53 protein-coding genes (1 of these 53 running past the window's edge) are annotated in these 57,671 nt (G+C 36.8%); 34 read left to right on the top strand and 19 right to left on the bottom strand.

Annotation, left to right across the window (positions count from 1 at the left end; translation table 11 throughout):
* Positions 1-225 carry the 3' end of a nitroreductase family protein gene (locus H4K33_RS12450; protein WP_182649450.1) on the top strand. Its footprint begins 378 nt before the window's first position, so only the last 225 of its 603 coding nucleotides appear in the window; the start codon falls outside the window, past its left edge; it ends in the stop codon at positions 223-225.
* On the opposite strand, the gene H4K33_RS12445 is transcribed toward H4K33_RS12450, so the two are convergent.
* Positions 222-476: a hypothetical protein gene (locus H4K33_RS12445; RefSeq protein WP_182649447.1), complete on the bottom strand. Its 255-nt coding sequence runs from the start codon at positions 474-476 to the stop codon at positions 222-224. The two genes, H4K33_RS12450 and H4K33_RS12445, sit on opposite strands and share 4 nt — an antisense overlap.
* Positions 477-558: 82 nt before the next feature.
* Entirely contained in the window at positions 559-1,116 is a 558-nt protein-coding gene (locus H4K33_RS12440) for a hypothetical protein (protein WP_255493696.1), read from the bottom strand.
* A 137-nt stretch (positions 1,117-1,253) separates the two neighbouring features.
* On the opposite strand from H4K33_RS12440, the gene H4K33_RS12435 reads away from it, so the two are divergent.
* Positions 1,254-2,039, top strand: coding sequence for an alpha/beta fold hydrolase (locus H4K33_RS12435; RefSeq protein WP_182649446.1), 786 nt, complete (start codon positions 1,254-1,256; stop codon positions 2,037-2,039).
* On the opposite strand, the gene H4K33_RS12430 is transcribed toward H4K33_RS12435, so the two are convergent.
* The 3 genes from H4K33_RS12430 to H4K33_RS12420 form a co-directional block, all read right to left on the bottom strand.
* Complete coding sequence (locus tag H4K33_RS12430; RefSeq protein ID WP_182649444.1) at positions 2,034-2,237, bottom strand: hypothetical protein; 204 nt, start codon at positions 2,235-2,237, stop codon at positions 2,034-2,036. The two genes, H4K33_RS12435 and H4K33_RS12430, sit on opposite strands and share 6 nt — an antisense overlap.
* A 104-nt stretch (positions 2,238-2,341) precedes the next feature.
* Positions 2,342-3,238 (bottom strand): lytic transglycosylase domain-containing protein, encoded by an 897-nt coding sequence (locus tag H4K33_RS12425; RefSeq protein WP_182649442.1) that lies wholly within the window; start codon positions 3,236-3,238, stop codon positions 2,342-2,344.
* Positions 3,222-3,899 carry an alpha/beta hydrolase gene (locus H4K33_RS12420; protein ID WP_182649440.1) on the bottom strand — a complete coding sequence of 226 codons (678 nt, stop codon included), beginning with the start codon at positions 3,897-3,899 and terminating at the stop codon, positions 3,222-3,224. Before H4K33_RS12420 ends, H4K33_RS12425 begins: the two co-directional genes overlap by 17 nt.
* A 215-nt stretch (positions 3,900-4,114) precedes the next feature.
* Here H4K33_RS12420 and H4K33_RS12415 point away from each other — a divergent pair, with 215 nt between their 5' ends.
* The gene (locus H4K33_RS12415; protein WP_158961227.1) at positions 4,115-4,396 is read left to right on the top strand and encodes a GNAT family N-acetyltransferase; all 282 of its coding nucleotides are present in this window, start codon (positions 4,115-4,117) and stop codon (positions 4,394-4,396) included.
* Positions 4,397-4,504: 108 nt separating this feature from the next.
* On the opposite strand, the gene mtaB is transcribed toward H4K33_RS12415, so the two are convergent.
* Entirely contained in the window at positions 4,505-5,824 is a 1,320-nt protein-coding gene (gene mtaB, locus H4K33_RS12410; RefSeq protein WP_182649438.1) for a tRNA (N(6)-L-threonylcarbamoyladenosine(37)-C(2))-methylthiotransferase MtaB, read from the bottom strand.
* Positions 5,825-5,913: 89 nt separating this feature from the next.
* On the opposite strand from mtaB, the gene H4K33_RS12405 reads away from it, so the two are divergent.
* From H4K33_RS12405 to trpB, 8 genes are all read left to right on the top strand, one after another.
* A complete protein-coding gene (locus H4K33_RS12405) occupies positions 5,914-7,518 on the top strand; it encodes an ABC transporter substrate-binding protein (protein WP_182649436.1) in 1,605 nt (534 codons plus the stop codon).
* Positions 7,519-7,629: 111 nt separating this feature from the next.
* Positions 7,630-8,355 (top strand): LytTR family DNA-binding domain-containing protein, encoded by a 726-nt coding sequence (locus H4K33_RS12400; RefSeq protein WP_182649434.1) that lies wholly within the window; start codon positions 7,630-7,632, stop codon positions 8,353-8,355.
* Positions 8,352-10,589, top strand: a complete 2,238-nt coding sequence (locus H4K33_RS12395; protein WP_255493688.1) for a two-component regulator propeller domain-containing protein — start codon at positions 8,352-8,354, stop codon at positions 10,587-10,589. Before H4K33_RS12400 ends, H4K33_RS12395 begins: the two co-directional genes overlap by 4 nt.
* Complete coding sequence (locus H4K33_RS16580) at positions 10,567-11,313, top strand: sensor histidine kinase (protein ID WP_255493686.1); 747 nt, start codon at positions 10,567-10,569, stop codon at positions 11,311-11,313. The genes H4K33_RS12395 and H4K33_RS16580 overlap by 23 nt, the downstream gene beginning before the upstream one ends.
* Positions 11,314-11,441: 128 nt before the next feature.
* Positions 11,442-12,569 (top strand): metallophosphoesterase, encoded by a 1,128-nt coding sequence (locus H4K33_RS12390; RefSeq protein ID WP_182649432.1) that lies wholly within the window; start codon positions 11,442-11,444, stop codon positions 12,567-12,569.
* An 80-nt stretch (positions 12,570-12,649) separates the two neighbouring features.
* Complete coding sequence (locus H4K33_RS12385) at positions 12,650-14,506, top strand: ABC-F family ATP-binding cassette domain-containing protein (RefSeq protein ID WP_182649430.1); 1,857 nt, start codon at positions 12,650-12,652, stop codon at positions 14,504-14,506.
* Positions 14,507-14,795: 289 nt separating this feature from the next.
* Positions 14,796-15,443, top strand: coding sequence for a peptidoglycan-binding protein LysM (locus tag H4K33_RS12380; protein ID WP_182649427.1), 648 nt, complete (start codon positions 14,796-14,798; stop codon positions 15,441-15,443).
* 364 nt (positions 15,444-15,807) lie between these two features.
* Entirely contained in the window at positions 15,808-16,989 is a 1,182-nt protein-coding gene (gene trpB, locus H4K33_RS12375) for a tryptophan synthase subunit beta (protein ID WP_182649425.1), read from the top strand.
* 49 nt (positions 16,990-17,038) lie between these two features.
* Here the strand turns inward: trpB and H4K33_RS12370 are convergent, their stop codons facing one another.
* Entirely contained in the window at positions 17,039-17,398 is a 360-nt protein-coding gene (locus H4K33_RS12370) for a helix-turn-helix domain-containing protein (RefSeq protein WP_182649423.1), read from the bottom strand.
* An 87-nt stretch (positions 17,399-17,485) separates the two neighbouring features.
* Here H4K33_RS12370 and H4K33_RS12365 point away from each other — a divergent pair, with 87 nt between their 5' ends.
* From H4K33_RS12365 to H4K33_RS12340, 6 genes are all read left to right on the top strand, one after another.
* Positions 17,486-18,868 carry an MFS transporter gene (locus H4K33_RS12365; protein ID WP_182649421.1) on the top strand — a complete coding sequence of 461 codons (1,383 nt, stop codon included), beginning with the start codon at positions 17,486-17,488 and terminating at the stop codon, positions 18,866-18,868.
* A 143-nt stretch (positions 18,869-19,011) separates the two neighbouring features.
* Positions 19,012-20,643 (top strand): ABC-F family ATP-binding cassette domain-containing protein, encoded by a 1,632-nt coding sequence (locus tag H4K33_RS12360; RefSeq protein ID WP_182649419.1) that lies wholly within the window; start codon positions 19,012-19,014, stop codon positions 20,641-20,643.
* 264 nt (positions 20,644-20,907) lie between these two features.
* Entirely contained in the window at positions 20,908-22,302 is a 1,395-nt protein-coding gene (locus H4K33_RS12355; protein ID WP_182649417.1) for a TolC family protein, read from the top strand.
* 12 nt (positions 22,303-22,314) lie between these two features.
* Positions 22,315-23,301 carry an HlyD family secretion protein gene (locus H4K33_RS12350; RefSeq protein WP_182649415.1) on the top strand — a complete coding sequence of 329 codons (987 nt, stop codon included), beginning with the start codon at positions 22,315-22,317 and terminating at the stop codon, positions 23,299-23,301.
* 13 nt (positions 23,302-23,314) lie between these two features.
* Positions 23,315-24,481: an ABC transporter permease gene (locus H4K33_RS12345; protein ID WP_182649413.1), complete on the top strand. Its 1,167-nt coding sequence runs from the start codon at positions 23,315-23,317 to the stop codon at positions 24,479-24,481.
* A complete protein-coding gene (locus tag H4K33_RS12340; RefSeq protein WP_182649411.1) occupies positions 24,471-25,679 on the top strand; it encodes an ABC transporter permease in 1,209 nt (402 codons plus the stop codon). The genes H4K33_RS12345 and H4K33_RS12340 overlap by 11 nt, the downstream gene beginning before the upstream one ends.
* A 23-nt stretch (positions 25,680-25,702) precedes the next feature.
* Here H4K33_RS12340 and H4K33_RS12335 read toward each other — a convergent pair whose 3' ends face one another.
* A complete protein-coding gene (locus tag H4K33_RS12335) occupies positions 25,703-26,542 on the bottom strand; it encodes a hypothetical protein (protein ID WP_182649409.1) in 840 nt (279 codons plus the stop codon).
* Positions 26,543-26,604: 62 nt separating this feature from the next.
* On the opposite strand from H4K33_RS12335, the gene H4K33_RS12330 reads away from it, so the two are divergent.
* The 5 genes from H4K33_RS12330 to H4K33_RS12310 all read left to right on the top strand — a co-directional run bounded on the left by H4K33_RS12330 (position 26,605) and on the right by H4K33_RS12310 (position 31,049).
* Positions 26,605-27,480, top strand: coding sequence for a PPK2 family polyphosphate kinase (locus H4K33_RS12330; RefSeq protein ID WP_182649407.1), 876 nt, complete (start codon positions 26,605-26,607; stop codon positions 27,478-27,480).
* 143 nt (positions 27,481-27,623) lie between these two features.
* Positions 27,624-29,003 (top strand): MATE family efflux transporter, encoded by a 1,380-nt coding sequence (locus tag H4K33_RS12325; protein WP_182649404.1) that lies wholly within the window; start codon positions 27,624-27,626, stop codon positions 29,001-29,003.
* A 7-nt stretch (positions 29,004-29,010) separates the two neighbouring features.
* The gene (locus H4K33_RS12320) at positions 29,011-29,256 is read left to right on the top strand and encodes a hypothetical protein (RefSeq protein ID WP_158961209.1); all 246 of its coding nucleotides are present in this window, start codon (positions 29,011-29,013) and stop codon (positions 29,254-29,256) included.
* A 294-nt stretch (positions 29,257-29,550) separates the two neighbouring features.
* Positions 29,551-30,792: an MFS transporter gene (locus H4K33_RS12315; protein ID WP_255493683.1), complete on the top strand. Its 1,242-nt coding sequence runs from the start codon at positions 29,551-29,553 to the stop codon at positions 30,790-30,792.
* Positions 30,793-30,818: 26 nt separating this feature from the next.
* Positions 30,819-31,049, top strand: coding sequence for a hypothetical protein (locus H4K33_RS12310; protein ID WP_182649402.1), 231 nt, complete (start codon positions 30,819-30,821; stop codon positions 31,047-31,049).
* A gap of 34 nt (positions 31,050-31,083) precedes the next feature.
* Here the strand turns inward: H4K33_RS12310 and mgtE are convergent, their stop codons facing one another.
* Both mgtE and H4K33_RS12300 read right to left on the bottom strand, forming a co-directional pair.
* The gene (gene mgtE, locus H4K33_RS12305) at positions 31,084-32,397 is read right to left on the bottom strand and encodes a magnesium transporter (protein ID WP_182649400.1); all 1,314 of its coding nucleotides are present in this window, start codon (positions 32,395-32,397) and stop codon (positions 31,084-31,086) included.
* 417 nt (positions 32,398-32,814) lie between these two features.
* Positions 32,815-34,125: a DNA recombination protein RmuC gene (locus H4K33_RS12300; RefSeq protein ID WP_182649398.1), complete on the bottom strand. Its 1,311-nt coding sequence runs from the start codon at positions 34,123-34,125 to the stop codon at positions 32,815-32,817.
* Between the two features lie 251 nt (positions 34,126-34,376).
* Between H4K33_RS12300 and H4K33_RS12295 the strand changes: the two genes are divergently transcribed.
* The gene (locus H4K33_RS12295; RefSeq protein ID WP_182649396.1) at positions 34,377-34,799 is read left to right on the top strand and encodes a hypothetical protein; all 423 of its coding nucleotides are present in this window, start codon (positions 34,377-34,379) and stop codon (positions 34,797-34,799) included.
* A gap of 62 nt (positions 34,800-34,861) precedes the next feature.
* Here H4K33_RS12295 and carB read toward each other — a convergent pair whose 3' ends face one another.
* From carB to H4K33_RS12265, 6 genes are all read right to left on the bottom strand, one after another.
* Positions 34,862-37,714 carry a carbamoyl-phosphate synthase large subunit gene (gene carB / locus H4K33_RS12290; protein ID WP_182649394.1) on the bottom strand — a complete coding sequence of 951 codons (2,853 nt, stop codon included), beginning with the start codon at positions 37,712-37,714 and terminating at the stop codon, positions 34,862-34,864.
* Positions 37,715-37,856: 142 nt separating this feature from the next.
* The gene (gene rpmH, locus H4K33_RS12285; protein ID WP_002990519.1) at positions 37,857-38,018 is read right to left on the bottom strand and encodes a 50S ribosomal protein L34; all 162 of its coding nucleotides are present in this window, start codon (positions 38,016-38,018) and stop codon (positions 37,857-37,859) included.
* A 283-nt stretch (positions 38,019-38,301) separates the two neighbouring features.
* Positions 38,302-38,934, bottom strand: coding sequence for a response regulator transcription factor (locus tag H4K33_RS12280; RefSeq protein WP_182649391.1), 633 nt, complete (start codon positions 38,932-38,934; stop codon positions 38,302-38,304).
* Between the two features lie 3 nt (positions 38,935-38,937).
* Positions 38,938-41,181: a sensor histidine kinase gene (locus H4K33_RS12275; protein ID WP_182649390.1), complete on the bottom strand. Its 2,244-nt coding sequence runs from the start codon at positions 41,179-41,181 to the stop codon at positions 38,938-38,940.
* A 34-nt stretch (positions 41,182-41,215) separates the two neighbouring features.
* A complete protein-coding gene (locus H4K33_RS12270) occupies positions 41,216-41,812 on the bottom strand; it encodes a hypothetical protein (RefSeq protein WP_182649388.1) in 597 nt (198 codons plus the stop codon).
* A gap of 93 nt (positions 41,813-41,905) precedes the next feature.
* A complete protein-coding gene (locus H4K33_RS12265; RefSeq protein WP_182649386.1) occupies positions 41,906-43,147 on the bottom strand; it encodes an ABC transporter permease in 1,242 nt (413 codons plus the stop codon).
* Positions 43,148-43,548: 401 nt separating this feature from the next.
* Between H4K33_RS12265 and hisS the strand changes: the two genes are divergently transcribed.
* A complete protein-coding gene (gene hisS, locus H4K33_RS12260; RefSeq protein WP_182649384.1) occupies positions 43,549-44,919 on the top strand; it encodes a histidine--tRNA ligase in 1,371 nt (456 codons plus the stop codon).
* Positions 44,920-45,155: 236 nt separating this feature from the next.
* Positions 45,156-45,641 carry a hypothetical protein gene (locus H4K33_RS12255; protein WP_182649382.1) on the top strand — a complete coding sequence of 162 codons (486 nt, stop codon included), beginning with the start codon at positions 45,156-45,158 and terminating at the stop codon, positions 45,639-45,641.
* 2 nt (positions 45,642-45,643) lie between these two features.
* On the opposite strand, the gene H4K33_RS12250 is transcribed toward H4K33_RS12255, so the two are convergent.
* A complete protein-coding gene (locus H4K33_RS12250) occupies positions 45,644-46,876 on the bottom strand; it encodes a DUF445 domain-containing protein (RefSeq protein ID WP_182649380.1) in 1,233 nt (410 codons plus the stop codon).
* A gap of 147 nt (positions 46,877-47,023) precedes the next feature.
* Positions 47,024-48,706, bottom strand: a complete 1,683-nt coding sequence (locus H4K33_RS12245; RefSeq protein WP_182649378.1) for an RluA family pseudouridine synthase — start codon at positions 48,704-48,706, stop codon at positions 47,024-47,026.
* Between the two features lie 501 nt (positions 48,707-49,207).
* On the opposite strand from H4K33_RS12245, the gene H4K33_RS12240 reads away from it, so the two are divergent.
* The 9 genes from H4K33_RS12240 (at position 49,208) to H4K33_RS12200 (ending at position 56,745) form a co-directional block, all read left to right on the top strand.
* Positions 49,208-49,780, top strand: coding sequence for a hypothetical protein (locus tag H4K33_RS12240; RefSeq protein ID WP_182649376.1), 573 nt, complete (start codon positions 49,208-49,210; stop codon positions 49,778-49,780).
* A gap of 168 nt (positions 49,781-49,948) precedes the next feature.
* On the top strand, positions 49,949-51,286 hold the full coding sequence (gene ffh / locus H4K33_RS12235; protein ID WP_182649374.1) for a signal recognition particle protein: 1,338 nt from the start codon (positions 49,949-49,951) through the stop codon (positions 51,284-51,286).
* Positions 51,287-51,371: 85 nt separating this feature from the next.
* Entirely contained in the window at positions 51,372-52,259 is an 888-nt protein-coding gene (locus H4K33_RS12230) for a bifunctional 5,10-methylenetetrahydrofolate dehydrogenase/5,10-methenyltetrahydrofolate cyclohydrolase (RefSeq protein ID WP_182649372.1), read from the top strand.
* 91 nt (positions 52,260-52,350) lie between these two features.
* Positions 52,351-52,788 carry a VOC family protein gene (locus H4K33_RS12225; RefSeq protein ID WP_182649369.1) on the top strand — a complete coding sequence of 146 codons (438 nt, stop codon included), beginning with the start codon at positions 52,351-52,353 and terminating at the stop codon, positions 52,786-52,788.
* A 131-nt stretch (positions 52,789-52,919) separates the two neighbouring features.
* The gene (locus tag H4K33_RS12220; protein ID WP_182649367.1) at positions 52,920-53,648 is read left to right on the top strand and encodes an MBL fold metallo-hydrolase; all 729 of its coding nucleotides are present in this window, start codon (positions 52,920-52,922) and stop codon (positions 53,646-53,648) included.
* A 108-nt stretch (positions 53,649-53,756) separates the two neighbouring features.
* A complete protein-coding gene (locus H4K33_RS12215; RefSeq protein WP_182649365.1) occupies positions 53,757-55,031 on the top strand; it encodes a hypothetical protein in 1,275 nt (424 codons plus the stop codon).
* A 15-nt stretch (positions 55,032-55,046) separates the two neighbouring features.
* On the top strand, positions 55,047-55,643 hold the full coding sequence (locus H4K33_RS12210) for a Crp/Fnr family transcriptional regulator (RefSeq protein ID WP_182649363.1): 597 nt from the start codon (positions 55,047-55,049) through the stop codon (positions 55,641-55,643).
* Positions 55,644-55,687: 44 nt separating this feature from the next.
* The gene (locus H4K33_RS12205; RefSeq protein WP_255493682.1) at positions 55,688-56,332 is read left to right on the top strand and encodes a hypothetical protein; all 645 of its coding nucleotides are present in this window, start codon (positions 55,688-55,690) and stop codon (positions 56,330-56,332) included.
* Between the two features lie 11 nt (positions 56,333-56,343).
* Entirely contained in the window at positions 56,344-56,745 is a 402-nt protein-coding gene (locus H4K33_RS12200) for a DoxX family protein (protein ID WP_182649360.1), read from the top strand.
* A 27-nt stretch (positions 56,746-56,772) separates the two neighbouring features.
* Here the strand turns inward: H4K33_RS12200 and H4K33_RS12195 are convergent, their stop codons facing one another.
* Positions 56,773-57,513, bottom strand: a complete 741-nt coding sequence (locus tag H4K33_RS12195; RefSeq protein WP_182649358.1) for a phytanoyl-CoA dioxygenase family protein — start codon at positions 57,511-57,513, stop codon at positions 56,773-56,775.
* Positions 57,514-57,671 lie beyond the last annotated feature (158 nt).

Genomic DNA, 57,671 nt, shown 5'->3' with positions numbered 1-57,671 from the left:
TATCTTTCATTGGGGTATTTTTTGTCTGCTTGTATGAGTCTCGGGTTGGACGCAACACCGATGGAAGGGATTAATCGCCAGGGGTATCACGATATTTTACAGCAAGAAGGATACGCTCCTTTGTTTGCAGTTACCGTGGGATATGCTGATCAAACGGACCCGATGCATCCAAGGGTTTTGCCTAAATCGCGTTTTGAACGCGAGGAAATTATTGTATCGATTTAGTTTACAGGTGTTGAGATGTTGAGGTGTTGAGGTGTTGAGATGTTGAGGTGTTGAGGTGTTGAGGTGTTGAGGTGTTGAGATGTTGAGGTGTTGAGGTGTTGAGGTGTTGAGGTGTTGAGATGTTGAGGTGTTGAGGTGTTGAGGTGTTGAGGTGTTGAGGTGTTGAGGTGTTGAGGTGTTGAGGTGTTGAGGTGTTGAGATAATTTTTTCTGAAATAAGAAGGTACTTGCTTTAAACAAAGAGATTGTCAAAAAAGTACAAAGTTTACAAATCAGCAAAAAACTAAAAAAAAGCATTTTTATAATGGAGTATTTTCCGTTAACCGTTAACCAACTACCAGGCTCTTTTATCCGTTACAAGCGGTTTTGTTAGGTCAAACACTACATTAAAGCTGGTTTTAGCTCCTGCACGTTGCAAGTTGTAACTGTATTCTTTGTTGTCAATGGTTACCCACCATAGATTAGCGGCAGCAGCAGGTATACTGGCTGTAGTTTCTTGATCGGCGGGAAAGTATTGAATATGTGCTGTACCCGTATTGGTGGTTGTACCGCCATACATGGTTACTTCATCAGGTTCTCCATTTGTTTGACGGTGGTCGTGTTTGAGTTCAATACGATCTCCCTTTAGCGTAAAAACCCAGGTGCGCGATAGATCATCTCCTACAAAAAAAGCAATTTTCACTTCGCGTTTATCACAAGCAGAGACATACATGATTAATTCTTTGTTGTCAAAATCAGCGGGTATAGGGGAAGAAACGATAGATCCTTTGTATGCTTTTCCGCAGTGTTCTGCGAGGTTTTGGATGAATTGGGTTGAAGCATTTGGCGCTTGTGCTTTTGTGTAACATACACTGCTGATACAAAACAGCAAAACAAGTAGATTTTTCATCATAAGTAGAATATATAAAAGACTAAGATAGTGGTATAAAGAATGTTTACCTAATGCTTGACAAAAACAAGGGAGGTTCTGGGGCTAAAACGTAGCGTATTTCCAACAAAAGCCTTATTTTTGAGGAAAGCTAAAAAACAATGATTCGATTGACAGAGCAAATCGTTCCTGTGAACGAGCAAGCTATATTTGTACACTTGTATACCCACGATACCCCAAAGACAGCAACAACCTTAGTGTTATTACACGATTCGTTAGGGAGTGTTGAATTATGGCGTGATTGGCCTCGTTTGTTGGCTGAACAGTTACAGTGTAATGTTATGGTGTATGATCGCGTGGGCTATGGAAAATCTCAACCGATGCAAACTGCTGTTCGAGAGCGAAATTACTTAGAACAAGAAGGCGCATTTTTAGAACAGCTGCGCTGTGTGTTACAATTGGAAAAGATAGCGATCTTCGGTCATAGCGATGGAGCGTCAATTGCTTTGTGGTATGGGATTTTGTATCCTGAGCATACAACTGCTTTGGTGATTGAAGCTGGTCATGTATTTGTAGAAGAGATGACGTTAAAAGGCGTTTTGGATGCTAAAAAAGCGTATGAAGAAACAGATTTAAGATATCGATTGGTCAAGTACCATGGAGAACGGGTAGAGAAATTGTGCTATGCTTGGTTTGATATTTGGTTAGATCCTGCATATCGCGATTGGACGATGGTACCCGAATTGTATCGAATTACATCTCCTTTGTTGTTTTTGCAAGGTGATTTGGATGAATACGGCACATTAGCACAAGTGGAAGAAACCATTACACATGTGAGTGGAATTGCAGAAAAATACGTGTTTGAGCAAGTGGGACATATCCCGCATAAAGAACAAAAGGAGCAAACCATGGCGCTGATCATCTCCTTTTTAAAATCTTATTTATAATTGGAGCAAATGCTCTATTTTGTCGAGAAATAATTGTTCGATTCTCGGATCTTTAGCTTGTAAATAAGACGTCTTTAAACTGTTTAAGTATTGATCTAGATTGGTAATAACACTACCTGGAGCCAATTCAAAAGGAACCTGTAAGTTCTTGGCTTTAATTGTCTCTAGGGCTGTTTTGATATAAGTCTCTTTATCCATCGTCGTTTTTGTATCGAACGCAAAGATATAAAATCATTTTGATGATAAAAGGAAGTGAAAAAGAATAGCCTAATCCTGTTGAGAGGATTAGGCTATTTTTTGATCTAGCGCGGTAACTCGATCGTATATGTTTTACCTTTTGTTTTTAGGTTTGTGTTGACTAACCAAGGGTTGTACAATTTCAACAATTTGTAGTTCGATCCTTGTTCAATGGCAAACATGGGTAAGTCTTCAATGTCATTACTTACCGTAATATAGCGCATCGGTACTGGTTGATATCGATCCGCTTTTGGAATGTCATAACCGTATAGTTGTGGGTTAGACATAATTTCTTTCATGGCAAGTATTCTGAAAACATAACGTGAAGTTTCTTGATTTAAAAATAAATCATAGTAGTTGTCTACATATTGGGAATTCATAGCTTTTGTCATGCCTGCCATTCCTCTGTTATAAGCAGCGGCAACCATGGTCCATGAACCAAATTTAGCTTTCGCATCGTTAAAATATCGACAAGCGGCCTCAGTTGCTTTTTCGAGGTGGTAACGCTCATCTACACTGTCATCTACCGTCAGATTATATTCTCCTGCTGTTCCTTTCATAAATTGCCAAAAACCCGAAGCTCCCGCAGATGAAACTACATTGGAAAGCGTACTTTCGATTACACAGAGGTATTTAAAATCGTCGGGAATATTATTTTTTTTCAGGATAGGTTCAATGATAGGAAAGTAACGCTCTGCTCTTTTGATAACCAAAGTTGTTGAGGAGTGTAAATTCGCGTTGATAATCATTTCACGGTCAAAACGCTCTTTGACATCAATGATTTCAAGAGGAGTTCGCTCACCAGCAAAATTCGCTTTTGAGGGTAAGGAAACATGGTGATCTGTCGGATCTTTCTGTTCTACTGTTTTATTGCTTGCTCCATGTGAGGTTGCGAAAATAAACGTAGATGCTACACCTACAACAGCTGTTGTGTAGAGTACATTTTTAAGATTCTTTTTCATTTATAGAGTTTAATATAATTTTTTGTAGATTTTGATTAAACCATTTGTATTTTATTAGTATCATGGCATGTGTACCACCTTTTACTTCTATCGCGCTTCGAATGTTTTTAAATGGAAAAATTTCGTCTTTTGTGCCATGAATATGGATTACCCCTTTCAAGTCTTCTTTTTGATCCCAGTTTAAAACGGTGCGAATACACCAATTTAAATAATGTGGATCGCGAATGGACAAATAGCGATTATATAATTCCACGCGTCTCTTTTGTTTTTCATTGCCATAGCGTGCGATCAGGTGGAGTATAAACTCAACGCCACCAGTAGGAAGCAATTTGTAGAGCCTGGTGTATTTTGCCCATTTAAAACGCTTGGGAAATTCTCGATTCGAACGCACACTTGAGATAATGATGATTTTTTGAACGTCAATGAGCTTAGCTAATTCTTGTGCGATAATCCCGCCAAAGGATACGCCCACTAAGATAGGGTTTTTCTGTTGAATCAGCGGAATGTATTTTTGCGTATACGTAATTAGATCTTCGTTTTTTTTACAAGGCAACCATTCTAAAAAATGCAATTCAAAACGTGAAGTATCCCATTCCAATCGTTCAAAAATTAATGAAGTGGATGACATTCCAGGAAAGAAATAAATCGGTATTTTGTTCATTTTAAATAAATTAACATACTTAATGGGGGTGGTCTGGAAAAAAATGACGAACTTTGATAAATATAGCGATAAAACTAGTTGTATTCGCGGTATAAACAATCTAAAATTTTTTTTACGTTGTAATTGTTATGAATTGGGGCATTCGGCCACCGTTCTTTTTTTGTTGCTATGAAAAGGAGGTTCTGCATAACATGAAAATATAAAAATTTAGTATAATGGAAATTAAAGACAATGAATTGCTTCGCCAGTTCGAGCTTGAAACCGATCAGGGATTGCTCAGTGTGGAGTATTCACTTCAAGAGAGAAAGATCTTTCTTACCAAATTAAAAGGATTCGAAGAAGGTGTACAAGCACAATCTATCGATTTTTTGAAAGGAGTACTCGATATTGTTAGAGAAAAAAGATTAAGAGTAGTTCCTACACATCCAAAAATTGTTTCTTTCTTTAGGAAAAATCCTACATACAAAGAAATGCTTCCTCCAGGGATAAGAATTTAATCCTGTGAGATTTTAAAAAACCCACTTATAACACACACAGCATACCCCGAACTAGGGTGAAAAAAAGAAAAAACCTGTTTGAAATTCAATTCAAACAGGTTTTTTTATTTAATCTAGAAAATCAAATCGAACAATACCGTCATCGTCAATTTTCGTTAGTTTAATTTTGCGTAATGTATTGACTAAAGCCGGATCCCAAGGTGTTTTTACTTTGACATAGTTTTCTGTAAAACCGTGGATATACCCCTCTTTATTTTCGCTTTCAAATAAAACGGTCTTTTCGTTACCTAATTGAGACTCATAAAAGGCACGGCGTTTTTTGACTGATAAACCGCGCAACATTTTACTTCTCTTATTTCTTACTTCCATCGGAACAACTCCTTCCATCGCTATCGCTTCAGTATTATCGCGTTCTGAATAGGTAAAGACATGTAGGTAGGAGATGTCTAAATTGCTCAAGAAGTTATATGTATCTAAAAACTTCTCATCTGTTTCACCAGGGAAACCAACAATTACATCTACTCCGATACAACAATCTGGCATTACTGTACGGATTTTATCTACGCGTTCTACATATAACTCTCGCATATAACGGCGTTTCATCTTCTTTAAGATATCGTTATTTCCCGATTGTAACGGAATGTGAAAATGAGGAACAAACGTTCTACTTTTAGAAACGAATTCGATGGTTTCATTCTTCAATAAGTTTGGCTCAATAGAAGAAATGCGCAAACGCTCAATTCCCTCTACTTGATCTAAAGCCTGTACCAACTCTAAAAAGGTGTGTTCGTGCTTTTTATTGCCAAATTCACCTTTTCCATAATCACCGATGTTAACACCTGTAAGTACAATTTCCTTAATGTCTTGTGCTGAGATTTCAGCTGCATTTTTTAAGACGTTTTCCATGGTATCACTTCTAGAAATACCACGTGCCAAAGGAATCGTACAGTACGTACATTTGTAGTCACATCCATCTTGCACTTTTAAAAATGCGCGTGTTCGATCTCCAATTGAATAAGAACCAACATAAAAATCGGCTTCTGAAATCTCACAAGAGTGCACCTGACCCATTTCATTTTTGGAAAGGTCATTGATGTAATCCGTCAATTTAAATTTCTCTGTAGCACCAAGCACTAAATCAACCCCATCAACATTGGCTAATTCAGCTGGTTTTAATTGCGCATAACATCCAACAGCGGCAATAAAGGCCTTTTCGTTTTTCTTTTGCGCTTTTTTTACTATTTGTTTGAATTGTTTATCTGCATTTTCGGTTACAGAACACGTGTTGATCACATAAATGTCTGCCACATCCTCAAATTCAACACGATCAAAACCTTCATCGACGAAACTTCTTGCTATTGTTGAGGTTTCAGAAAAGTTTAGCTTACATCCTAAGGTGTAAAAAGCTACTTTTTTTCTATTTTCCATAATCATTCTTTACTATGAGTAGTAACTTTGAAGTATATTTACTCTTTGTTGTCACAAAGCGTGCAAATTTACGTACAAAATTCGGTTTGATGAAATCAATAATTTATTATATATCAATTCTTTGTATCTCCATCCTCCTTTTTTCTTGCCAAAAGAAAACAGTAGAAAATGTAAAAGGAGAGGTATTTCGCTATAATGAAAATTCAAATATTCAAACTCTTGATCCTGCTTTTGCTCGTAGTATGGCCGTTATTTGGCCGTGTAATCAATTGTTTAATGGATTGGTCCAACTCGACGATCAGTTGCAAATAGTAGGCGATATAGCCAAGTCTTGGGCGGCGTCTTCTGATGGATTAACCTATGATTTTGTTTTGCGTAAAGAGGTGTATTTTCATCCACATCCTGCCTTTGGTCCTGCTCAAACTCGACCCGTTACAGCACGAGATTTTGTATATAGTTTAGATCGATTAACTGATCCACAAACGGCTTCACCAGGCGCGTGGATTATGCAAAAAGTACAAAGCTATCAAGCGGTAAATGACACTGTTTTTCGCCTGCATTTGAAGGAATCTTTTCCCGCAATTCTCGGACTGTTGTCTATGCGCTATGCGTCTGTGGTTCCGCAAGAAGTAGTCGAAGATTCTCAACATGATTTTCGCACGCATCCCATTGGAACAGGGCCTTTTTATTTTAAGTTTTGGGAAGAAAATGTCAAGTTGGTCTTGAGACGAAATCCCAACTATTTTGAGAAAGACCAAGACGGAAGTCAGTTGCCTTATCTCGAATCTGTGGCCATTACCTTTTTACCAGATAAACAAAGTGCTTTTTTGCAGTTTATTCAGGGAAATTTAGATTTTGTTTCTGGACTTGATCCTTCATATAAAGATGATTTAATTACGCTTGAAGGCGAATTACAACCCAAGTATCAGGAAGTTGTTCAGATGGAAACCGGTCCTTATCTCAATACGGAGTATTTGGGCTTTAACATGGACGACAAAAATAGCCCTGTAAGTGATAAGCGCATTCGACAAGCGTTGAACATCGGGTTTGATCGCGTTAAAATGTTGAAGCACTTGAGAAGTGGAATGGGAACGGCTCAAGTGGGAGGAATTATACCTAAAGGTTTGCAGGGCAATATTGTCTTGGATCAATTATACGATGTAGACAAAGCAAAAGCTCTCGTAGACGCTTATAAAAAAGAACATCAACAAGTCAAAATTACAATTCCACTATCTACTAACGCAGGCTACCTCGATATCGCAGAATATTTGCAAAGAGAATGGCAAAAGATAGGTTTGACAGTAGAGATTGACGTTATGCCACCAGCGACGTTAAGACAGGGAATGGCTTCGGGCAAAATAGCCTTCTTTAGAGGGAGTTGGATTGCAGATTATCCCGATGCTGAGAACTATCTATCTCTATTTTACAGCAAAAATAAAGCACCCAATGGTCCTAACTATACTTTTTTTGCCAATTCAACTTACGATCAGTGGTATGAGCAATCTTTTCAAGTGACCGATCCTAACCAAAGAGAACAACTCTATCAACAAATGGACCACTTGCTTGCAGAAGAAGTGCCCGTTTTGGTTCTGTTTTACGATCAGGCTGTTCGATTTAGCCGAAAAAATGTTCAACAATTGGGTATAAACCCCATGAATAATCTGTTTTTGAAAAAGGTAAAAAAGTCAAGTTGAAAATAATCTGATTTTAGTAGAAGAATTCTTGGTGAAATAGTATATTTGAACCGATTCGATAGCGGTAGCGCATTGAATAAATACAACTTACAACCTTACACGAATTATATTATGAATGAGTTAGTCGTTCTAATTGTAGATGACGAGACGAAGGTTGCCGAAGTTTTGAAACACCGTTTACAACACAGTATTAAGCTGCAACACAAATTGGTGTTTTATACGGCAAAGTCGGTCGCAGAAGCAGTAAAAATGATTGAACAGTATACACCTGATCTCGTTTTTTTAGACATTCAAATGCCAAAAGAGAACGGATTGGCTTTGTTTGACTACTTTCAAACACCGCTTTCTTTTGAAGTAGTGATTACGACTGCCTATAGTCAGTATGCATTGGAAGTTTTAAATGAATTTCCCTGTTTGCACTATCTATTGAAGCCTATTGCGGTTGAAAATTTGCAAATCGCCTATGACAAATTTGTCGAAAAAGAGGGGCAACAATCTTTTATCAAATTAATCAAGAACAATCAGAAACGCGATGTGGTTCCCGTTGATTCAATTGTTTATTGTAAAGCGGATGACAATTATTGTGAAATCTACCTACACGATCAAAAATACTTGATATCTAAAACATTAGGAACTGTTGCTGCAAAGTTACAGCATGGACAATTTCGACGAGTAGGGCGTTCCTATGTCGTAAATATGAAACATGTTAAGCATATTGAAAATGGAACAAACCGCATTGTTTTTAAAGACGAAATCGTCATCAATGAACGAGAGGTCAAACACGATATTACTGTCTCTGCAACAAAGATGAAGGAGTTTAAGGAATTTGAGCTATGATGCGATGGGTGGTGTTCTTACTCGTGGGACTAACCATGCCTCTTCTCCGGGCCCAAACAACAGTAACTAAGCGCTATACAACTGAAGATGGGTTGATAGCCAATGATATACGAGTTTTGTTGATGGATACCAATGGGGTACTTTGGATCGGATCACGAGCAGGACTCAGTGTGCGTCAACAAGGGCGAATTGTCATCGATGAGGAGGCTATTCAACGTCGGTTTACCAATATTACAAGCCTAGTAGAAGATGAGGATCAAGGAATTTGGATCGGAAGCTATGGGCAAGGTATTTTGTATAGAGGAAAGAAAGAAACGCTGTTGTTTAATGAAAGTTGCGGATTAACGGCAACGCGTATCAACAGTTTGTTTGTCAGTTCTTCGAAGTTGTACATCGGAACTTCTCAGGGCATTTCCATTATTGATATTACAACAAAAAAAGTAGTGCCCTTTTCAACACAAAACACGTTGACGACTCCAAGTCCTGTTTCTAGCTTTTATCAAATAGGAAGTACCGTATTTGCTACAACAATCAACCATGGTGTATTTCGCATTGAAGAAGGAAAATTACATCCTGTGAGCGAACAAAAAGAGGTCGTAGCATCGTTGTTTGACAAGGAGAGACAAACCCTGTTTTTGGGATTGAAATTCGAGGTTGAAATTCACCAGCTTCACAGCCAAATCTCTTCAGTAAAAAGTAAAGTAAAGGGGACGCGTTTTTTTCAACAAGTAGAAGATCAAGTGTATTGGGTTGGCGCAGATATACTTAATGAAGGAGGCGGAATTTACGCTTGGGATGGACAACGCATCGAAAAACGCAATGAACAATACGATATCAAAAATGCTGAACTCTATAGTTTAGCTTATGATGCGAAGCGAAAATTTCTATACGTTGGCAGTAAGAAACAAGGGTTGTTTCAAGTAGACCTAGATTCTCCTTTGCGTTTCGATCCTCGTTTTGGACCTGTTGAAACCATTGCACTTAAAGGAGATTCAATTTATGTTTTCGGAACTAGAGGACTGTGTATCGTACGTCAAAATACCATTGTGCGAACCCTCGATAAATCAACGTTCAAAGCGTATCAACTCCAGCACAAACAATCGTTTATTGGAGTCACTACGCGAGAGAATAATTTTTTTGAAATTGAGCATCGCATCCCTGCCGAGCAAATTCAATTTTATAAAGCTGTCGTTCACCAAAATTCAATTTGGGTAAGTACAAATATTGGTTTTTTTCAACTCAATATCAAAGGGACTATTGAGAAGTATTGGGGAATTCACACCTATCAATTCGACTTTTTTCAAAATCAATTGCTTGAGACAGATCCTTACGGTGGCGTTCGCTTATATAAAAATACAGCTGCCTTTCAATACGATTACCTCGACAGAGAAGATGGTGCTTTTGTTCCTCGTGACATTGTTGATATGGCCGAAATGAAAGGAAGAATGTATCTTGCCGGTGCTTTGGATGGGTTATATGTTTTTGAGAATAACCGCTTTAGATCACTGTACCAAGAGGGCATCTTTGCTGAAAATAGATTGAAATTCCTTGAGAAAGGCAAGGATAATCAACTTTTTGTAGCCACGGATTTTGGTGATATTTATTGCTTAGATGTCAGTGATTCACAACCCAAAGTGCTGTACAAAATTGAACAAGAAACTCTTTTAGGACATGGAATTACGTTCTTGCATCATGTTAAAAATCAACTTATTGTAGGAACAAATAAGGGGATTACTGTGGTAGATCCAAAGGGAGTCTTTTTGTTTAATAAAGAACAAGGACTTGATAATTACAATGTTAAGAGTAGCGCTGTTGTAAATGACCAGTTAGTTTTGGGAACAGATGCCGGATTGTATACCTTAGATCTTCAGTATTTTAAACCCAAAAAAACGGCGTATAATCTTGTTATCTCTTCGATTAAAGTGAATGAGACAAAGTTAGATTTGACACAGGGAGAAATTACTACCACGAAAGAGTTGGAATTACCTTACAATCAAAACTCTATTTTTGTAGACTTTGTATTACTAGGAGCAAAGTACCCAGATAAATTAAGGTTTCAATATCGAGTAAAACCAACGGAAAAATGGTTAGACTTGGAGCAACCTTCACTGGCTTTGAGCTATTTGAATACGGGAGAATATCCCATTGAAATTAGAGTATTAGATTACAACAGTGGCGCAGTACAGATCAAGACGTTGCTAAAGGTAACGATTGAACCTCCTTTTTTACTATAGTTGGTGGTTTTTTAGCTTAGTGGGGTTAGTCGTTATTGGGCTAGTTATTTTCCTGATACAGCGAATCAAACGACAGCAAGAGATTCGAGATAAACAATTGCGCTACGAGAAAAAGGTAGCTGAATTAAAAGTACTCTCGGTTCGAAGTCAACTGAATACCCATTTTATATTTAATGTTTTGAGTTCTTTTCAGTACTTTATTATTGCACATAAAGAAGAAGAAGCATTGTATTATTTAGAGCGATTCGCATCACTTATTCGCAAAACACTTAATTTGTCTATGGTGGAAGAGGTAAGTTTAAAAGAGGAGATCGACTATATTCAAGGTTATTTTGAATTAGAAAATATGCGATTGGATGAAAGGGTCACACTCGAAGTGACAATTGATCCACAGCTAAATCTTCATCAAGTGATGATTCCTCCTTTGTTACTACAACCTTTTGTTGAAAATAGCTTGGTTCATGCCTTTCCTGAAAGTATCGCTAATCCAAAAGTTTGTATTCTTGTCTATCAGGAGAATACGGATGTTATTTTGGAGGTGATTGACAATGGAATTGGCAATCAGCAAATCCGCGCAAAGCAATCAACACATGAATCTAAGGGAATGTATCTGGTAAAGGAACGAATGAAAATGATACAAGCATATTTAGAAGAACATTTGAGCATACACGCTACCGAATCAGGAACTCGTGTTCGCTTGGTATTAAAAGATGCAAAGGTGTAAAAAGCTCCGGTCCTCGTCAATTATTTGTTAAGAAGTCTGAGAAAAGCGAGAAAGGATTGTATTATTGCTTTTAACAAGGTACAATCGAAACGGAATTTTACTACCGCTTTAATTTATAAGATATTAACATGAAAGGAAGACTATTGTTTGTTGGCATTTTTGTTGCCTATTTTTTGGCGAATATATATATAGGTATTCGCGTTTATCCTTTAGTAGAGCAAGCACTATGGAGCGTACAAGTGATGTATGTTATAGGAGTGATATTTTTAATCCTTTCACCCATTTTATTTTTTGCATTTAGAAAACGAGTAGGAGTGCCTGAAGCGGCAATTCTATATAAAGTAGGAACGGGCTGGTTAATGCTTATTATCTATTCGTTTTTATTGACATTATTAGGAGAATTGATTTTGTTATTTACAAGAGAATACCTAACCCATGTACTGCCTGTGGAGGTTTCTGTATCTAAACTTCACGCTTTTTTTATCATAGGAGGAACAGCCATTACTGCATTGATTGGCAATTTTAACTATTATAGAAAAAAGGTGATTACCCTTAATTTAGAAACGGAGAAGACGTTAGATCAACCGGTTAAGATGGTAGTATTGAGTGATTTGCATTTAGGACATGCGATTAGTAAAAAGGAGTTGAAACGTTGGATCACTTTTATTAATCAACAACAAGCAGATATCGTTCTATTTGCAGGAGATATTATTGATAACAGCCTGTTGCCATTAACGTACTATAAATTAGATGAACTGCTTCGCGAGATCCAAAGTAAGCACGGTGTTTATGCGTGTTTGGGCAATCATGAATATTTAGCGAATGTCGAAATGAGTTTAGCTTTTTTGAAGCAGTCAAACATTACGGTTTTACGAGATGAAGTGGTGAATATTGGTCAGCTTCAGCTGATTGGAAGAGATGATAAATCCAATCCACATCGCAAAGCTTTAGTTGATTTGGTACAACCAGATCCATCAAAAGTACAGATTGTCTTGGATCACCAACCGTATGATTTGGCAAAAGCAGCAGAACAACACGTAGATTTTCAATTCTCAGGACACACACATCGCGGTCAAGTATGGCCTTTTTCATGGATTACAGATTATTTGTTTGAACAATCTCATGGCTATCTTAAAAAAAATAATACACAGTATTACATTAGTTCTGGATTGGGAATTTGGGGTGGACGCTATCGCATTGGAACACAATCAGAATACGTGGTGGTGAACTTAAAAACCAAGAAAGGAGATAAGTAAATAAAAGAAAGTTAACGCGTAAATCGTTGGTTTTTTTTTAATGGAGAATAAAAGGTTATTTTTGTCAAAATTTTGTTGAAGTGAATTATTTATCAGTAGAAAATATATCGAAATCTTTTGGGGCACATACGCTGTTTGAAAATGTGTCTTTTGGTATTAATAAAGATCAAAAGATTGCTTTTGTAGCAAAAAATGGGTCGGGTAAAACGACGATTTTGAGAATCTTAACAGGAGCAGATCATCCCGATAGCGGACAAGTAGTGATGCGCAAAGGAATTCGCATGGAGTTTTTATCTCAAGAACCCAACCTTCAAGATGAATTGACCATTGAAGAAAGTATATTTGCTTCGGATAATGAAATTTTAAAGGTAATTGAATCGTATGAAAAAGCCTTAGAAAACCCAGATAATCAAGAAGCGTATCAGAAAGCCTTTGAACAAATGGATATCCACAATGCGTGGGATTTTGAAACGCAATACAAGCAGATCTTATTCAAGCTTAAATTGGATGATCTAAAGTTGAAAGTAAAAACGCTATCTGGAGGGCAGAAAAAACGTTTGGCTTTGGCTATCATCTTGATCAATAAACCTGATTTATTAATCTTAGACGAGCCAACGAACCACTTGGATCTAGAAATGATCGAGTGGCTAGAAAATTACTTTGCCAAAGAAAATATTACCTTGTTTATGGTAACGCACGATCGTTTTTTCCTTGAAAATGTATGTAATGAGATTATCGAATTAGACAATGGAATTATCTATCAATACAAAGGAAATTACTCGTATTATTTAGAGAAAAAAGAAGAGCGAATTGCCGCTGAAAATGCGAGTATTGATAAAGCGCAAAACCTATTTGTCAAAGAGTTGTCTTGGATGCGCAGACAACCGAAAGCGCGTACAACAAAATCGAAATCACGTATTGATGATTTTTATGTAATCAAAGAAAAAGCACATAGCCGTAGAAAGGAGCACCAAGTAGAACTCGAAATCAACATGGAGCGTATGGGAAGTAAAGTAGTTGAATTACACAAGTTGAATAAATCATTCAATGGTAAAGTAATATTAAACGACTATAGCTATATGTTTAACCGTGGAGAACGCATTGGTATTATAGGTAAAAACGGATCTGGTAAATCAACATTTCTCAATATTTTAACCCAAGCAATGAAACCTGATACGGGAAAAGTTGTGATTGGAGATACGATTAAAATTGGGTATTATACGCAAGGAGGGATCACAATCAAGCCTGAACAAAAGGTAATAGATGTGATTAAGGAATTTGGTGAGTATATCCCCTTGGCCAAAGGACGTTCAATTTCAGCAGGACAGCTATTGGAGCGCTTCTTGTTTGATCGCAAGAAACAACATGATTTCGTAGAGAAATTAAGTGGAGGTGAGTTGAAACGATTGTATTTGTGTACCGTGTTGATTCAAAACCCCAATTTCTTGATTCTCGATGAGCCAACAAACGATTTGGATATTGTTACCTTAAACGTATTGGAAAGCTTCTTATTGGATTATCCTGGGTGTTTAGTTGTGGTATCGCACGACCGCTATTTTATGGATAAAATTGTAGACCACTTGTTTGTGTTTAGAGGAGAAGGGGAAATTGAAGACTTCCCTGGAAACTATTCAGATTTTAGAGCGTATGAAGACAGTATTGAACCTGTAAAAGAAGAAGCGCCTAAGGAAAAGAACAATTGGAAAGAAAATCAAGTAAAAAATGGTTTGACATTTCAAGAGCAAAAGGAATTGCAAAAAACTGAACGTGAAATGGCAAAATTAGAAGAACAAAAGCAACAAATAGAAAAAGAATTTGCAGACGGAAAGGTTACCGATGATCAAATTGAAACCAAAGCAAAACAGTTGCAAAAAATAATAAAAGAACTCGAAGAAAAAGAAGAAAAATGGTTTGAATTATCAGCCAAAATGGAGTAGTAGTTTTGAGTCTAAAAAAAGCAAAAAAGAGGGCGATAAAAAAAAATAGGTCCTCTTTTTTTATGCAAAAAATTAAACAAAGGTATAAAATATAGCAAAAATTTAAGATTTTTACAAGAGTCTAAATGTTAAAGTTTTTTCTTGTATCTCTTTGTTAATCAGGGTTTGATTGTAAACGGAAGGTTAAGGCAATGTAATTTAACGATTAAAAAATAGGCGGATTTAAAAAAGGGGGTAACTTTGCGGAGTGAAATTTCAAGTGGTGACAGGGCTTGAGAAATTAATTTTAATGAGAAAAAAATGTTCTTTTTTTATTGGCTTATTACTGCTTTTAGGTGGAGTTTTTTCGGGTTTTAAAAAGTATGAAGTCATACTTTTAGAACAGTATAAAATCGTCCCAACAGAAGAGCTTTCTTACCATTTTCCAGACAAGAATGTCAAGGAAGTGAAAACAGAAGAAGCTGCAGTAATACCATTTACAGGGAAAACCTATATTGGGTTTAAACAAGCCCTAGGTGCAAGGGAATCTAATGGCTTGTATCGAATTGTTAACTCTTTTGGTTACATCGGTAAGTACCAATTTGGAAGGTTAGCTCTAAGATCAATAGGAATTTTTGATTCTGAAGAGTTTTTAAATGATCCGCAATTACAAGAAAAAGCATTTGATGCTTTAATTGCAAAAAACAAATGGATTCTGAGAAACGAGATCAAAGCGTTTGAAGGAAGAAGAATTGATGGGATCAGAATCACGGAGTCGGGAATATTAGCCGCTGCTCACCTAGGTGGTGCAGGATCTGTGAGAAAGTATTTAAGAAGTAATGGCGCTAATTCATTTAGCGATGGATACGGAACTTCAATCAAAACTTACTTAAAGAAATTTAGTGGGTATGATGTTTCAGAAATTGATCCAGAAAAAAATGCATTAGTCATGCTGTAAAAGCATAAAAGGCTGTCTACATGTAGACAGCCTTTTTTTATTTTTTTTTCGTGAACCTGATACGTGACGAAGGAACAAAAGGCGTTTAAATTTTAATGATTTCTCATTTTATTTGGTAGATAAAAAATAATCTCTACCTTTACACCTTCAAAACAAAGAAAAATGAATTTTATACATGCAAACAATTGGTGGTGGAACAACTTACGTCAAGACGTCGTGAGCTGTCCTGCTATTGGTATGTATGAAGTAAAAATATAACGGAACGAGTATATTATTCCTACACATCTAAGGGCTTGTCATCACGACAAGCCCTTTTTTTGTGCCTAAAAATTTCAACGTAATGATGAATCTAAAACAAACTAATATGAAGTATCAAGTAAACCAAGCCGGATTTTATGGCGATTTCGGAGGAGCCTTTATTCCTTCAACCTTACAGCCTATTGTAGCTCAACTCCAAGCGATGTATTTGGAAATAATGGAAGAACCAACTTTTCAAGAGGAGTATCAAAAGCTATTAGCTGATTATGTAGGTCGACCTACGCCTCTGTATTTTGCAGAGCGACTATCCGCCTTGTACAAGACCAAAGTGTATTTAAAACGCGAGGATTTATGCCATACAGGTGCGCATAAAATAAACAATACCATCGGACAAGTATTAGTAGCTAAGCGCTTAGGTAAAAAAAAGATTATTGCCGAAACAGGAGCAGGACAACACGGCGTTGCTACCGCAACAGTTTGTGCTTTAGCAGGAATGGAATGTGTTGTTTTTATGGGAGCTACTGATATTGAACGTCAAGCACCAAACGTGGCTCGCATGAAGATGTTGGGGGCTGAGGTTCGCGCTGCCAAAACGGGTACGCAAACCTTAAAAGAAGCCGTTGATGAAGCGTTGCTCTACTGGATTGAAAACCCAGAAGACACCTACTACTTAATTGGATCTGTTGTAGGACCACATCCGTATCCCGATATGGTGGGACGCTTTCAATCGGTGATATCCAAAGAAATAAAAAAACAGTTGTTGGAAAAGGAAGGGGTTGATAAACCCAATTATGTCATTGCTAGTGTTGGCGGAGGAAGTAATGCAACTGGGGCTTTTTACGAGTTTTTAGAAGAAGAAAGTGTAAAGCTTATCGTTGCTGAAGGAGGAGGGCTAGGAGTAGATAGCAATCAGACTGCTGCCACTTCTTTTATCGGGAAACCAGGCGTATTGCACGGGAGTAAAACGCTGTTCATGCAAGATGAAGCAGGTGAACCATTAGAAGCTTATTCGATTTCTGCCGGATTAGACTATCCTGGTTTTGGACCATTATTCGCACTAATGAAACAAGAAGATCGTGCAGAGTTTTTTGCTATTAAAGACTCCGAAGCAATGGAAGCAGGTCTTAATCTGTGCAAACTAGAAGGGATCATTCCCGCTATTGAAAGTTCTCACGCACTCGCTGCGTTACAACATAAAACATTTTTGCCAACTGATATTGTAGTCGTAAATCTTTCCGGTAGGGGGGATAAAGATTTACAAAATTATGCCAACTACTTTCAGTTGTAGTTTTTTCAGGAAAAAGCCCACGTAGGAGTGGGCTTTTTTTGTATCGTACTTATTCATTCTTATACCATTGCTCTAGATCTACTAAAATAGGGAGCAATTTGATTCCCTTATCCGTGAGTTTGTATTCCACGCGAGGGGGAACTTCAGCAAAAACCTCTCTTTCTACTAAACCGTCATTTTCTAACTCACGTAAAACAGTCGTAAGTGTTCCTTGTGCAATATGATCTAAATCTCTCTTTAGCATACCAAAACGCTTCGGACAATTTGAGGCAATGATTTTGATGATTGAAATCTTCCATTTTCCTGTAATTGTCTTTAAGGCGTGTTGTGCCAAACAGGTATCTTCAAAATAAATCAATTTATTTTCTACTGTAGTACACTCATTTCCACCATTAGTACTGTTTTTCATACTTAGTCTAGATTTTTCACCTACTTGATTGCAAGCAAGCTATTATTCACTTTTGTAAAGATAATTATAAAATATAGGATGTAAAAAATGAAAAATACAACTAGGAATAAAAAGAGAATTATGCTGTTTCTCATTTCGATGTCTATTTTCTTGTCTGTGTTAGACTTGTTTATTGTCAACGTAGCAATCCCTAAAATTAGAACGGCTCTGCAAGCAAGTGTAGCAGATATACAACTTGTTATTATTTATTATGTTATAGGCTATGGTGCTTTCCTCATCACTTCAGCTAAAATGGGAATGAAATATGGACATAAAAAAATATTTGTGCTCTCTATGTTTAGTTTTGGATTATTTTCTCTGTTGTGTGGAGTAGCTTCTGATGTACATGCGTTAACTATTTATCGCTTGTTTCAAGGAATTAGTGGGGCTTTTATGATTCCGCAAGGAGTTACACTTTTATCTCACATTTACACCAATGAAAAGGAAAGACGTCAAGCGTATGCTATTTATGGTGCGATAGCGGGAATATCTTCCGTATTAGGGCAGATACTAGGTGGTGTGCTCCCTGATCTAGATTTTACTTTTGGTGCATGGAGACTTATCTTTCTAATTAATGTTCCCATCGTCTTAGTCGTTGGCATACTATCTTGGAATTTGTTAGTAGAGGTAGAACGCAAGAGAGAGATGAAAATTCAATTTTTCTCTCAACTGATACTCATTCTCTTTTTGGTTGTACTGATGTATAGCTTAGTAACAGGTGCAGATCACGGATGGACCCCCATTTTGTTTTTATCATTGACAAGTGCTATGATTGGAATTGTTCTGTTTTTAGTTTTTCAGTTTAGAAAATACAAAAAAGAAGAGGAAACACTACTCGATTTTGAACCGTTTACTTATAAGATTTTCGCTGTTGCTCTAGTAGCACTTGTGTTTTACTCTTTGGTTCAGGACTCTTATTTCTTCGTCTATGCCAATCATTTTCAGTTGAAATTACATTACACTGCTACACAAACTGGAGTTTTATTCGCCTTTCAAGGAGTAGGCTATGTAATAGCCTCTTTTATGTCTTTGAAATTTTTATCTCGTTATCAGGAGCGTTTTATGATTTTTGGACTGTTGCTTATGGTGATTGGATTACTATTACACTATGTGTTATTGTACCAAGGAGATATCAAATTTGAAACAACAGCTATTCTGCTGTTTGAATATGGATTAGGATGCGGTATTGTTTTACCCGCCATGTTTACCTATGCTTTAAGTGCTTTGCCTACCGCTCTGACTAGTGCAGGGTCTAGTTTATATCTCACCTTACAACAGCTGAGCATTGCATTGGGAGTAAGTCTTGTAGGTCAAGCATATTTTAGTAGTGAACAAGGACATTTAAACGCTACTGTAATTATGGTTTTCCTCTTGCTGATGACGGGACTTGTGTTTTTTATGGGCTACAAAAAAAGAGAAAGAGAAAGATAAATAAGATTTTTTTTCCTCTATATATTAAGGTATAAAAAGAGATCGTCACACGTTTTGTTTTTTTGAACTTTATCTCTCCATAAAAAATCCCCATTCAAAACAAACAAATACTATATTTGCACCTGTTTTAATAAAATTACAATATGATAACAGTTAATGATGTTGCTGTCCAATTTGGTAGTACAACACTTTTTAGTGGCGTGAGTTTCTCCATTAATGAAAATGACAAGATTGCCTTAATGGGAAAAAACGGTGCAGGTAAATCTACGTTGCTTAAAATCGTAGCAGGAGTAAACAAACCTTCTTTAGGTTCTGTTGCGGCGCCAAAAGAAGCCGTGATTGCCTATTTGCCTCAGCATTTGTTAACTGCTGATGATTGTACTGTTTTTGAAGAAACATCAAAAGCGTTTGCTCAAATCTTTTCTATGAAAAATGAGATTGAGCAAATTAATGAGGAGCTAACAGTGCGCACCGATTACGAAAGTGACGCGTATATGAAGTTAATCGAACGCGTGTCTGAACTCAGCGAGAAGTTTTATTCGATCGAAGAAGTAAACTACGAAGCTGAAGTAGAAAAAGTGTTGAAGGGATTGGGATTCTTGCGCGAAGATTTCACTCGTCCAACATCTGAATTTAGTGGGGGATGGAGAATGCGTATCGAATTGGCGAAAATCCTTTTGCAAAAACCTGATTTAATTTTACTCGATGAGCCGACCAACCACATGGATATTGAAAGTATTCAGTGGTTAGAAGAGTTCTTGTTGACACAAGCCAAAGCGGTAATGGTGATTTCCCATGACCGTGCATTTGTCGATAATATTACCAACAGAACGATTGAGGTAACGATGGGGAAAATCTACGATTACAAAGCGAAATACTCCGATTATTTAGTATTGCGTCAAGATCGTCGTGCACATCAGTTGAAAGCCTACGAAGAACAACAAAAGATGATTGCTGAAACAACAGAATTTATTGAGCGTTTTAAAGGAACGTATTCAAAAACGTTACAAGTGCAATCACGTGTAAAAATGTTGGAGAAACTAGATATTATTCAAGTGGATGAGGTTGATAATTCAGCACTTCGCTTGAAGTTTCCACCAGCACCGCGTTCGGGACAATATCCAGTTACTGTTACTGAAATGGGTAAAACCTATGGTGAACACGTCGTATTCAAAGACGCTAATATGGTTGTGGAGCGCGGACAAAAAGTAGCCTTCGTTGGAAAGAATGGTGAAGGTAAGTCTACGATGATCAAAGCGATAATGAAAGAGATTGACTATACAGGATCAATTGAGCTAGGACACAATATCCAAGTGGGATATTTTGCCCAAAATCAAGCGTCTTTGTTGGATGGAGATTTAACGATTTTTGAAACTGTAGACCGCATTGCAGAAGGGGATATCCGTACGCAAATCAAAAATATATTAGGAGCATTTATGTTTTCTGGAGATGATATTCAAAAGAAAGTAAAAGTGCTTTCAGGAGGTGAAAAAACAAGATTAGCTATGGTGAAATTGTTGTTAGAACCCTATAACTTACTTATTCTCGATGAGCCGACGAACCACTTAGACATGAAAACGAAGGATATCATCAAAGCTGCTTTGAAAGATTTTGAAGGAACGGTAATCCTCGTTTCTCACGATCGTGATTTCTTAGATGGATTAGCAGAAAAAGTATTCGAATTTGGAAATAAACGCGTCAAAGAACACTTCGAAGATATCAAAGGTTTCTTAGCACATAAAAAGATGGAAAGCTTACGCGATATCGAAAAATAAAAACTTCGCTTACTGTAGTTTAAAAACTCCTTCTCTAAAAAGACTTACTGGCATGTGTTTTGTTAAGTTTTTTGAGAGAGGGAGTTTGTTTTTTTAAAGTTTTGGGTACTATTTAGAAGTTAGTAGACTCAAAGAAGCTTGCTTTTTCTTTCTCTGTTAAAGGATAGTATTATATTTGTAAAACAAAGGGAAATAGTGTTTCATAAAATGAAAAAGGTTGTATATTTATTGAAGCATTTATGTGTAATTAACAACATTAAGTGAATGAAAAGAATAAACTTGAAACGTTTTTTTCTGCTTATCGGAGGAACGGTCTTGTATTTTTCCATGTCGGGGATTTGCTATGGACAGCAGTTGTCTTTTGCTGAGGCTATGCAGGTGATGAATGAAGAGAATAGCTTAATTAAAGCAATGGAAAAACAAGAAGAAGTACACCAATATGAATGGAAAGCTATGAAGGGGTTGCGTGCACCCTCAGTTAAAGCTTTTGGAATGGGACTTTATATGGATCGCTCTTTAGGACTTGATTTCAATGGACTTCGCAATAAAGTAGGTGATTTTGTTCATTTACCCAATGCTGAGGTGTTGGGCAATTGGTCAGTTGATTTCAACAAACGCGATATGGCTTTTGGTGGTTTTATGGCTACTTGGCCACTGTTTACTGGAGGAAAGATTAATGCTGCGGTAAAAGCAGGAAAATTAAAAAGCGAGATTGGAGAAAAAGACTTGGAGCAAACTAAGCATAAGTTAATATCAGAATTAGCTGTTCGTTACTATACCGTGAAATTGGCAGAACGTGCCTTAGTGGTGCGTCAAGAAGTTCTTACGGGAATGCAAAAACACCAGCATGACGCTTTAAAATTAGAAGAAAACGGCATGATCGCTCCTGTTCAACGCATGGCGGCTGATGTTGCGGTTTCCGATGCGAATCGCGAATTTGAGGCAGCTAAGAAAGATGCATCATTAGCGCGGTTAGCACTAGCCAATACAATGGAAGTAGAAGAGGTAACGGCAGATTTAAGCAGTGAGTTTTTTGTGCTCCCTCAATTAGAAGAACTTGATTACTACCAAATATCAGCAACCGATCACTATCCAGCACTGCAAAAAGTAGCGCTGCAAAAAGAATTGGCAGATCAAGGAGTGAAAGCAAAACAAGCGGCAAACTATCCTACCGTAGTAGCTTTTGGACAAACAGTTTTAGCACATAATAATTCGATTAGTGGTTTAGATGTACTATATGACAATAACAAACCTTGGACTATCGGTATTGGAGTAACCTATACGTTGTTTGAGGGATTCAAAAATAAAAATGAAATTCGAGCGGCTAAAGCAACGAGAGAAAGTGTAGAACTTTTTGAGGAAAAAGCAAAGTCTGATATCAAGATGTTAGTTGCGAAGTTGTATCAGGATATTCAAAAACAACAAGAACAAATTGAGAGTTTAACAACACAAGAAGCTATGGCAACGGAGTATCTCAGAGTGAGAAACAAAGCGTTTGTCGAAGGATTTGCTACTTCAACTGAAGTTGTAGACGCTGAATTAAATTTGTCTGTTGTAAAGCTAAAAAAGCTACAGGCACATTTTAATTATGTAGCCAATGTCGCTTCTCTATTTGAATACACAGGATTGAGTAATGAATTTGTCCAATTTGCAAAATAAATTGAAGGTAAGATGAAAAATAAAGTAATAAGTGCTATTGTTGGAATTGTGGTTGTAGCGATTGTTTTCGCAGTTTCTATTTGGTATATGAGCGCACCACAAGAGAGCTACATTCAAGGACAAGTAGATGCAACTCAGATCAATGTATCGTCTAAGATTCCTGGAAGAATCGATGATATTTTAGTGAAAGAAGGAGATAAAGTACAAGCAGGACAAGTATTAGTTCAGATTAGTACACCTGAAATAGATGCAAAACTACAGCAAGTAGAAGCTTTAAAGGCAGCTGCACAAGCACAAGATGCGAAAGCAAATACAGGAGCGCGTAAAGAAGAGATTCAAGCGGCTTATAATATGTGGCAGCAAGCGAAAGCAGGGGCTGACTTTGCGCAGAAAACATATGCTAGAGTAGAAAACTTATACAAAGAAAAAGTAATCCCTGCTCAACAAAAAGATGAGGCCTATGCTAAATATACGGCAGCTCAGGAAGTTGAAAAGGCAGCACACGCAACCTATCAAATGGCAAAAAGCGGAGCGCGATCAGAAGATAAAGCGGCAGCTTTGGCGGTATTTAACCAAGCGAAAGGAGCTGTTGAAGAAGTGTTAATCTACAAAGGAGAAGGTGCCGTAAAATCACCTCAAGATGGAGAAGTTTATACCATCATGCCCAATAAAGGAGAAATCGTTAATTCGGGGTATCCAATAGTCAATTTAGTTGATTTAACTGATGTTTGGGTGAACTTTAATATTCGCGAAGATTTGATGAATAAATTTAAAATGAACACCAAATTTCAAGCGAAGATTCCAGCGTTAGGTAATCAGGAAATTGAATTAGAAGTACAATATATTGCCGTACAAGGGGATTATGCTACTTGGAGCGCAACTAAAGCAAAAGGGGATTTTGATATGAAAACCTTTTTGATTAAAGCTTATCCAACACAGAAGGTAGAAGGACTAAGACCAGGAATGAGTGCTTTAGTAGTTGAAAGTAGTTTGAAGTAAAAATACAAATAACGTGAGTAAAGTTTTTTTATCCCTATTGAAAGAAGAGTTTAAGCGAATGCTGACAACACCTCGTATTTTGGTGTTGATTCTCGGTATTCCCTTGCTGCTGTTTCTCTACTATGGGGCATTGTTACAAGAAGGTGTTTCTCGAGATTTACCCGTAACAATCCTCGATTTAGATAAAAGTAGTACTTCACGTAAACTAGCAAGTTTTATCGATGCTAGCTCGGCGATGCAGATTGTTTACGAAGTAAATGACGAGTTAGAAGGACAAAAAACGGTGCGAAGAGGCGATTCGTTTGCCTTGATTATCATACCCAAAGATTTTCAAAAAAATGTACAAAAAGGAGTGAAAACCAATGTAACTTGTTATTACAACGGACAATATTTACTACCTGCTGGTTTAATTCAACGCGATTTTCAAACAGCAGCAGGTTATCTCGCGGCGGGAGTTCGTACCATATCATTGGAACAAGGAGGCTTAACTCCTAATCAAGCTTTAGCTGCTGTTGCTCCCATTAAAGTTGAAGAACACGTCCTTTTTAATCCCTATACCAGCTATGAATATTACTTAGGTTTGGCTTTTATGCCGATGGCCTTGCAAATTATTATGCTGGTTGTTTCCATTTACGTTTTTGGTGTAGATCTAAAATATAGAAAAGGACAAGAATTACTAGAACGCACAAATAATAAGGTTTGGATTGTGGCTGTAGCCAAAATAGTACCCTATACGTTGGTGTTTATGGTGCTTGGATTTTATATGAATGCCTATGTATTCTATAAATTAAGCATGCCTTTTAAAGGAAATTTCTTTGTTTTGAATGCTTTTTTCTTCCTGTTTATTTTGGTTTGTCAAAGTATGGGCTTCTTTTTAGCTTCGGTAATGAATAGCCTGAGAATTGCGCTGACTATTGGAGGCGCTTATGCGGCTGTAGCTTTTTCTTTTGCTGGGTATACATTCCCACCAGAAGGAATGAGCGGATTTGTTCGAGGAGTGAATTATGTATTTCCATTCCATTCTTATATGCGTTTTGTTGTGAATTATGCCATTCGCGGTATTTCATTTAGCGCAGAACAAGCGGGATATTTAATTGCTTTTGGAATATTCATTTGCTTAGGATTGATTGGAATACCTTTTTATTATAAAAAATTACAGAAAGGAGGCTATGATGCTTAGAGGTTTAATCGAACATTTCGCGTTAATTATGGAATCTTGTAAGCGAGAAATCAAAATGATTTTCAAAGATTCTGCTATTGTAATTACGTATATTGTCTGTGTACTCCTTGTTGCTTTTGTCTATTCTTATGTCTATTCTAAAGAGGTGATTACAGAATTACCTGTAGCTATTGTGAACCAAGATCAATCGAAGATGAGTTTTCAAATTGATCGCATGCTAGACGCTACTCCACAATTAAAAGTAGAGCTACGAACGGCAAGTATGGACTTGGCTCAAGAGGCTTTTTATCAAGAAAAGATTAAGGGAATAATTGTAATTCCAGAACATTTTGGTCGAGATCTACAAAAGGGAAAAGTACCGACATTAGGCGCTTATTGTGATGCGTCTTATATGTTGTATTACAAGCAAACCTTAGGTGCTGTTATGGTTACCGCAGGTACTTTAGGAGGACAGGTTGAGGTGAATAAAATGATGGCAGGTGGAATGCCAATGAAACAAGCAGCGGCTACAAGACGTCCTTTTGATGTGACAGCTAAACCGCTTTTTAATATTAATGGAGGCTATGCAACATTTTTGATGCCTGCTGTGTTTTTAATTGCCATTCAAACGTTACAACTTAATGGAATGGGAATTTTAGCTGGTACGTTGCGCGAAAAACGAAGATTTGGTCAAACCTTTGCTTATGCAACAGGGCGTTTTTCTTCTGTCTTTTTAACTCTAGGACGAAGTTTAGCTTATCTTTTCTTATCTTTATTGATGATGTGGCTGATACTTGGAGTAGTGATGCACCTTTTTACGTTTCCACAACGTGGAAATTTAGTTGAGGTTACGTTGTTTTTAATTCCATTCTTATTAGCGGTTTCCTTTTTGGGGATGACCTTAGCGAATTGTTTTAAGAATAGAGAAGATTCGATTATGACAATCACTTTGTTTTCCATTCCAACGTTGCTAATGACAGGGTTATCTTGGCCAACAACGGCCTTTCCAACAGCAATTAAGGTTGTTTCTTTCTTTGTACCTTCAACCATAGGAACAAAAGGATTTGTTGCTTTAACGCAATTTGGCGCTTCGTTACAGGATGTCAAAGATCTGTTTATGCAAATGTGGTTGGTTTGTCTCTTTTATTTTATGTTAGCCGTTTGGACGAATTGGCGTTTGAGAAGAAAAGATGGGGAAATTACTTCCCAAGAGATATAAAAAAATAGGATCGCCATGCGATCCTATTTTTGTATTGATAATTGATAAATTGATGTCGGTAGTTCTGGATTATCAGGATCTGTACATAAGAGGAAGGTAACTTCTTTTTTACTGTTTTTGTAAACCGTAATTCCTTCAAATTTTTGATCTGTACTAATAGTCTTCGTTTTGTCCAATTTCATTTTTTTGGTATTGATTCTCCCTATAATTGAACCTTTAATTTCTCCATCAGCATAGGTAGAACCCGAATCTTCAGCTGTAGCAATGAAATAGAGTTCTTTGTCTACCAAAACAGCATCTGTAAATCCCGTCTGTACATTGTCTAATTTGGGCAACTTAAAAGGAGTATAGGTAATTCTAAAGTTATCCAGAATACTCTCTCCTGTTACAATAAACACACCGTTTTGCTGCTTAGGGCCGTTTCCACGGTTGAAAAAGTACCAAGTTTCACTGTCGTAAACCACACCTTCAATATTGAAATCTGCATCGTCTAAATGAGCAAAAGCTTTCATCGACTCATACAACAGCTCCAATGATTGCTTACTCACGGGTTCGTTCGTCATTTGGTGAATCTCATACAACGATGTGCGGTTAGGTTTAGAACCCGATCCAAATAAGTAGTAATTAATCCCGTCAAAAGTCATCGATTCCAAATCGGGTTTTTCGGCTTTTGCTATATTTTCTTGCCCTATGTAATCCTCCGTAAGAGCCGTTTTTCGCAATTCTTTAGAAGAGATGTCATAGTGATATAAATAGCTACTATCATCTGCAATTAAATGAAGCTTGTCTTCCGCATAGTACAAACCAGAAGCTGCACTTAATCCGATAATGTGATATAGAAACTCTAAAGTCAGTTTTCTCATGGTTACTTAAATTGAATTTTATAAATTTAATACATCCGAATTACTTAACGAATTAAATTGATATGAGTTTTGAAAATAAATATAAGGCGACAGGAAAGACAGAACTAGGTAAATTAGATACCGTTCCTGATTTTGAGATGAGTCCCAAAAAAGCCATACGTAAATTAGATGAAGTAAGTCGACACTTGAGTAAATTTCAGGAATTGATGTATGCTCATAATCGCTATAGTTTTTTGATTTGTATTCAAGGGATGGATACTGCAGGGAAAGACAGCCTTATTCGAGAAGTATTTAAATCGTTTAATGCTAGAGGAGTGGTGGTTCAGAGTTTTAAGAAACCAACTTCTACAGAGTTAGAACACGATTATTTATGGCGTCATTATGTGGCATTACCTGAAAAGGGAAAGTTTACCGTTTTTAATCGCACACATTATGAAAATGTATTGGTTTCTCGTGTTCACCCTGAAATTATATTAAATGAACGTTTACCACAGGTTACTGAGATAGAAGCAATTGATGATGAATTTTGGGGGAAACGGTACAAGGAAATAACCAATTTTGAAACCCACCTAAGTAACAATGGAGTTATTGTATTGAAGTTTTTTTTACACTTGAGTAAAGATGAGCAAAAGCGTCGTATTTTACGTCGCTTAGGCAAAGAAAAACACCATTGGAAATTTGCACCTGAAGATGTTCGCGAGCGTGAATATTGGGAGGATTATCAAAAATATTATGAAGAATGTATAGAGAAAACAGCTACAGAAGAATGTCCATGGTATGTAATTCCTGCAGACAACAAAGCCTTGTGTCGCTATATATTTGCCAGTGTATTATTAGACGTAACCCAGCGATTAACTGATGTTAGTTTGCCCGAATTGCCTGATCATATCAAAGACAATCTATCGAAATACAGAGAGCGATTGCTCAATGAGAAATAATAGAAAAAGGAGACATCTCCTTTTTTTTTATGCAAGTGTTTGAATGTGTGTCGTATTAGTTTCTTTATTCTTTATGAAGAATTTGTTAAGCTTGCAGATTCTTTCGTTTTCAAGTCAGTATATTTGCACAAATTTTTTAGTACATGAATCTTTCTATTTATATCAAAGAATTTCGATACAATATTCAATTAGCCTATCCAATTATTTTAGCCATGTTAGGACATACCGTGGTTGGGGTAATCGACAATATTATGGTTGGTAAAATTGGACCGACAGAACTAGCTGCTGCTTCGTTGGCTAATAGTTTTGTGTTTATTGCTATTTCTTTAGGAGTAGGTTTTTCTACTGCTATCACACCATTTGTAGCAAAAAGCGATGCTGCTCATGATTTAGAAGGAGGACGATCAACGTTTGTCAACGGGTTGTTCCTGTGTACTGTAGTTGGTGTTTTGTTGTTTTCGGTTATCTTCTTTGCTAAACCTTTTTTGGTTTATATGGGACAACCAGAGGAAGTAACCGTGTTGGCCAAGCCCTTTTTAGACATTGTTGCCCTGTCTATTATTCCCTTAGTCATGTATCAAGGGTATAAGCAGTTCGCAGATGGAAAATCGCAAACAAAAAACTCCATGTATGCGACATTACTTTGTAATGGGGTGAATTTGTTATTCAACTATTTGCTAATTTATGGAATTTGGATTTTTCCAACCTTGGGAATGTTAGGTGCAGCCTATGGAACGTTGATTTCTCGCGTAGTTATGATTATATACATGCATTTTGCTTTGAAAAAACAAGACATGTTCAAACCGTATATGAGTAAGTTGAGCTTGAGCGAAATTAAAAAAAGTGTACTGACACAGATTACTAAAATAGGAGTGCCATCGGGGTTAATGAGCTTTTTTGAAGTAGCCTTATTTGTTGGAGCCGTTTGGTTATCGGGTATGTTGGGAACAGTTTCTCAAGCAGCTAATCAAATTGCCCTTAGTATGTCTTCGATGACATTTATGTTTGCTAGTGGGTTAGGAGTAGCCGCAACGATTCGTGTCGGTAATCAAATGGGATTGAAAAACTATACCCATATGCGTACTGTTGCTCGTTCGATTATGTTGATGGCTTTGGGAATTTACGTTCTCTTTGCTTTGTTGTTTGTCGTTTTTCACAACTATATTCCACTGCTATTCTTAGATGCTAAAGACGCTGCTAATGCGTTGATGAATGAAGAAGTGATTCAAATTGCAGGGCAACTGTTATTAGTAGCTGCTATCTTTCAAATATCAGATTGTATGCAAGTAGTGACGCTTGGTGCTTTACGCGGTTTACAAGATGTAAATGTACCGATGGTCATTACGTTTATTTCGTATTGGATTGTGGGATTTCCATTATCTATTTATTTAAGTTTGTATACCAGTATAGGAACACCAGGTATTTGGATTGGCTTGCTTGCCGGATTAACCGCTGCCGCGATTTTGTTGTACGCTCGTTTTTATCAAATATCCAATCGTTTGATTAATAATAATTTAAATTAACTATATAATGCAATTACCAAAGTTTGTTTTAGCTGATAATACAGATCATTTAGATGATATCTTTATTATCCATTTAGAGTTTCCTCGTTTCATCATCAATTTGAATACAGATGAGATTGAGTTTTTAGAAACAATTGAAGAGTCAGAAGAGTCAGAAGTAGAAGCCGAAATGGAAGCTTTAGTGGTACAAGCCGGAGAGTTCTACGAAAGAGAAATGGCAAGATATGTAGAATCAGAAGAATTAGAAGACTAATTCCTTTGGATCAATAGAAAAACAGCGGTGAAGAATTCTCTTTAACCGCTGTTTTTTTGTGTAGATCTTTTAGTAAAATGAGTTTTACCGTTCGTTTCACTGAAGATTTCTGTTTTTGGGCTGTAAAGTTTTGGTGCAAATGATGCATTTAGCTGTTTTTTTTTGTGTATTATTTTAACTATTAAAATCATTGCTAGTAAAATATTTCACTTTTGGTAGTAATGCTGTTTTGAAAGGCTGAAAATGGAAGAAGGAGTGAAAAATCCCTACCTTTGTGTACTTCAAATTTAGGGTATGAACAAAATTTTAAGTATTCAACACAAAGTGTTGGAAAAAGTAAATAAACAAACGCTCTCTCATCAGACTGTTTATCCAATTTTATTAGCCATTAGCTTTGGACATTTATGCAACGATTTACTACAAGCTGTCGTTCCAGCAACTTATCCGTTGTTAAAAGAAAACTATCAACTAAGTTTTGCACAAATTGGGTTGATTACGTTCTTTTATCAAATGTCATCTTCTCTTTTACAGCCTTTAGTAGGAAATTATACGGATAAAAAACCACAACCTTATTCTCAAATTTACGGGATGTTGTGTACCACTTTAGGAGTCATTTTACTGGCTTTTGCTCCGAGTTATATTTGGATATTGGTTGCAGTAACTTGTATTGGAATAGGATCCTCTATTTTTCACCCAGAATCATCACGTGTTTCGTATGTGGCATCTGGTGGTAAACGAAGTTTAGCACAATCGATTTTCCAAATTGGAGGGAATACGGGTACGGCTTTAGCACCGTTATTGGTAGCTTGGATTGTCTTGTCAACAGGACAACAACAGTTGCTTTGGTTTGTTGCGATTGCCATTGTAGCTCAATTTGTTTATTACGCCATCGGAACTTGGTATAAAGGTGTGTTGAGCCATGCAGCGACCAAGCAGAAAAAGAAAATTCTAATCCCTGAGTTATCTTCATTCAGAGTAAATAGTGCTATTGTTGTACTGCTGCTATTGATCTTTTCGAAGTATTTTTATGTAGCGAGTATCTCTAGTTACTTCCAATTCTATACCATGGATAAATTTGGTATTACAGAAGTTCAAGCCCAAGTCTATCTTTTTTACTTCTTAATTGCTGTTGCTATGGGTACGTTAATTGGCGGTTTCTTAGGGGATAAGGTAGGTCGTAAATATATTATTTGGTTTTCTGTACTTGGAGCAGCGCCATTTACGTTGTTATTACCTCATGTAGATTTAGCTTGGACAGGTATCTTAATTGTTATCATAGGGTTTATTATCTCTTCTGCTTTTCCTTCTATATTGGTTTATGCACAAGAATTATTGCCTAAGAAAATAGGAATGGTATCCGGTTTGTTTTATGGTTTTGCCTTTGGAATGGGCGGATTAGGATCTGCACTTCTGGGATGGTGGGCTGATCATACTTCCATTGAATATATCTACAGCGTATGTGCGTATTTACCACTCATTGGTATTATTGCCTGTTTTTTACCGAATATGAAAAAAGTAACTTTTAGAGAAGAATAATTTGTATCTTGTTGAAAAATAAGAAGATGAAAGTATATCCGTTTTTAGGTATTAGCGTAGTATTAGGAGTTGTAACCTCTTGTCAAACGCAACGAGAATCCACTCAACAAGATGTATCGTATGTAGAGGAGTATAAAATGAGTATTGATAGCTATCAAGACACAGTGAATCCTCAACTATATTATCATACAGATAAAACGCAAATCATTGTTTCGAAAGAAAGGATTGAAGGAATAAAAAAATCCGATGCACAGTAATGCATCGGATTTTTTGTATGTTGAGTTTACTCGATTACAATAGTTTTCCAGTAAGGAACATTGCTGCAATGGTAAAATAGATAATCAATCCAGAAACGTCTACCAGAGTTGCAACAAAAGGAGCAGAAGCCGTAGCGGGGTCCATACCAAACTTTTTCAAAACAAAAGGAATAATAGACCCAGATAAGGTTCCCCATAATACGATGAATAAGAGTGAAATCGATACACTTAAACCGACATACAACCAAAACTCACCATAATCATAGATTCCCGTTTCTTGCCAAATGAAAATGCGTACAAAGCCAATGATTCCTAAAATACCTCCTAACATCAATCCGGAGGCAATTTCTTTGCGCATAACATACCACCAGTCACTGAGTTTTAGCTCACCCAATGCCATAGCACGAATGATTAAAGAGGCAGCTTGTGAACCGGAGTTTCCTCCACTAGAAATGATTAAAGGAACGAATAAGGCTAAGACAACTGCTTTTTCAATTTCTTGATCATAGTAACTCATAGCAGAAGCCGTCAGCATCTCACCTAAGAAAAGCACAATTAACCACCCTGCGCGTTTTTTTACTAATTCAAAAAGAGGAGTGTGTGTGTAGGATAAATCCAGTTCTTCCATCCCCCCGAATTTTTGAATATCTTCGGTATCGCGTTCTTTAATTTTATCCAAGATATCATCAAACGTTACAATTCCCACCAATACTCCTTTTTCGGTAATAATAGGAAGAGCAGAACGATCGTATTTCTCAAAGTCATCAAATGCATCTTCCATTGGGGTGGTTGTAACCAATGAAACGAACGTGTGGTCAATTAAATCAGCAATTAAGGTATCTTCATCAGCGAGTAAAAGCTGTCCTACTTGTAAATCGTCAATTAATACATTGTGATCATCAACGACATAAATATAATTGAGCGTTTCAGCCTTCTTTCCGTATTTTTTGATGTGCTGAAAAACCTGTTTAACCGTTTTGTTTGCTTTGGTTTGAATGTACAAAGGCGTCATCAAACGCGCAATACTATCTTCTTTGTATCCAATTAAGTTTAAAGCAATTTGTTTTTCCGTATCGTTTAGTAGATTAATAGAATATTTAATCAACTCATCGGGAAAGTTTTCCAATAGCTCCGTTCTGTCATCAGGCTCTAAATTGTTCAGTACTTCAGCATAATCCTCTCGCGTCATGCTGCGTACAATTTCTTCTTGAATGTTGATATCTAAAAATGAAAACACTTCGACCTTCAGCTCGGGAGAAAGCTTTAGAAAATGAAGATTTCTCTCTCTTCTTCTCATTTCTGAAATAGCTTCAGCAATGTCGGCTGGGTGCATATCTTTAAAAAACATAGTTAGAATTTTATAAAGTGTTTAACAATCATTTTTTCAATTCAAATGCAAAAGTAAAGCTTAGATATAGGATATTAAAATTTCTAATCATATTCTAATAATTAAAGTTAAACAAAATTAGGCAGACTAGGAGTTAGGAGGAGGTTATATTTTGTTGTTTGGTGAGGTGGTGAGGTGATGAGGTGGTGAGGTGATGAGGTGGTGAGGTGGTGAGGTGATGAGGTGATGAGGTGATGAGGTGATGAGGTGATGAGGTGATGAGGTGATGAGGTGATGAGGTGATGAGGTGATGAGGTGATGAGGTGATGAGGTGATGAGGTGATGAGGTGATGAGGTGGTGAGTCGCTTAACAACGAACAACAATCAACCAACAAAAAGGACACTATACCTCATAACTGACTCCAGCTAACCTAGTCGCTATTCTTGAAGTAAATCAGGATCAATTGTTTTCTTTGTTTTTGCGCCCATATCTTTTAATTTCTGTACTGAAGTTAATAAGTTTCCTTTACCTAAGCTCAGCTTGTTAAACGCACTGTCATATTCGTTTCTCGTTTCGTCTAGTTTTTTGCCTATTTTAGTCAAATCATTGATTAATCCAACAAATTTATCGTGTAATAAACCTGCTTGTCTAGCGATTTCATACGCATTTTCTTGTTGTTTTTGTTGTCGCCAAATGGTTTCTACCGTGCGTAAAGTTGCCAGTAGAGTAGAAGGAGTAACAATGACAATGTTTTTTTCAAATGCTTTTGTATAGAGAGAGTTATCTGCATTTACAGCAATAGAAAAGGCCGTCTCGATAGGAATAAATAACAAAACAAAATCTGGGCTCGTTCCTTTGTACAGCTCATAGTAATTCTTGTCAGACAAGTTTTCGATATGTCTTTTGATAGAGAGGAGATGTTCTTGTAAGAAACGATTTTGCTCCTGCGTTTCTGTGGTGTTAATATACTGTTCATAAGCCACCAAAGAAACTTTAGAATCTACGACTAAATGACGATTGTCCGGTAAATAGATCACAACATCCGGTTGTAGGCGATTGCCATTGTCTGTGGTGTAGCTCGGTTGCGTTTGATATTCTCTGTCTTTTTCTAGTCCTGATTTTTCTAAGACGCTTTCCAAGATCATTTCCCCCCAATTTCCCTGCATTTTATTATCGCCTTTTAGCGCTTTGGTTAGGTTAAGGGTTTCTTCACTCATTTTGGCATGAACTTGTTGTAAACCGAAAATCTGTTGACGCAGTGCCGCATGATGATCGATACTCTCCTTATGAGTTTGCTCCACTTTTTGCTCAAACAAACCTATTTTTTCTTGCAATGGCGTGAGAATCGTTTCCATTTGAGCTTTGTTGAGTTGCGTGAATTTATCACTTTTCTCTTCGAGAATTTTATTGGCTAAATTTTCAAACTGAATCGTGAATTGCTCCTGGAGTTCTAACGTTTGTTTTTGTTGTAAGTCGAGTTTTTCTCTTAGATTGAGCAGTTCTGTTTCGCGAATAGAGATGCGCGCAATCAATTCTTGATTGTCTTGTCGAAGTATTTCGGTTTGTTCTTCTATCTTCTGTTTATCGGTAAGAAGTTGTTTGTTTTGTTGGGTTAAAAACTCTTTTTCCGCTACTAGTTGTAGTGTATCAGCAGTACTAGTTGTTGATTTCGAAGACTTTTTTCCCAGTAGGAAAACAAGCAGTAAAATAGAAAGGATTAAAAGACCTAGAATAATTTCTTGCGACATAGTGTAATTGTATAGTACCCCTCAAAAATAACAAATATTAAACGGTTCTATTGTATTTGAATTGATCCGAATTGTAGCAAATATTCTTATTGATTTGTTAAAATAAAAGTTGCTTGTTTTTTATTATAGTGAATTGTGTTTTAATTTTGTATTTTATTTGTTATATTTTTTGTATATTAGGATAATTAAAGATAAGTTTATTTTTTTAGGTATTGAAGGTTACTGGTGTAATGTATAAAAATTGATAGAGTATGAAGAAATATTATAGTATGATTTTAGGTTTGTTTCTGTTTGCATCTGTAGTTCGAGCACAGGAACAAAAAGAGACTTATGCAGCTGATATAACAGAGAATGTAGTAATTACTGGCGAATCACCTAGTAGTACTCAAATGAAGAAGGAAAAAAAGAAGAAGGAAACATCTAAGAAAAAAGAACTTTATTGTTCTTTTATTGGTAAAGATGAAGTTTATGCACGAAGTAAGGGTGATATTAAAGTTTCGCTTTATGAAGCGGAGGACTATAGACGCTCTGTTGCTAAAAAATTAAATATATTACCAAGTGCCGTTTTTATTATCAGTGCCCAACCAGGAGGAAGCTATGGTGTAGTTTACGAAGTTTGTGCTGGTGGTATATATTATAAGACTGTTCGAGGATTTCTTAAGATGGGAGGATAGTCTAAAAGTAAAAAGTAAAGAATAAAAAAAACTCTTCCATTTGGAAGAGTTTTTTTGTGTATTTATTTACTCAAGTACATTTTTCTACGAGAATAGATTTCATAGAATTGATCGTCTCTTAAGTTGTCAATGAATAAGATACTTTCTCCTGTTGATTTCATCTCAGGACCTAAAGCTTTATTCACATTTCTAAACTTGTTGAAAGAGAACACAGGTGTTTTGATCGCATATCCTTTTAACTGTGGATTGAAAGTAAAGTCTGTCACTTTATTGTGTCCTAACATTACTTTTGTTGCGTAGTTTACATAAGGTTCACCGTATGCTTTTGCAATAAATGGAACCGTTCTTGAAGCTCTTGGATTCGCTTCGATGATGTAAACGATATCGTCTTTAATTGCAAACTGAATGTTGATTAAACCAACTGTTTGTAAAGCAACTGCAATTTTTCTTGTGTGGTCTTTGATTTGATTCAATACAAATTCCCCTAAGTTAAATGGCGGTAACATCGCGTGACTATCTCCAGAGTGAACTCCACATGGTTCAATGTGCTCCATGATTCCGATAATATACACGTTTTCACCATCGCAAATCGCATCAGCCTCAGCTTCGATAGCTCCATCTAGATAGTGGTCTAATAGAAGCGAGTTACCTGGAATTTGGTTTAATAAATCAATAACGTGTTCTTCTAATTCTTTTTTGTTGATGACAATCTTCATTCCTTGTCCTCCCAATACATACGATGGACGAACTAATAATGGGAAGTCTAATTTATCTGCTAATTGCAACGCTTGATCCGCTGTTTTAGCCACACCGAATTGAGGGAATGGAATGTTTAACTCTTCTAATAACGTAGAGAAACGTCCGCGATCTTCTGCTAAGTCTAAAGCGTCGAAGCTTGTTCCGAAAATCTTAATTCCATGACGGTGTAGTTTTTCTGCTAATTTTAATGCCGTTTGACCACCTAACTGAACGATTACTCCCTCTGGTTTCTCATGGCGGATGATATCGTAAATGTGCTCCCAGAATACTGGCTCGAAATACAATTTGTTTGCTGTATCGAAATCAGTAGAAACGGTTTCTGGGTTACAGTTGATCATGATGGTTTCATAACCTGCTTCTTCAGCAGCTAGTACCCCGTGTACACAAGAGTAGTCAAACTCGATTCCTTGTCCAATACGGTTTGGTCCAGAACCTAATACAACCACTTTTTTCTTGTCTGTTACAATACTTTCGTTAGAAACGTATCTCGTTCCGTCCGCTTTTTGAATATCAGCTTCAAAAGTAGAGTAGTAGTATGGTGTTTTTGCTGGGAATTCAGCCGCACAAGTATCTACTAACTTGAATACGCGTTGAATGTCCATTTTATCTCTTAAATCGTGTACTTTACTCTCTAGTGTTTTCAACATGTGAGCAATTTGTCTATCAGCAAATCCTTTTTGTTTTGCTTCCAACAACAAATCTTTCGGTAAAGTTTCGATAGTGTAGTTTGAAATTTCTTTTTCTAACAGATACAATTCTTCGTACTGTTTCAAGAACCACATGTCAATTTTTGTGATTTCGTGAATTCTACTCAATGGAATTCCATGTTGAATCGCATCGTAGATCACGAATACGCGATCCCAACTTGCATGAGTTAATTTATCGATGATTTGGTCGTAGTTGGTATATCCTTTTCCATCTGCACCTAAACCATTGCGTTTAATCTCTAAAGATTGTGTCGCTTTGTGTAGTGCCTCTTGGAATGAACGTCCAATACCCATTACCTCACCTACCGATTTCATTTGCAAGCCTAAAGTTCTGTCAGCTCCTTCGAATTTGTCAAAGTTCCAACGTGGTATTTTTACAATTACATAATCTAAAGTCGGCTCAAATAAAGCTGAAGTAGATTTTGTAATTTGGTTTTGCAATTCATCTAATGTGTATCCTAAAGCTAATTTCGTTGCGATTTTAGCAATTGGATATCCTGTTGCTTTAGATGCTAAAGCAGATGAACGAGAAACACGTGGGTTAATTTCGATTGCTACGATGTCTTCTTTTTCATCTGGAGATACCGCAAACTGTACGTTACAACCCCCAGCGAAGTTTCCAATACTACGCATCATCTTGATCGATAGATCACGCATTCTTTGGAAGGTTCTATCCGATAAAGTCATGGCCGGTGCTACTGTGATACTATCTCCTGTATGGATTCCCATTGGATCCATATTTTCAATCGTACAGATGATAACAACGTTGTCGTTTTTATCGCGTAAAAGCTCTAATTCATACTCTTTCCATCCTAATAAAGCTTTGTCAATTAAAACCTCGTGGATTGGAGAAGCTTCTAAACCTCTAGTTAGTAAATCGTCAAAATCTTCTGCATGGTGTACAAAAGCAGCACCAGTACCTCCTAAGGTAAATGAAGGACGAATAACTAAAGGAAAACCGAATTCTTGAGCGATTTCTTTTCCTTGTAAGTAAGATGTAGCTGTTCTTGCTGGAGCAACAGGAACATCAATACGCTCTAATAATTGTTTGAATTGTTCGCGGTCTTCTGTGATATTAATCGCGTTAATATCTACACCAATTAAACGAACACCAAAGTCTGCCCAAATTCCCTTTTCATCACATTCCAAACATAAGTTCAACGCTGTTTGTCCTCCCATTGTAGGCAATACAGCATCGATTTCTGGATGCGCAACTAAAATTTCAATAATTGAACGTGCAGTTAATGGCTTTAGATAAATATGATCCGCCATAGATGGGTCGGTCATAATTGTTGCGGGGTTAGAGTTAACTAAGATAACTTTAATTCCCTCTTCTCTTAATGATCTTGCTGATTGTGAACCTGAGTAATCAAATTCGCAAGCTTGTCCGATGATGATTGGTCCTGAACCAATGATTAATACGGTCTTGATAGAAGTGTCTTTAGGCATTTTCTTGTGTTGTTTATTATTTACTACTTTGTAAAAAAGTAAGTATAGTGTGTGTGATTGTATTGTGATGCTTCCGACAAAGTATAAAAAAAGGCGTTACCACCAAATGAGTAACACCTTTATTTATATTTTAATCAAAACATTAATGTTTATGTTTTGTTTCACAAGAAACAGTTAATTTATGTCTTCCTTTAGCTCTTCTAGCAGCTAATACTTTTCTACCGTTAGGAGTAGACATTCTTTCCATGAAACCATGTTTGTTTCTTCTTTTTCTATTTGAAGGTTGAAACGTTCTCTTGCTCATTGCGTTTATCTTTAAATCTTAGTATTTTACTTCTCAAAAAAATTCAGCTTTGATATACTTGCGCCAAAACCGAGTGCAAATATATAAAGTCATTTGATTCTTACAAAGTCTTTTTGTAAAATATTTTTAGAAACTTGCGATTAGTACTGATTTAGGTCGAATTCCTAGGGGTAAATCCGCAATATATCCGATCAAATATAGGAAAAATATTTTTTTTATCACCTAAAATTGGAATTTATGTTAATTTCTACCGTACTTCAGTCGTTAAATCACACCTTTATAGTTATGCTTTTTTTATCAATCCGTATTCAATTGCCAAAGTAATCACGGAACTGAGGTTTGAAGTTTGAAATTTTTCAATCAAATTTTTGCGATGACTATCCACCGTATGCGTGCTGATGAAAAGACGATCGGCAATTTGTTGGGTTGTAAATCCCTGTGCCGCTTCTACTAAAACTTCTTTCTCTCTTCGCGTGAGTTTGGGAATGGTGTTTAATCCATTTTTATTTTTCTTTTCCAAAACGCTCTGTGTTTGTGAACACAAAAAGATCTTTTGATCATACACACTGTTAATGCCTTGTACAATCTCATCTACTGATGCGTTTTTTTGAATATAACCCGAAGCACCTTCCTGTAGTGAACTATTAATTACAGCAAATTCATTGTGTACACTTAACATAATGATCTGCATCTCGGGATGCTTTTTCCTCAAGGGTTTAATCCAATCCAAACTGTTGATATCCTCTAAGTTGATATCTAGTAACAAAATATGGATTGGGGCCTTTTTTAACCCTTTTTGCAAAGCATCGATGGAAGCATAACAACCCGTTACTTGGATGTTCTCCTGTTTGTTTAATATGTTCTTCAATCCTTCTAATAGTAAAGGATGATCGTCAGTGAGTGCTACTTTTATCATAGGTTAAAGTTTTGGGAATTGAAAATCAATACTCGTTCCAAGGTTTCGTTCCGAATGAAAGTGTAATTCTCCTTTGAGAAATTGCACCCTCGATTGGATGTTGTGTAAGCCAGCGGATTTAGATTGTTGAACCTGTGCTAGGTCAAAACCACAACCGTCGTCTTCAATAGTAACCAAATACGAATCTGTATTTTCAACAAGTTGAATAATAATTTGTTTAGGATCAGCGTGTTTTAAGGCATTGTTGACTAATTCTTGAATAATGCGGTAGACCAACAATTGCTTGTCTTGTACCAAAGTATTGGTATAACCCAAAAATTGCACATCAATATCCAGTTGATCTGTAGACATGCGACTTGCGTATTCTTTTAACGCTTCTTCTAAACCGTATTTAAGCAACAAGTCAGGCATTAAATTATGGGCCACACGACGCAGTTCATCTACAGCATTGTCTAAATGCTCGATTGATTTAGTCATTTCAGCTTTGTTGTCTGTCGAGATCTTGTTGTTTAGGTTGCTTAACTGGATTTTAGTTCCCGAAAGCAATCCTCCTAAACCATCGTGTAAATCTCGTGCCAAACGCGATCGCTCTTGTTCCTGACCATCGAGTAACGCCGTTAACGTAGCAATCTTAGCGTGTTGCTTTTCTTTTTCTATCGCCAAATTGTATAACTCTCTTTGTTGTTTCATACTTTTCGTTCGCTGTTTAAATACATAAAGTAATACAAGTAAGAGTATGGCAAAGACAATCGCTAATGCTAAAAAGTAGAATTTAACTTTCTCTTGATAGGAGAGTGTTTTTTTGAAATGCTGAATATCTAAGCGCTTGTTGTCATTTTCCAATTGAGACAATTTCAGTGCTTGTGCATGTGTTTCGGTTTCAAGTTGACTGATCTCTAGTTTTTTGCGTTGGTTTTCTTCTAGTAATTTTAAGTTCTCTAACTCCTGTTGTTGTTGTAAGCCCAACGTTTTCATCAATTGAATTTGCTGTTCCTTTTTCTCAGAGGCTAATTGTAAAGTTAACAATTGCTGTTTTTGTTGGTCTTTTTCATATTGCGCTTCTAGGCGTTTACTTACCTCAAGTTTATCTTGATCGTAAATAGACTGATAGGTTTGCAAGTAGAGTTTATTAAAGTGTAAAGCACCTAAATAGTTTTCTTCCGTTTCATTGAGATAAGCTAAGCTTTCATAAATAGAAAGCAGCGTGTTCTTATCTGGTAAATTGGTGCTGTTTATCACTGATAAAGCAGATAATAAGTGCCCTGTAGCTACTTTTGTGTCATTTTGTTGTAGAGCGATTTCCGCCAAAATACCATAAGAAGAAGCTTGAAAATTGGACTGATTACTTTCTTTTGCTTGTTGTAATGCTAAATTGGCATAATATGTTGCTTGTTCTTTGTATTGTTTGGGAAATGCACGCAAGTATAAACTAGCTAAATTATTGGATACAAAAGCTAAATCTGAACGAAAAGGAATAACGTCTTTGTTCTTTTCGTAGGTTTTAATTGCTTTTTTGTAGTAATTTTCTGCTAAATCGCGAGCATAAATATTGTTGTTGTTTTGAGCAAATTCACTTTCATACAAATATCCCATCATCATATAAGCATCAAATTGTGCATTGGGGTTATTCTGTTGAATAGCAACATCAAGGGTTAGTTTGCTGTATTTTTCTTGTAATTCGTAATCGTTCCAACTGGCATAGATACTTGTTAGCTCTTTATATGTGGCAGATAGTCTACTTAATTTTGTTGGTGATTGTGGTGCTTTTTCGTACCACGTAATAGCAGTTAATAACGACTGTACTGCTCTAGCTTCTTGATTATTACGTGCATAAATCCAACCTTGACAATAATTGACATAAGCCTTGATCTCAAACCGATCTGTACTTTGTACATACTCAAGGGCTTTCGTTATGAATTTAGTTGCTTCTTTTGTTTGCTCATTTAGCTGTGCATTCATCGCTAAAATTGCGTAGAGATAAGCCGCGTTAGCTTTGTCTCCTTGTTTTTCCGCAACGCGAATATTTTCTTGTAAAATTTGTTGAGCTTCTTGCTGTTTTTCATGGAAGTACAGCGCTTGAGCGTATTTTCCAACGAGCTCAAAACGAGCCGTACTTCCAGGTATCGTCTTGTCATATTGCTCTTTGTAATTGGTCAGTATTTCTTGTCCATAGCTCTTCGTGGATATCCCCCCTAAAAGGAACCAACACAATAACAATAGAAAAGAAAAATTAGAAAAATAGGACATAGACAAGTACGTTGTGTGAACTGAAACAGTTCTTTTATTTTTTAAAGGTAATTCGAATTAAATGATGTTCATTCGGATCAATGGTATTATTTAAGTTTTGATCGACTACAAAATAAATATATAATTCACCAATTCGATACTGTGACCAAGGAATTTCATCCTCATCAATAGTCACACCATCGAGATTCCATTGATAGATATCCCATTCATTTTTCTTGCCAATTTTGTTGATGCGATGATCGCTGTTAGAAGCATAGTATAAATACTGATGACCTTCTTCACTTAGATTAGGAAATACCTTGTTTTGATCAAATGAAGCGGCAAAACCTGTACCTGGACTGAAGAACTCAATGTCGTCAAAAGACATCGATTCATATTCATTTACAAATTGACTGTTGTCTGTCAGTACGGCTTTTGCAGCATAGAACAAGTTCTTTTTGTCATCATAAGGCTTGTTTAAGAACTCAATGCTAAAACGTGCTGGTTTTAAGGTGATGTCTTGTGTTTTTTGATCAATTACAATGGTTTTTCCATCTTGTTTAACAAGAATATTGTTCGTTGTAATTTCTTGTGCGTGTGTCAGAACCCAACTACAAAGGCTAAGTCCTACAGTCAACAGTAATTTGTTCATAAATAGAAAGATTGTTAGTTGTTGACAAAAGTAGCGATTAAGCGGTTTTGTTGTACTCCCTAAAAATGATGAATTTGAGTATCAAGAATTACCTTACTCGTAACGGAGTGCTTCAACAGGATCTAATTTAGAAGCTTTAATGGCAGGATATAGACCTGATAAAACAGCAACAACTAAAGTAGTGATAAAAGCAGCTAAAATAGCCGACCACGGAATAGCAAACGAAAAGTGTAGAAGAGATGTCATAAGGTAAGCTGTTCCTATACCTAATAAGGTGCCTATAAGCCCCCCGAGTTGACCAATGATAAGTGTTTCTGTAAAAAATTGTTGCGCAATGGTCTTTCTTTTAGCTCCAAGAGACTTGCGAATTCCAATTTCTTTTGTTCGCTCTGTTACAGATACTAGCATAATATTCATCAAGGCAATCGACGAACCTAAGATTGTAATAAGTCCAATTAACCAAGCTGCCATATTTAACATACCCACTTGATTTTCTAATGATCGAATCATATCATCACTTCGTTCAATTCCAAAATTGGATGCATTTGAAACAGCTAGATTTCGGCTTGTTCGAAAATCAAGTGTAGCTTGATCAATCGCTTGTTCTAATAAACCTTCTTTTTGGATTCCTACTTTAATGGTGTAATTGATGTCTGCTGCATTGAAGATATTTCGCGCAATTTGAATGGGAATAAAGATGCGCTGATCTTCATTTTGACCAAATGTGCTTCCTTGTTCTTTGAGGATACCAACAACTTTAAATTTATAACCGCGAATGGAAATCTCTTGGTTAATCGGCGACTGTCCTTTAAACATATTCTTGGCAAAATCAGATCCTACTACACAAACAAAGTGATTGTTTTTGCAATCGGTATAGCTTAAACTGCGACCTTGAGAAAGAAGTAAACCGCTGTTGCTAAGGTAGTTCTCGTCACATCCGACAATACTAACTTCAGGATCTGTTTTGATGTAATCATTTTTGACTTCTATATTTGTTGCCGCATTAAAAGAAAGGGAAACAGCGGAAAAAGGATAGCGGTAACGATCTTTAAAATCCAGTGCCTGCGTATAGGTAATCGTTGGGTTTTCAACTTGATTGGATTGGTTTTTCGCTATTCTTCCTGCAGTATCATACTGACTGATGGTAAAAGTATTGGCTCCCATTGAGGAAAAGTCTTCAACAATGGTGTTTTTTAATGCACTTACAACAGACAAAATACCAACCAAAGCCCAGATCCCGATGGCAATAATAAACACCGTGATACAGGTGCGCAAAAGTTGACTTCTGATGCTGGTTGCAGCAATCTTTATGTTTTCAAGTGTTATTTTCCACATGTCTGATTAGTAGTTGAAAGGGACGAAGTGTTACAGGTAAAGATAGGAAAAAGTTGTGAAAGAGAGAGAGGGGAGTTGGTGAGTTGGTGAGTTGGTGAGATGGTGAGATGGTGAGATGGTGAGTTGAGGAGTTGGTGAGTTGGTGAGTTGAGGAGTTGGTGAGTTGAGGAGTTGAGGAGTTGGTGAGTTGGTGAGTTGAGTTTCTGTGGACGGTTGATCCATTCAACAAACGACAAACGACAAACAAACAACAAACGACAAACAACAAAGTTTTTTTTCAATTAAAAGAGCATACTTTATTTATTTAGAAAAATTCACCCTTCTCCTCTTTCTTCTTTCCTCTTTCTAATTAAAAAATAGCTATTTTTGTAGTATTGAATAATTTTTGAAAATTAATTAAAATGGCAAAGAAACCAGGTATTCCAAAAGGGACAAGAGATTTTTCTTCGATTGAAGTAGCAAGAAGACAATTTATTATGCAAACAATCCGTCATCATTTTGAGCATTTTGGTTTCCATCCAATAGAAACTCCTTCCTTCGAGAATTTGGAGACGCTGATGGGAAAATACGGTGAAGAAGGGGATCGTTTGATTTTTAAAATATTAAATTCAGGTGATTATTTGTCTAAAGTGGATGAGACACTATTAGCAGATAAGAACAGTTTGAAACTGACCACTCAGATCTCAGAGAAAGCATTGCGTTATGATTTGACAGTGCCTTTTGCACGTTATGTTGTAATGCACCAGAATGAGTTAGACTTCCCATTCAAACGTTATCAAATGCAACCTGTTTGGCGTGCAGACCGTCCTCAAAAAGGAAGATTTAGAGAGTTTTATCAATGTGATGCTGATGTAGTTGGTTCGAAATCGCTATGGCAAGAGGTAGAATTAGTACTGTTATACGATCGCGTATTTACTGCATTGGGAATTGAAGGTGTGACGATTAAATTAAACAACAGAAAAATCTTAGCAGGTATTGCTGAAGTAATTGGTGCAAGTGATAAGTTGATTGATTTTACGGTAGCCTTAGATAAACTAGATAAAATCGGAGAAGAAGGCGTTAAAAACGAAATGATTGAAAAGGGAATTGATGCAGTAGCCATTGAGAAAGTACAACCGTTATTTAATTTTACAGGAAGTTTTGACGATAAAATAAAGCAATTAGGACAGTTGTTATCTGCATCTGAACAAGGAACAAAAGGTGTTGAAGAATTGGCTTTTGTAGGACGTGAAATCGAGAAAATAGGACTTTCTTCGGCGAAACTGAATTTAGATGTTACATTGGCTCGTGGATTGAATTACTATACCGGAGCGATTTTTGAAATCGGTGCTCCTGAAACGGTTCAAATGGGATCAATCGGTGGTGGTGGACGTTATGATGACTTAACAGGTATCTTTGGTTTAAAAGATATGAGTGGAGTTGGAATTTCGTTCGGACTAGATCGCATTTATCTTGTAATGGAAGAACTTAATTTGTTCCCTGCAACAGTTAACGCATCTTCGAAAGTGATGTTCTTAAATCTTGGAGAAGAGGAAATGAGCTATGCAATGAAAGCCGTGGCTCAGTTGCGCGATGCTGGAGTAAAAACAGAAGTATATCCAGATAAAGCAAAAATGGGTAAACAATTTCAATTTGCAGATAAAAAAGCAATTCCATTTGTTGTATTGGCGGGCAGTGAAGAAATTCAACAGCAAAAATTTACTGTAAAGAATCTGACTTCTGGTGAGCAACAAACAGTGAGCTTAGAAGAATTAAAAAATATGGTGGAATAGAACTATTCGACTGCGAAACAAACCAAGGGTTGAACTAAATAACGTTCAACCCTTTTTTTATTTATCTGTTTGATTTGTAGAGTTTAAAAGTATTTTTTGTCTTTTGAGTGGTATGCATACACTCGACGTATTTGTTTAGAATAAAATAGTATGGAAAAAAAACTTTTCAAAAAAAGCAGACCAAAATTTATGTATTACCTTAGCACTAGGGGAATATAAATAGTAAATAATTGAGTATGTCGGTAGAATATGTTGAAATCCAAAGTTTTATTGAGAATTATAACGAAAGAGATCGAGATTGGTTGACCTTAAAATGGAATGGAAAGTTCGGTCCCAAGTTTAAAGATGAAAATTATATTTTTAGACAACAAATTGCAACGCTTGTTTGCGACCAGATTCACACGGTAAATCTTGACTTAGTTCGAGATCTTTTCATTGAACTAGGAAAAGTAGCTCAAGTGAGTTTTTCGGTGTTTACTCACTACCATGTACTTGCTCAGGAACTATTAGAAAGAGGAGGAAAAGATTATCTCTTCGACTATGTCTGTGCAGCACATATTTCTTTTGATACCTTTTTGAGTACGGCTAATATTCAACTTTCTCCAGAACGAATGCATGAAATTGTTTCTTATTTCGATTTTCTCAAGCAAACCGAATCGGATCCACAAGTGCAAAAAATGCTGACTGATCACATTCGCAATCGGTTTATCTCAGTACAATAGTTTTACAATAGTTGTGTTAAACAGTAGATAAGAAGACCAACGAGTCCTCCAACGAGTGTTCCGTTAATTCGAATGAATTGGAGGTCTTTACCCACTTCAAGTTCAAGCTTATCACTGAGTTCTCGACCATCCCATTGATCAACAGTAGTGCGAATTAACGTTGCTACTTCTTGTGTATTGCGAAGAGCTAAGCGATAAAGTGTCACTTGCGTCCATTGATTTAAGCGTCGCTGTAAATCAGTATCTTGTTCCATCTGTTGCGCAATAGATTGAATAGCGTTTTTAATATAAATGCGCAAGGGAGAGTTTTCTTCTTGTAATTGATGAAGCAAGGATTGCTTGGAGGATTGCCAAAAGTCTGTAAGGTATTGATGAATAACTTCTTCCGTTACAAATTGATGAAGTAAATCATGTAGTTTTGCTTTCCACGTGGAAGACGTAGCAATTTCTTGGCCGAGTTGTGTCAATTGTAAGCTAATTTCCTCTCTTACTTTGTGCTGTTCATTGGTTTGAATATCTTCTAAAAAAGTTTGTAAGCCTTTAATTAATTGGTTGGTAACAGTTTTTCCTCCCACCAATCCTAACAGCGGTTTTTTCTCTACAATTTGATCGTATATTTCCGTACGATGATCTTCAATGTACACTTGGATTTTAGGAAGAACTAAGGTAATTAATCGATTGTGTTCATTTTGTTCTAAGGCATAGTGTAGTGCTTGAGCAAGTAGTTGTTGTATATTGATTTGATCAATCCCTTGTTGAGCTTTTTTCGTTAGAAAATCGATGATTTGCTTTTCATTTAAATCTTTAACGATTGATTGTAATAAAAAAACAAGTTCTCGTTCTAATAGCTGTTGATTCTTTGGCTGATTCAACCAAGTAGATAAAAAATGTGCGAGCTGAAGCTTGTCGATATAGGGACGTATGGTGGCAGGGGTAAGAAAATTATCCGTTACAAAAGAACCGAGATTATCACCAATGTCATTTTTCTTGTTTTCAATCAAGTTTGTATGGGGGATTTTGATCCCCATCGGATGTCTAAATAAAGCGGTAACGGCGAACCAATCCGCTAAAGCACCCACCATTGCTGCCTCAGAAAAAGCTTTGACATAACCCATCCAATTTGCCGGATTGTGTTTCAACATATACACCATCGAAAGGTATATCACAGCCATGATTAAAAATAATCCTGTTGCAACTCGCTTATGTAGCCGAAGTTGAGCTTTTTTATCTGTCATTATCAGTTATGATATAGGTTTACCAAATTTTAAACATGATTTAGTATTAAAGATATGATTTTTCAATAAAAAGATGATGTTTTCTTTCAGAGAAAATTTTTGCTTCACAACAATCAACCAACAACAAACAGCCCACGACAATCGCTCTCAAAATTGCTCTTTCACTTGAAAAGAAACTGTTTCGTAGGTTTTAGGATGTTTGAATGTAATAGATTCTGCATGTAAAAATAATCGACTGCTCTTTGTACCGTATAAATCATCTCCAACAATAGGTGTATTTAGCCCTAGAGAATGAGACGCATGCATGCGCAACTGGTGTGTTCTACCTGTAATAGGGTAGAAGTATACTTTTGTTTTTCCCTCTTTTCGTTCGATGACTTCCCATTTGGTTTTAGCGGGTTTGCCATGTTCAAAACACACCATCTGACGTGGGCGATCTTCGAGATCCACACGTAAGGGTAGGTCGATGTATCCTTCGTCTCCTTGGATGATTCCATCTAAAAGCGCAACATAACGCTTAGTTACTGTTTTTTTGATGAATTGACTTTGTAGTGCTTTATGTGCTTCTTTGTTTTTTGCAATCACTAAAATACCTGAGGTGGCCATATCCAAGCGATGAACAATAATCGGTCCCGTTGCTTTAGGGTAGCGGATCTTCATTCGCTCGTAGATCGAATCTTGAATATAGATCCCTGGAACACTTAAAAACTCCTCTGGCTTATTGACGATAGCAAAATCTTCATCTTCGTAAATAACTTCAATCGGACGTTGCAATTCAGGATTGACGAGTAGCGGATTATCATCCACATCTAGCCCTTGCAGCATATGTCCGAGAATGGGTTCGCACTTTCCTCTACAAGCAGGATAGTAGTGTTGGTGTTTTCGAATTTCTGACTTCGGCGATTCTCCCCACCAAAATTCTGCCATAGCAAGGGGAGTATAACCGTTGAGGTAAGCATATTGCAATAACTTAGGTGCAGCACAATCCCCTGCTGCTGCTGGAGGTTGTTGCAGAGCTGTTTGTTCAAAAATATCCAATAAATCCTGTTCTTCTCTTTTGTAATTCAGAAAGCGATACTGTTGAAATAACCTGCGTTGTAGCGCATTGGATTTTTGCTTGCGCTCCTCTTTTAAATTTGAAATATGGAGGTCAAAGTCAGCAAGGAGTTGTTGCGTTGTAGCAATTTGCTCTTGCCAATAGGCGGTCAGTACGCGCAACTCGTGTTTATCGCGTAAGCTCTGCTTGATTAAGTCCTCATGAAAAATTTCAAAATCAGTGGGGCTTAGTAAGTTGACTTGCGTGTCTCTTTCTATTTTACGCTCTTGTTTGAGCTGTTTAAGTGCAGTTTTTTTCTGTGCTAATGCCTCTTTTTCCGCTATGAGTTGTTCTTGTAAAAGACGTTTAGCGTTCTGATAAATGTTGTCTTGTTGAAGTTTTTCAATAGTAGCATTAATGGCATTTAAAACGGCTTCTTCTTTAGCGAAGAAACTATCTTTATTCCAAAGATCAAACACCGGTGGAACAAAACCATCTAAATGAGTGTAATTCCCCAATTTACCGGAAAAACCACATAAATACCCCAATTCACCCTTTGTGTTTTCTACAAGTAATATTCCAAACATCTTACCAGCAACTAAGCACTTTGGATTTGCTGGATCGAATAAAGGAGAAATTAAATCATGGACTTCCAGTTCCCGTTGCAACTCCTCACTAGCCACAATACTCAACGGATGAGGCTCGTAATAAAATGGGAAAGTGAATTTTTTCGGTTTATTGATTAATGAAATATCCGATTGAAATCGTCTAAAAGCTACATCAGGAATCGACATGGGTTTGAATTTTGTTGCTGCAAAATTACATATTATTCGCTGAGGAACAATTGGTATGAATCGGGATAATAGTATAAAATAATTTTTGTTCAAGCAAAAGTATAGCGAAAGGAGATAGCTGTTTTACGGTGTCTTTGTATAGAGTTTGTATGGGGCTTGCAAGGGTTTTGTATAGTAAAAGTGGCTTAAACCCAATAAATACGAAGCATGTATCGAACAACACCCAAAGAAAACACAAGTTTAGGTTGTTTAGTGTTGTGAAAATCAATAGGTTGTTTTTTTATGTACGGAGAGAGAATGACAATTTAGGCTTTTAATTTCCAAGTTTAGGCAGTAAGGAGAAATTACGCTTGTTGAAGAGAAAAACTTTTTTAGTTTTGTTTCCAAGTAACAGGTTAGCTAAAAGAAGAATTTATACTGCTATTTTTAAACTATAAAATAGAGTCGTAGCAACAGGTTCTCATTTGTAAAAGAAGTATCTTGTTCCTTTAAATAAATGATATGAAAAACCCATCCACTTATCAAGCACCTACCCATTTATCTGCTTTCGTATCTTATGAAAATTCAGCGTATTTTCAAGAAATGATAGCTATTGAATGGCGTGGACAACTACAGTCGTCCACGAAAGGGAAGAAGTTTAAAATTCACTATTGTGGCGAATATGCAACGGATATTGATCTGTTGGTGGATCATGAGAATTATCCCGTTTTAGTTTATGCTGAAGATGTAGAAACAAAGGAGCGAATTTTGCTTTTTGACTATGCGAAACACGGTTATGATGCAATGTTTTGCGATGAATATGACGAAGAAATTCTTCAAGAAAGGGAAGAGCAATTACAAGAATTGGAGCTAGGAGGAGCATATACCTTTGAAATTATAGCTTACGCCTATCACAACATCGATTACGAGGAAGAAATGGAAGAATTTCTGAATGAAAATAATGAAATCGAATTGCTTTCAGGCGCTATTATTACACCAGAAGAATTGAAACGCAACGGATTTGATTTCTTTGGAATCGACGTTGTCGACCAATACGGAAATCGACAGACGATTGTGGAATTTGAATTGGCTTAATTCAGATACCATTTCAATAGGGAAAGGAGAATATCGCTTCCAAAAACCGTAGTAATAATCACAATTACAAGATTATTTTTAAAAAAGACTATTTTCCTGCTTTTGCTTTTTGTGACTTAAGGAGTTAAATAGTATCTTTGGCGCTTCAAAGGATTAAATAATACCGATATGTTTGATAATTTAAGCGATAAATTAGATAAAGCCTTTCATATTCTTAAGGGACATGGTAAGATTACAGAAGTAAACGTTGCAGATACTTTAAAAGAGGTGCGTAGAGCCCTTTTAGATGCCGACGTAAACTTTAAGATTGCCAAAGATTTTACGAGTAAAGTAAAAGATAAAGCCCTAGGACAAGATGTATTGACTACGCTTCAACCGGGTCAATTGATGATTAAGATCGTGAAAGACGAACTTACTCAATTAATGGGAGGTGAAGCTGCTGGAATCAACTTATCTGGAAATCCATCTGTTATTTTAATGTCAGGTTTACAAGGATCAGGTAAAACGACCTTTTCTGGTAAATTGGCTAACTTCTTAAAAACAAAAAAGAATAAAAAACCTTTATTAGTAGCGTGTGACGTATACCGTCCTGCGGCTATTAACCAGTTACACGTTGTTGGAGAGCAATTGGGTGTTGAGGTATATTCGGAAGAAGGAAATAACAATCCGGTTCAAATTGCGGAGAATGCAATTAAATACGCAAAGTCGAATGGATTCAACGTTGTGATTGTCGATACTGCAGGTCGTTTGGCTGTGGATGAGGAGATGATGACGGAGATTGCCAATATTCACAAAGCAATTGCACCACACGAAACTTTATTCGTTGTGGATTCCATGACAGGACAAGATGCCGTAAATACTGCAAAAGCATTTAACGATCGTTTGAATTTTGACGGGGTAATCCTAACAAAATTAGACGGGGATACAAGAGGTGGAGCTGCCATTTCAATTAAGTCAGTTGTAAATAAACCAATTAAATTTATTGGTACAGGAGAGAAAATGGACGCAATAGACGTTTTCTATCCAGAGCGTATGGCTGATCGTATTTTGGGAATGGGAGACGTTATTTCCTTAGTTGAACGTGCACAAGCACAATACGACGAAGAGGAAGCACGTAAGATCCAAAAGAAAATTGCGAAAAACGAGTTCGGATTTGACGATTTCTTATCGCAAATTCAACAAGTGAAAAAAATGGGTAGCATGAAAGACTTAGTGGGCATGTTACCAGGAGTTGGAAAAGCGTTGAAAGACGTAGAAATTGAAGATGATGCGTTTAAACACATCGAGGCGATTATCCACTCCATGACTCCAAAAGAGCGATCTACTCCTTCTGTCTTAGACGCAAAACGCAAGCAGCGTATTGCCAAAGGATCAGGAACAGATATCCAACAAGTCAACCAATTGTTGAAACAGTTCGATCAAATGAGTAAAATGATGAAGATGATGCAAGGAGCAAAAGGAAAGAATTTGATGCGAATGATGGGACAAATGAAAGGAATGCAATAAAAATAAAAAAGAAGGTTTAAGGTTCAACGCGAAGTTTAAACCTTCTTTATTTTACATACAACAACACACTAATTATTACGATTTAATGCAACTACTAGACGGAAAAAAGGTATCGGAAGATATCAAGAATGAAATCGCTGCTGAGGTTCAACAAATGAAAGCTCGCGGTGAAAAAGTACCTCACTTAGCAGCAGTGCTTGTGGGAAGCAACGGAGCAAGTTTAACTTATGTAGGAAGTAAGGTAAAATCATGTGAGCAAATTGGATTTGAATCTACTTTGGTTGCTTTACCAGAAGAAACGACAGAAGAAGAATTATTAGCAAAAATTAAAGAATTAAATGCTGATCCAGCAATTGATGGGTATATCGTTCAATTGCCTTTGCCGAAACACATCGACGAGCAAAAAATCTTAATGGCTGTAGATGCAGACAAAGACGTTGATGGGTTCCACCCAACTAACTTTGGTAAAATGGCGTTGGAAATGGAAACATTTTTACCCGCTACTCCTTACGGAATCATGGAATTACTTGAGCGTTACAAAGTAGAAACAGCAGGTAAAAACGTGGTTGTAATCGGACGTTCCCATATCGTAGGTCGCCCAATGAGTATTTTGTTGAGCAGAAAAGGATACCCTGGAGATGCAACGGTAACCCTAACACACAGCCGTACTAAAGATATCGCTGCTATTACAAGAGAAGCAGATATCATTATCTCTGCATTGGGAGTGCCTTACTTCTTAAAAGCAGATATGGTTAAAGACGGTGTAACAGTGGTTGACGTGGGAATCACACGCGTACCAGATGCAAACGCTCCAAGAGGATATGTAATCGCAGGAGACGTTGATTTTGATGAGGTAAGCAAAAAAGCAGCTTTCATCACTCCTGTACCTGGTGGAGTTGGTCCAATGACTATTGCCATGCTATTAAAAAATACACTTTTAGCTCGTTCAAGAAGAGCAAAAAAAGGAGAATAATACATAATATCAAAAAGGGCGCATCAATGATGCGCCCTTTTTTTGTGTGAGAACACCTGAGATCGTATCTTTATCTTTTATAGCAAAAACCATGCAAAATAAAAATATAAAATGGGCGGCTTTAGTACCTGAATTGGTTGTTTCGGACCTAACAGCGAGTTTACAATTTTGGTGTGATTACCTTGGTTTTACGATTTTATACGATCGCAAGGAAGAATCCTTTGCCTATTTGGTTTTAGGTGAAGCACAAGTGATGCTGGAACAATATGATCCAACCGATCGCACTTGGGAAACAGGATTAATGGAAAAACCTTATGGAAGAGGAATCAACTTCCAAATTGAAGTAGAAGCGGTAACCCCAATACTCGAGCGATTACAACAAGCTAATTACTCCTTGTTTATTCCACTTGAAGAACGTTGGTACAGAGCCGATGATATTGAATTCGGACAACAACAATTCTTAGTCCAAGATCCCGATGGTTATTTAGTACGCTTAATTGAAGATTTGGGAGAACGTGAAAAAAAGTAAAGTTATGAGTGATCAGTTATGAGGTATCTGTCGTATTTTCTGAAATAAAAAGGTACATTTTTGAATGAAAATCTAACCACCTCACCACCTCATCGTCTCACCACCTCAACAAACACCAAACAACAAAAAAGATGCAAATCCTACATTTTTCAGTCCAACAAGAAATCAACGGACAACCCATTTCTTTATTTCCTACAGTAATCAAAACGGCAAGTGAAGTTGTGTTGATTGATTGTGGATACGAAGAAACCTTTGAACAATTTAAACGTGAATTAACTAAGCTATCGATTGAGATAGCAGATATTACAGCCATATTCATCAGCCATGACGATATTGATCACTTAGGAGGATTAGCCTTGTTTTTACAAGAAAATCCAGCAATCCAAGTGTATAGCAGTGCAGTAGAACGCAGTTCAATTTGTGGCGAAATCAAAGCAGAACGCTTGATACAAGCCGAAAATTCGCTCGTGCACCTACCAGAAGACTATCGTCCTTGGGCAGAAAATTTTATTGCTCAACTGAAAAAGATCAAGCGTTTTCCAGTCAATCAAACTTTTAACGATGGAGATTTTGTGTTAGAAGGTTTACAAGTGATTGATACACCTGGACATACCCAAGGTCATATCTCTTTATGGGATGTGGCAAATGGTGTTTTAATTGCCAATGATGCTTTGGTTGTAGAAGAGGGGCAACTCAATATTGCCAATCCACAGTTTACCTTAGATTTACCGCAAGCTGTTCTATCTGTTCGCAAGATCCAAGCGTTACAGCCGAAGAAAATCATTTGTTATCACGGTGGAATTTTTGAAACTACAATAGAGGAAGCATTAGATCAGGTTATTCAAAAATACAGCGTATAAACGAATGATACTTCATTCTTGTCAAGAATAGTTAATCTATAAAATCCCCCAATTGTAGTGAGAAATAGAATTGTCAAATAAGGTATCTTTCCACTATATAAAATAAATATGAAAATAGAAGATAAAAATACAGCCCTTCAACAAGAATGGCTAACAAAAGGCGAACAATATGCTAAGGGAATCAATGAGATGGTTGCTTTTGGAAAAGAACACGGATGGGAAAACTGGAAAGGGGAAGAACCAGAAGATAAAAGAGATCATTTAGGTCAAGAGGTACTCGAACTATTAAAACAGGCAAATGCAGAAGGAAATATAGAGGCATTTAGAGCAGCATTTCCACCGGCTTATCCACCGTTAATTCCATTCTTAGAGGAAAAATCACAATACATAGGAGATTTAGTAGCGATTGAAGCCAATAGTGTTGCCTTTTTAGCAGGTACTTCGTATGAAACGCGTACTGCTTATTTGCTTTCGGGTACAACGGTACACGTATTAGATGATACAATTAAAGGCTTAGGGAAGTCGATGCGCAATGGTGTATTTGCTATTGCTTATGCGAATACAATTGTAACATACCAAGGATGGAATGGCCCTGAGATAGCTACCTTTCCACTAGGAGAATTAGCAAATTTAGGTATCTCAAAATTAATTCCCTTTAATGATGGAACACGCATTTTGTTTGTATCATCAGAAGGAGTGTACCTGTTGGAAGAGGAAAAGCAACAACTCATTCATCCAGTTTTATCCGAAGAGGAACAAAAGGAAGCGGAAGAAGAAGGATATGAGTTCTATATCGATATGGAAAATGCAACCCTATCTCACGATAATGCCTATATCGTTGTAGGCGATCAAGATCGCGATCACCGTATTTTACACATCGATGGAAAGGAAGTGGGAAGCGTAGGTCCGCAATCGTCTTATCCTCATTTCTGTTTGTTTTCAAAAGATGATCAACAGTTAATTACCAATTCTTGTCATTTCTACAACGGAGTTACCATTGGAGTAGATGCAATGAAATTAGAAGGCATGCAGGTAGAAGCTTATGAAGAAAGCGATGACTTTACGTATATGGACGAAGGAATGCGTGTCTATCAAGGGGTTGCCGTGAAAGATTACTACGTTTTAGGTGATGCTTATGGTTATATTCGCTTCATCAATCAAGCAGGAGAAGATATTGGTCAATTTTTTCTTGGAGGAACAATCAGTGGAATGGCGGTATCAGAAGATGAGACCGTGTTGTGGGTAGGTACTTATTCGGGTGCTTTACACAAATTGGAAATAGACAAAGCGATACGCGATACGCATACCATTGGAACTCGTCCTTTATACGAACAATTCCGTTTGCTTGTATGGAAAGACGAGCCGCAAGTGTGGCGTTGGTAAAAAGGAAGAAAAAGTATGCAAGAAAATCATATAGAAGTGCTATTAACTCACTTAAAGCAGACTATTGTTTTAAATGAAAAGGAAGCACAACGCATTAGTGATATAGTAGAAATTGTACCATTAAAGCGAAAAGAATTATTACTACAACCAGGGCAATTATCTCAACACATGCGATTCATTGCCCAAGGAAGTGCGCGTTGTTACTATCTCGATGAACATTCACAAGAACACACTTTGCAAATTGGTATCGAAGAGTGGTGGATTAATGATTTGTACAGTTTTTTGACGCAAAAAGAATCAAAATTGTTTATTCAAGCCATTGAACCGGCTGTAATTGTTCAGATTAGCAGAGAAAATCTAGAACTATTATATACGGAAATACCCGCTATTTCTACCTTTTTTAGATTAAAAATACAAAGTGCTTATGTTGCTTTGCAAGAGCGAACCATCGAAAATATGAGTACAGAGGTCTATGCGCGTTATCAGCGGTTTATTAAGGAATACCGCAATATTGAACAGCGTGTACCGCAATATATGATTGCTTCATACTTGGGTGTAACTCCCGAATTTCTGAGTTACCTCAAGAAAAAACACCTTGAAAGTCTTTCTTAAGATATCTTAAGAACCACCTTAGAGCGAGCTAATACATTTGTCTTATGAAAGTAAATAAGCATAGACAAATGAAATTAGCTCGTTTTTTTATGGTCCTTTTTGGACTCTTACCTCTTGTTGTTTTTGGACAGAAAACAACCTTTACTCCTGATATGATGGTCGGAAATAGATCTTATGGATACACACATACCATCAGTCATCAATTGTCTGATAAGATTACCTTGCAAAACCTCGTTTTATTCGATTCAGAATACCAAGACGACAACCATAACATCTTTTTTATACGCAATACTGTTGCGTATAAATTGCCTAAAAACTTCATTTTAAATGCTGGATTTGGCGTGAAGAACCCTGGGAAGTTTGCCAGTGTATATCTGCAATACCAATGGAAGAAAAAAGATTTTCAAATGGTTTATGGCATAGGAACAACCTATCAAAAGGGATTCACTTTAGAACAGTCTTTGTTGGTCGAATATACTCCTCAACTAACGGAACAATGGCGAGGATTATTTCGCTTGTCTGCCGTTGGAAATGTCAATCGACACGAATATACCCGCGGATTTCAACATATTCGAATAGGGGTAAAGAAGGATAATCTTGCAATAGGGCTAGCTGCAAATTTAGAGCAGTTCAATATGAGCTGGGATCACTTCGAAAATTACGGAGTTTTTGTAAAAGTAAATTTATAAATAGATATAAGATGAATAGAAAAGTAGACACTGGACTGCTACTGAGCAGAATTGCCATTGGATTTCCCATGTTGTTTTACGGGATTGGCAAATTGATCCACGGAATTGGATTTATTCAACAAACTTTAGTTGATAAGGGATTGCCTGCTTTTTTTGGCTATGGCGTGTATGTTGGGGAGGTAATCGCACCTATACTGTTACTGTTGGGATGGAGAACGCGTTTGGCAGGAGCCGTTTTCGCCATCAATTGTGTGACAGCAATTTTATTGGTTCAGAGTTCGGCCATCTTTAGTCTAAATGAAAATGGCGGCTGGCAGATTGAACTTTTGATGCTATATGCTCTCGTTGCTGTAAGTTTGTTCTTCACAGGTGGAGGAAAGTACGCGGTATCAACGACTCATCAATGGGATTAAAAAAAAGCTTCTGTAAAGAAGCTTTTTTTATAGAAATAAAGTAGAATTTAACTGTTTTTTTTCTTCTGATGTAGGATGATTGTTTGGATCAATAAAGGGACGAAGTATTGGATTATCACCTAAAAAAATAAGGTCAAGAGCAAATCGGTTGTTTCCATATAATCCACGGTGAATCATATTAGCTGAGAAAATTAATAAATCACCGCGTTTGAGTTTAATTTGTTTCCCTCGAACTAAAGTATCACTCGGTATTTTTCCATTTTGACTCAAGCGAACATCTTGTTCTTCCTCTAAATCCCAACTGCGATGAGTGCCTGGAATTAATTCAATGCCTTCTTCATCTTGGAATGGAATACGGAAGTGAAGCACATGCTGAGTCAGTATGCTCTTCTGCTGATCTTCAATAGACATTCCCGTATATTGAATATCGCGATGCCAATAATTTTTTTGATCTTTATTGAAAGGGTCAAAAAATAATTGAGTGTTTAAAAAAAGAACTTTTTCCGGTATTAGAGAAGAAAGAAGTAATTGAAAGCGATTTCCTGCTATAAACTGAAATAACAACATACGATCCGCTTTGGATAAGGACGTATTTGACGTTAAACTGTGGCTATTAATCAACCTACTGTGATACTCTTCTCGATGATCAAGTAACCATTGTTGATGAAACTTGAGGAGAATCGGTTCTATTTGTTGTAATTCTTTCGGCTGAAAAAATTGTGGAATATAAAGATAGCCTTCTGTAGTATAATGATTGAGTTCAGTCATAGCTTTTGGATTCAATAGGTGTTAAAAATACATCTTGAATTCAACTTATAAATGCAACTTTTTGGGTGCGGATAATAAGCAATAAAAACATTTATTTTTCAGAGAGGAAAGAGAGACAATGTCCCCCTTTCTCTCACTCTGAATGGATAAAGTTTGCT

Origin of the sequence: Myroides sp. WP-1 (assembly GCF_014145635.1) — a bacterium.
In the GTDB taxonomy this organism is placed as follows: Bacteria; Bacteroidota; Bacteroidia; order Flavobacteriales; family Flavobacteriaceae; genus Flavobacterium.
Note: the sequence above shows the minus strand (reverse complement) of the source record. Positions and strands in the feature narration are given on the sequence as shown.

Excerpts from the sequence above, each read along its gene's own strand:
- H4K33_RS12440 (WP_255493696.1), bottom strand. The coding sequence starts at position 1,116 with ATGATGAAAAATCTACTTGTTTTGCTGTTTTGTATCAGCAGTGTATGT.
- H4K33_RS12435 (WP_182649446.1), top strand. The coding sequence starts at position 1,254 with ATGATTCGATTGACAGAGCAAATCGTTCCTGTGAACGAGCAAGCTATA.
- H4K33_RS12430 (WP_182649444.1), bottom strand. The coding sequence starts at position 2,237 with ATGGATAAAGAGACTTATATCAAAACAGCCCTAGAGACAATTAAAGCC.
- H4K33_RS12425 (WP_182649442.1), bottom strand. The coding sequence starts at position 3,238 with ATGAAAAAGAATCTTAAAAATGTACTCTACACAACAGCTGTTGTAGGT.
- H4K33_RS12420 (WP_182649440.1), bottom strand. The coding sequence starts at position 3,899 with ATGAACAAAATACCGATTTATTTCTTTCCTGGAATGTCATCCACTTCA.
- H4K33_RS12415 (WP_158961227.1), top strand. The coding sequence starts at position 4,115 with ATGGAAATTAAAGACAATGAATTGCTTCGCCAGTTCGAGCTTGAAACC.
- mtaB (WP_182649438.1), bottom strand. The coding sequence starts at position 5,824 with ATGGAAAATAGAAAAAAAGTAGCTTTTTACACCTTAGGATGTAAGCTA.
- H4K33_RS12405 (WP_182649436.1), top strand. The coding sequence starts at position 5,914 with ATGAAATCAATAATTTATTATATATCAATTCTTTGTATCTCCATCCTC.
- H4K33_RS12400 (WP_182649434.1), top strand. The coding sequence starts at position 7,630 with ATGAATGAGTTAGTCGTTCTAATTGTAGATGACGAGACGAAGGTTGCC.
- H4K33_RS12395 (WP_255493688.1), top strand. The coding sequence starts at position 8,352 with ATGATGCGATGGGTGGTGTTCTTACTCGTGGGACTAACCATGCCTCTT.
- H4K33_RS12390 (WP_182649432.1), top strand. The coding sequence starts at position 11,442 with ATGAAAGGAAGACTATTGTTTGTTGGCATTTTTGTTGCCTATTTTTTG.
- H4K33_RS12380 (WP_182649427.1), top strand. The coding sequence starts at position 14,796 with ATGAGAAAAAAATGTTCTTTTTTTATTGGCTTATTACTGCTTTTAGGT.
- trpB (WP_182649425.1), top strand. The coding sequence starts at position 15,808 with ATGAAGTATCAAGTAAACCAAGCCGGATTTTATGGCGATTTCGGAGGA.
- H4K33_RS12370 (WP_182649423.1), bottom strand. The coding sequence starts at position 17,398 with ATGAAAAACAGTACTAATGGTGGAAATGAGTGTACTACAGTAGAAAAT.
- H4K33_RS12365 (WP_182649421.1), top strand. The coding sequence starts at position 17,486 with ATGAAAAATACAACTAGGAATAAAAAGAGAATTATGCTGTTTCTCATT.
- H4K33_RS12360 (WP_182649419.1), top strand. The coding sequence starts at position 19,012 with ATGATAACAGTTAATGATGTTGCTGTCCAATTTGGTAGTACAACACTT.
- H4K33_RS12355 (WP_182649417.1), top strand. The coding sequence starts at position 20,908 with ATGAAAAGAATAAACTTGAAACGTTTTTTTCTGCTTATCGGAGGAACG.
- H4K33_RS12350 (WP_182649415.1), top strand. The coding sequence starts at position 22,315 with ATGAAAAATAAAGTAATAAGTGCTATTGTTGGAATTGTGGTTGTAGCG.
- H4K33_RS12340 (WP_182649411.1), top strand. The coding sequence starts at position 24,471 with ATGATGCTTAGAGGTTTAATCGAACATTTCGCGTTAATTATGGAATCT.
- H4K33_RS12335 (WP_182649409.1), bottom strand. The coding sequence starts at position 26,542 with ATGAGAAAACTGACTTTAGAGTTTCTATATCACATTATCGGATTAAGT.
- H4K33_RS12330 (WP_182649407.1), top strand. The coding sequence starts at position 26,605 with ATGAGTTTTGAAAATAAATATAAGGCGACAGGAAAGACAGAACTAGGT.
- H4K33_RS12325 (WP_182649404.1), top strand. The coding sequence starts at position 27,624 with ATGAATCTTTCTATTTATATCAAAGAATTTCGATACAATATTCAATTA.
- H4K33_RS12320 (WP_158961209.1), top strand. The coding sequence starts at position 29,011 with ATGCAATTACCAAAGTTTGTTTTAGCTGATAATACAGATCATTTAGAT.
- H4K33_RS12315 (WP_255493683.1), top strand. The coding sequence starts at position 29,551 with ATGAACAAAATTTTAAGTATTCAACACAAAGTGTTGGAAAAAGTAAAT.
- H4K33_RS12310 (WP_182649402.1), top strand. The coding sequence starts at position 30,819 with ATGAAAGTATATCCGTTTTTAGGTATTAGCGTAGTATTAGGAGTTGTA.
- mgtE (WP_182649400.1), bottom strand. The coding sequence starts at position 32,397 with ATGTTTTTTAAAGATATGCACCCAGCCGACATTGCTGAAGCTATTTCA.
- H4K33_RS12300 (WP_182649398.1), bottom strand. The coding sequence starts at position 34,125 with ATGTCGCAAGAAATTATTCTAGGTCTTTTAATCCTTTCTATTTTACTG.
- H4K33_RS12295 (WP_182649396.1), top strand. The coding sequence starts at position 34,377 with ATGAAGAAATATTATAGTATGATTTTAGGTTTGTTTCTGTTTGCATCT.
- carB (WP_182649394.1), bottom strand. The coding sequence starts at position 37,714 with ATGCCTAAAGACACTTCTATCAAGACCGTATTAATCATTGGTTCAGGA.
- rpmH (WP_002990519.1), bottom strand. The coding sequence starts at position 38,018 with ATGAGCAAGAGAACGTTTCAACCTTCAAATAGAAAAAGAAGAAACAAA.
- H4K33_RS12280 (WP_182649391.1), bottom strand. The coding sequence starts at position 38,934 with ATGATAAAAGTAGCACTCACTGACGATCATCCTTTACTATTAGAAGGA.
- H4K33_RS12275 (WP_182649390.1), bottom strand. The coding sequence starts at position 41,181 with ATGTCCTATTTTTCTAATTTTTCTTTTCTATTGTTATTGTGTTGGTTC.
- H4K33_RS12270 (WP_182649388.1), bottom strand. The coding sequence starts at position 41,812 with ATGAACAAATTACTGTTGACTGTAGGACTTAGCCTTTGTAGTTGGGTT.
- H4K33_RS12265 (WP_182649386.1), bottom strand. The coding sequence starts at position 43,147 with ATGTGGAAAATAACACTTGAAAACATAAAGATTGCTGCAACCAGCATC.
- hisS (WP_182649384.1), top strand. The coding sequence starts at position 43,549 with ATGGCAAAGAAACCAGGTATTCCAAAAGGGACAAGAGATTTTTCTTCG.
- H4K33_RS12255 (WP_182649382.1), top strand. The coding sequence starts at position 45,156 with ATGTCGGTAGAATATGTTGAAATCCAAAGTTTTATTGAGAATTATAAC.
- H4K33_RS12250 (WP_182649380.1), bottom strand. The coding sequence starts at position 46,876 with ATGACAGATAAAAAAGCTCAACTTCGGCTACATAAGCGAGTTGCAACA.
- H4K33_RS12245 (WP_182649378.1), bottom strand. The coding sequence starts at position 48,706 with ATGTCGATTCCTGATGTAGCTTTTAGACGATTTCAATCGGATATTTCA.
- H4K33_RS12240 (WP_182649376.1), top strand. The coding sequence starts at position 49,208 with ATGAAAAACCCATCCACTTATCAAGCACCTACCCATTTATCTGCTTTC.
- ffh (WP_182649374.1), top strand. The coding sequence starts at position 49,949 with ATGTTTGATAATTTAAGCGATAAATTAGATAAAGCCTTTCATATTCTT.
- H4K33_RS12230 (WP_182649372.1), top strand. The coding sequence starts at position 51,372 with ATGCAACTACTAGACGGAAAAAAGGTATCGGAAGATATCAAGAATGAA.
- H4K33_RS12225 (WP_182649369.1), top strand. The coding sequence starts at position 52,351 with ATGCAAAATAAAAATATAAAATGGGCGGCTTTAGTACCTGAATTGGTT.
- H4K33_RS12220 (WP_182649367.1), top strand. The coding sequence starts at position 52,920 with ATGCAAATCCTACATTTTTCAGTCCAACAAGAAATCAACGGACAACCC.
- H4K33_RS12215 (WP_182649365.1), top strand. The coding sequence starts at position 53,757 with ATGAAAATAGAAGATAAAAATACAGCCCTTCAACAAGAATGGCTAACA.
- H4K33_RS12210 (WP_182649363.1), top strand. The coding sequence starts at position 55,047 with ATGCAAGAAAATCATATAGAAGTGCTATTAACTCACTTAAAGCAGACT.
- H4K33_RS12205 (WP_255493682.1), top strand. The coding sequence starts at position 55,688 with ATGAAAGTAAATAAGCATAGACAAATGAAATTAGCTCGTTTTTTTATG.
- H4K33_RS12200 (WP_182649360.1), top strand. The coding sequence starts at position 56,344 with ATGAATAGAAAAGTAGACACTGGACTGCTACTGAGCAGAATTGCCATT.
- H4K33_RS12195 (WP_182649358.1), bottom strand. The coding sequence starts at position 57,513 with ATGACTGAACTCAATCATTATACTACAGAAGGCTATCTTTATATTCCA.